Genomic DNA, 43,480 nt, shown 5'->3' on the forward strand with positions numbered 1-43,480 from the left:
GGTAGGCGAGATCGGCCTCCGGAACCACCGCGCCGGCAGTCCCCGGCCCACACCCCGGGCCCCCCGCCCCCCCCCCCCGGCGGCCGTCGACCGCACGGACACCTCCTCGGGCGGCTTCCTCGCGAGGGCGACGTTTCTCTCCGCCCTGCTGTCCGTGGCCGGGTCGCTGCTCGGACTCGGCCGGGACCAGACGCTCGCGCATCTCTTCGGCGCCGGCGAGGGCACCGACGCGTTCCTGGTGGCCTGGACCGTGCCGGAAATGGCATCGACGCTGTTGATCGAGGACGGGATGGCGTTCGTGCTCGTGCCCGCGTTCAGCGTGGCGCTGGCGCAGCGCGCATGCGGGAGCGCTTCCTCCGACCCGGTGCGCGCGCTGGTCGCCGCCTCGCTGCCGCGGCTGTGTCTCGCCTTCGCCGCCGCGGCGGCCGTGCTCGCGGCCGGGGCGCCGCTCGTGGTCGCCGTCCTCGCGCCCGGGCTGCCCGACCCGTCCCTCGCCGTGGCCTGCACCCGGCTGACCGCGACCTGCGTGCTGAGCTTCGGGCTGGCCGGGTACTGCAGTGCCGCGCTGCGGGCCCACCGCACCTATCTCGCCCCGGGGGCGATCTACGTCGCGTACAACGCCGCGATCATCGCCTCGATGTTCGTCCTCAGCGAGCGCTGGGGCGTGCGGTCCGCTGCCCTCGGTGTCGCCCTCGGGGGGTGCCTCATGGTCGCCGTGCAGGCGCCGTCCCTGTGGCGCCGGATCGCCGAGCGGCCCGACCGGCCCGCCGCCGCGTGTGGCGCGGACGGCGACCGGCCGCTCACGCTCGCCCTCGTCTCCACGGTCCTGCTCTTCGCCCTGTGCCGCCAGTCGCAGGTGCTCATCGAGCGCCGCTTCGCCTCCGGGCTGCCCGCCGGTGCCATCTCGCACCTCAACTACGCCCAGAAGATCGGGCAGTTGCCCATGACCCTGGCGCTGATGCTGTGCGTCGTCACCTTCCCCGTGCTGGCACGGGCCATCGCCGAGGGCGACACACAGCGGGCCCGGGAGCGTATCGAGCGGGATCTGGTGAGGGTGACCCGCATCGCGCTGCTGGGCGCCGCCGCGATCACGGCGTGCGCCCCGCAGATCGTCCAGCTCCTCTTCCAGCGCGGCGCCTTCACGTCCGAGGACACCGCCGCGACCGCCGCCGTCCTGCGGGTGTACACGCTCGGGCTGCTCGGCCACACGCTGGTGGGCGCGCTGGCGCGGTCGTATTTCTCGGCGGGCCGCGCCACCTGGTACCCCACGGGCGTGATGGCCGTGGGCATGGTCGCCACCGCCGTCATCGGCGCCTGGGCCGTGGGGCTCTGGGGCGCGTGCGGCATCGCCGCGGCCAACTCGGTCGGCATCACCCTCACCGCACTGCTCCTGCTGCGCGGGCTGGGCAGGCACAGCGTCGCCGTGCGCGTCCGTCGCGTCGTGGCCGAACTGGCCAAGCCGGTGGGCGCGGCGGTGGTCGCCGCCGGAGCCGGGCTCGTCTGCGCACAGTCGTTCACCTCGCCCCTGGCCGCCCTCACCGCGGGCTGCCTCGGCGTCACCGCCGTCTACCTCCTGCTGGCGTGGGTCCTGGACGCGGCAGGCGCCAGGTCTCTGACCCTCTTCGCTTCCCTCACCATCCGTTGCTCCCTCACACGAAAGCTGCGCCATGGTCGTTGACGCCTTCGAAGCTCCCCGTACGGCTGGACCGGACCCCGAACCGATCGCACGAGGACGCCCCCGGCGGGGCCCCGCCGCCTGGGTGGCCATGTACCACTCCGTCTCGGACTGCACGGAAGACCCGTTCAACGTCACCGTCTCCCCTGCCCGCCTCGACAGCCAGCTCGCCTGGTTGCGTGGCCGTGGCCTGCGCGGGGTGTGCGTGCGGGTGCTGCTCGACGCCCGAGCCCGGGGGGAGGAGCGGGGGCTGGTCGGGCTCACCTTCGACGACGGGTACGCCGACTTCCTCACCACCGCGCTGCCCGTGCTGCGGCGCTGGCAGTGTGGTGCCACGGTGTTCCCGGTGGTCGGGCGACTCGGCGGGGAGAACGACTGGGAGGTGTCCGGCCCACGCAAGCGGCTGCTCGACGCGGACGACATCCGTCACCTCGTGGCCGCGGGCGTCGAGGTCGCCTCGCACGGCCTCGCTCACATCGACCTGACTCGGGTCCCGGACGACGTGCTGCACGCCGAAGTACACGGCAGCCGCGCCCTGCTCGCCGAGATCACCGGCCATGAGATCCAGGGCTTCTGCTACCCGTACGGCTCGGTCGACGCGCGTGTCAGAGCCGCCGTGCAGGGCGCCGGCTACCGCTACGCCTGCGCCGTCGCCCCCGGCCCCGAGAACGCCGGCGACCTGGCGCTGCCTCGCCTCCACATCGGGCAGGCCGACACCGCGCTGCGGCTGGAAATGAAGCGGCGGCTGGCTCGTGCCCGGGGACGCGCCGTGGAGGCCTCATGAGAGTGCTGCACATCATCACCGGTCTCGGCGTGGGCGGAGCCGAGCAACAACTGCGCGTGCTGGTACGCCATCTGCCCGCGCAGTGCGACGTGATCACCCTGACCAATCCCGGTCACGTCGCGGACGGGCTGGCAGCCGACGGCGTCCGCGTGACCGACCTCGGCATGCGCGGCAACCGGGACCTCGGTTCCCTCTTCCGGCTGGTCGGGCAGATCCGCGCCGGCCGCTACGACGTGGTGCACACGCACCTGTACCGGGCATGCGTGTACGGCCGGATCGCCGCGCGCCTCGCGGGTGTCCGGGCGGTGGTGGCCACCGAGCACTCGCTGTGCGCGACGCGGTTGGAAGGCAGGACCCTGAATGCGGGTATCCGGGCCCTGTACCTGGCCACCGAACGTCTTGGCCGGGTCACGGTCGCCGTCTCACCAACGGTCGCCCGGCTGCTGCGCCGCTGGGGCGTGCCCGATGAGCGCATCCACGTCGTCCCGAACGGCATCGACGCATCCCGCTTCCGGTTCGACGAGGTGCGCCGCAAGGAGGCCCGCGCGTTCTACGGACTGCCCGAGGAAGCGTACGTGGTGGGCGGCATCGGTCGCCTCGTCCCCGGCAAGCGCTTCGACGTGGTCGTGCGCGCGGTGGCCCGGCTGCCCGGCGACGTACGGCTGCTGTTGGCCGGTGCCGGGCCCGAGAAGGAGGCACTGCGGCGCACCGCGCGAGAGCTGGGGATCGCGGACCGAGTGGTTCTGACCGGTGAGCTCCCCTACCTGCCGGATCCCCGCAGCGAGGCGCCCGATCTCCCCGCGTTGCTGTCCGCGATGGACGTGCTCGCCGCGCCCGGCACGGACGAGACGTTCGGCCTGGCCGTGCTGGAGGCGCTCGCGGCTGGGCTCCCCGTGTTGTACACGACCGCCCCCGCCCTCGCGGATCTGCCACCGGACACGGCTCCGGGTGCCCAGCGCCTCACGGGCGGTGCCGAGACGTATGCGCGGGAACTGCTGCGGCTGCGCGCGGCAGGACCCGGGGAACGAGCCGTCCCGGAGGCCGTGCGGCACTACAGCATCGAGCGCACCGCCCGGCAACTGATGGACGTGTACACGGCAGTCCTGTCCGGCTCAACCTGGAAGTGAGTCCCTGATGACCGACAACCCCAGCCAGCCCGTGCGACCGCCTCGCCGGACTCTCGCGCGCACGTCGCGGCTGCTCGTGCGGTGGCTGATCCCGGTCGGCGCGCTGCTCGGCGCCGCGGCCGGCGGCGCGTACGGAGTGATGAAGCCACCGCAGTACACGGCCACGAGCTATGTCATCGCCGTACCGGCCGGGAAAACGAAGGCCGACCCCGCGGCGGCACTCGGCTTCGCGCAGGCGTACGGCCGCGTCGTGACGCAGCTCGCCGTGCTGGCGGACGCGCAGGTGTGGGCGGGCGTGCCGGTGAAGACGCTGCGCAGGAGCGTGCAGGCGGCGACCTCGCCCGACGCGCCGATGGTCGCGATCACGGCGACGTCCAAGCGCCCCGACCAGGCCGCCGACATCGCCAACGCCGTGTCCCGCGCACTGACCCAGCAAGCCAACCAGACCAAGGACGACACCGGCATCGGGCTCGTGCGCCTGTCCCGTGCCCCGAAACCGTCCGAGCCGTCGTCCGAGTCCCCGGCGCTGACCTCGCTCGTGGGGGCGAGCGCCGGAGGCCTGTTGGGCGGCCTCGCACTGCTGGCCCGGCCGCGGCGGGCGACGGACGACGATCGGGGGCGGGCGCAGGTGCCAGGCCCGGCCTTCGCGGCCGACGCCCACGGGACGCTGTGATGACCGCATCCGGCCGCGCGCTGTCGGTGGAGGTGTGCACCGACGAGCGCGCGTTCGCGGAGCTGGCCGGGGAGTGGGGGCGGCTGCACCGGTCCTGCCGGTCGGCCACGCCGTTCCAGAGCCACGCCTGGTTGCACTCGTGGTGGCTGTCGTACGGAACGCCGGGCGAGCTTCGGCTCGTCCTGGTGCGTGGACGCGGTGAACTGCTGGCTGCCGCACCGCTGATGCGTGTGCACCGCCCGTGGCCGGCGCTGGTGCCGCTCGGTGGCGCCATCTCCGACTTCTGCGATGTGCTCCTCGACGAGACGGCGGCTGCTCAGGGCGCCCTGGCGCTGGCGGACGCCCTGGCCGACCTGGCCCGCACCGCCCTGATCGACTTCCGCGAGGTGCGGCCGGGCGCCGCGGTGGAGCGGATCTACCGCTGCTGGCGCGGTCCGCGTCACCGAGTGCCCGACTCCGAGTGCCTGGAGCTGCCGGCCGTCCCCCTGGACCAGCTGATCGGGCGGCTGCCGTCGGCGCGCGCCCAGCGGATCCGCAACAAGATGAGAAAGCTCACCCGGCTCGGCGTCGAGTGGCGCGTCGTGCGTGACGACGAGACCGAGGGTGCGCTGCGTCGGCTCCTTGAGCTGCACCTGCTGCAGTGGCAGGGCAGGAAGGTGACGCCGGAGCACCTGCGGCCGCGGTTCCTGGAGCACCTGGTCCGCGCGGTGGGCCCGATGGTCCGGTCCGGCGAGGCGACCATGAGGGAGTTCGTTCTCGATGGCGCGGTGGTGGCGGTCGATCTGACGCTGCTGTCGAGGAGGTTGGCGGGCCTGTATCTGTACGGCGTCGACCCACAACTGCGGGAGCACAAGGCGGACGTGGCGACGATGCTGCTGCGCGCCTCCACCGAGCATCTCGCGGCCGGTGACGAGAGCCAGGTCCTGAGCCTGCTGCGCGGCAACGAGCCGTACAAGCACCGCTGGGGCCCGGAGACGATCGTCAACCAGCGTCTTCTGCTGGCCCGTCGCCGCACCGCGCCGTTGCTGGCGGCCGCCGGCTGCGAGGCCGCCGCGCGACGCTGGGCCAAGAAGGTCCTGCGCCGGAACCCCATCGCCGAATCCCCTGGGATCCCGGTAACGCTCCCGCCACTCGGGCAGACGGCGGGCTTGCCGTCTGCCAAGTGGTCCACCTAGTCGGGGGGTTCTGTCGGCGTGCACGCGCAGTCGGGGGTCTGGGTGGGCGTGGCCGTTGCCGTCGGATCCGACGCCGGTGTCGGATTCGGTGTCGGATGCGGCTCCAGGGGAGCCGTGGGCGCGGGCGAGGTGGGGACCGACGGCTCCGCTTCCGGATCCGGCGCGTGCTGACCGGCCAGCGCCGCGCGGTAGAGGGCGGATGCCCGGGGATTGGTGGAGCACAGCCACACGCCGTGCGGGCAGTAGTCGGTGATCGTGTTGTACAGCGGCTTGTGCTCGTCCATCCAGGCGAGCATGCGCAGCATGTACGTCGCGCTGTCGCCGTTGCGGTACAGACCCCATTCCGGGTACGAGATCGGCTTGCCGTGAGTCTTCGCGAAGTTCACCTGGTCCTGCAGTCCGTAGGGTTCGGACACCTGCCCGTCGAACGAGATTCCGTGTGGTTGGTCGTACGAGTCCATGCCGATGATGTCGACGACGTCGTCACCGGGATAGCACTCCGGCCACGGAATGGCATCCGTGCCCCGGCTCGGGGCGAAGTCGAACTGGAACTTCTGTCCGGGCACCGAGCGCATGACGGTGACGATGCGCCGCCAGTACGTCTTCCAGGCCTCCGGATCAGGGCCGCAGCGATGGGTGTACGTGATGCCGTTCATCTCCCAGCCGAGCACGAGGATCGTGTCCGGCGCCCCCAGGTCGACGAGGTGCTGGGCCAGTGCCCGGAAGTGCTGGTCGAATTCGCCGGCCGCGGCGCGTCGCAGCAGCCGTCTGACCCTCGTGTTGGGGACATGTACCTCGTTGCGTTCCATCATCGGGACGTTGAGCACGAAGAGCCGGTCGTCCTTGGCCCGCCGCCAGTCGGCCCAGCTGTCGAGGAAGCCCGGCGCGCCCTCGATGTTGCGCCACAGGTCCCCCGGCAGATACGTGTGCCCCACGCGCACCTCGGAGCCGTCGAGCCACTGGCTGAGCCTCTTCATGAGCTCCACCCCGGGGGGCCCGTAGTGGAGGTACGCACCGAACGCAGGCGGGCGCGCTGCCGTTCCCGAGGGGGCATACGCCCCGTTGGCAGGGCATTCGGAAGGGCTGGGACCGGCGGGCCGCGCCGCCGGAGACGCGGTCGGCGTCGCGGACTGCGCAACCGGTACGCAGCGCTGCGCGTTGTCGGCATCGAGGGTCGGGCTCGGAACAACAGCCGCTGACGCGAACACCCCGGCGGTGACGAGCGCCAATCGCCTGAGGGTGGACCGGCGACGCTCAGACGGCATTCCCACTCCTTTGGTGCGGCTACGTCCCATAGACTGAGGCATAGCCATATATACGCTAAATGCACCAAATTGAGTCGGTCGGCTCGGCGCTATGGCCCGCAAGGATGACCGCACGAGACGTAATTGCGTTCACTGCACCCCCCGCCGCGGGCGGCGCGGCGGACGGAGGAGGGGCGGCGGGTGCCGGGCGCGAGGCGTCCGGCACCCGGTGCACTACCGACGGGACGCGGTCCGGCCTCGCCGGTAGAGGATGGTTCCGGCGGCCAGGAGCGCCCCGCTGGCGGCCGTGGCTGCGAGGACGCTCTCAGCGCCGGTTTCGGCCATCTTCGGGGGAGGCGTGAGCTCCCGAGGGGTTGGCGTCACGGGCGGTGTCTTCGACGCGACAGGCGTGGGCGACGGGGTGGTCTTCGGGGGCGGCGTGGTCGCCTTGCTGGGTGTGGGCGTGGGAGAGTCGTCGCACTCGCAGGAGGGCTTGCCACTCGGCTCCTCGGCGCCGTATCCGGACGTGTGCTCGGCGCCGTATCCGGACGTGTCCTTGGCACCGTAGCCGGGCGAGTCGTCCGTGCCGTACCCGGGCGTGCTGTCTCCGAGCACGGACTTCAGGGCGTCCGGCTCATCCGGGGTGGCGCTCTGAACCGTATTGCCCAACAGCGCAGCGGGCGATTCCACTGCTGTCCCACGCGGACCGGAGTCCGCGGACGCCCATGTGCCGCACAGAGACAGGGCGCTTGTCGCGGCGGCGGCCACGACCAATCCCTTGCTCAGGGTCTGTCGCACTCTCGTTGTCTTCCTCTCAGAGGGAATGGGAAGCCGGCCCTGGAGCCAGATGAAGGGGGCTGCTCCAGAGCCGGCGCGGCACGTCCGTATTGCCGTGCCGCGCCGACGTCAGTCGTTGATGCGCTTTTCTCGATTGCCGGGTTCCGCAGGGTCATCGCAGGGACCGTGACGCCGCACGTTCACACTCGCCACGACCTGCAGACTGTGAACGAGAGATGGAGGCCCGAAGAAACCGAGACGCGTGTATTGCCGGGGAATTCACCCGATCGCCCGCCTTCTGCCCGACGGGGCTCACTCGCCGTACAGCGCCTCGATCTGCTCCGAGTAGTCCTCGGCGGCCGTGCGGATCGGCGCCGATCGTGCTCTGCCAGGGGCCGCCCGACCGCAGCGTGTTGTTCTCCGTGACGATGCCTCGCGCGAGGCCGGGCAGCAGCGCGCAGGTCAGCTCGACCGGAGGCGTCGAGGAGCTCGGGGTGTCGCACACGGTCACGCCGTGCGCCTCGGCGGCCGCCAGTCGATCACGTGTTGCGCATGCCGGAGGCGATCAGCAGCCTCAGGTGCGGCAGCCGGGCCGGCAACGACGCCGGGAAAGGCACCGTCCCACGCCGACGCCGGAGGACCGAGCAGCGCGTCGACCACCGCAGCTCGCGCAGGGTGACGACGGTGTCGAGGTCCGCGAGCGCGGCGGCCAGCGTTTCCTCGTCGGTGAAGTGCTGGCCGAAGCTGACGACTTCCACCTCGTCGGCCATCGGCCACCGGCGACCAGTCGGCGACCTCGGTGGCGACGTCAGCGAAGTCGCATGTCAGGCCCTCCCGGTTTCAACCGGGCCCTAACCCGAGCGCCGAGTGGGCACCTGCGGCCGCCCGGCAGGAGGCGGCTCCCGCGAAGCTTCGACGGCCGCTCGCCGCCCATGGCAGTATCTGGGCTCCATGAGTGCGTCCCTGGCGGTACGGATCCTGCGCGCGGCGGTGTTCGCCGTGCTCTGCGTCCTGCTGGCCGTCGGCGGCCACCGGCTGGCGACGGGCGAGCTGCCGCCGTTGTGGGCGGACGGCGCCGGATTCCTCGCCGTCTTCGCCGCCGGCTGTCTGCTGGGCGGCCGGGAGCGGTCCCTCGTCGGGATAGGCGGCGGGATGCTGGTCGCACAGGTCGCGCTCCATGCCGGGTTCGAGGCGGCCCGGCCGCAGATGGCGATGACCATGCACGGAGCGCATATGACGCACCCGCATGTGATGACCCCGCACGCCACCGCCGCCCACCTGGCGGCCGCCCTTATCGCCACCTGGTGGCTGCGGCGCGGCGAGGCCGCGCTGTGGTCCCTGCTGCGGTGGGCCGTGACGCTCGTGCCGGGGCTCGCGGCGTGGTGGCGGGAGAGCACGCGACGCTCTCACGCAAGGGCGTACGGGGATGTCGTATGCCGGAACACGGCTGAGCCGTCGGCGACTCGGCAGGTGCTGCTGCGGCACGCCGTCTCGCGTCGGGGACCGCCGACGGGGCTCGCGTACACGCCCTGACCGCATACCCCACCAGTACGGAGTTCCCTGATGTCCCCGATGAGTACCACCCTGCGCCGGACCGGCCTGGTCGCCGCCCTCACCACGGCCGGTGTCCTGACCGCCGCTGGCGCGGCCTTCGCGCATGTGACGGTCCACCCCGAGAGCTACGCCAAGGGCGCCACGGACGGCCTCCTGACCTTCCGCGTCCCCAACGAGGAGGACACCGCCAGCACCACGAAGGTGCAGGTCTTCCTGCCCACCGACCATCCGGTCCTGGGCGTCCTGGTCACCCCGCAGGCGGGCTGGACCGCGAAGGTGACGACCAGCAAGCTCAAGACGCCCATCAAGACGGACGACGGCACCATCACCGACGCCGTCTCCGAGATCACCTGGACCGGGGGCAGGATCCGCCACGGCGAGTACCAGGACTTCGACGTGGCGTTCGGTCAACTGCCGGACGACACCGGTCAGCTGAGCTTCAAGACGCTGCAGACCTACTCGGACGGCAACGTCGTCCGGTGGATCGAGGAGACGCCGAAGGGCGGCGCGGAGCCGGAGAACCCGGCGCCGGTGCTCACGCTCACGGCCAAGGGCGCGGGCGAGGACTCCTCCGGGGGACCCTCCGCCACTGCGTCGGCCTCGGACGCCAAGAGTTCGACCGCGAGCGACAAGAGCAGTGACTCGACCGCTCGCGGCCTGGGCATCGCCGGTCTGGTCGTCGGCGTCCTCGGCCTGATCGCGGCCGGCTTCGCCCTCGCCCGCGGCAGGAGCGCCCGCTCCTAGCAGGGCTGCGCCCGCCCCCGGCCGGGCTGCGGCGGCCGCCCCGCCGGTCTCAACTCCCCTCGGCGGGGCGGACCGCCCACCGCTGCTCGACCTTCGCCAGTCGCCAGTACGCCACGGCCGCGGCCCAGACGACGACGAACAGGCCGACGATGATGTATCCGACGTTGTCCAGGTCGAGTCCCGCGATCCAGCCGGTCACCGCGTCACGCAGGTCGAACTTGTCGTGCAGCACGCTCACCAGCTCGATCGTGCCGATGAAGAACGCCACCGCGATGGACAGGCCGGTGATGGTGAGGTTGTAGAAGACCTTCCGCACCGGGTTGGAGAAGGCCCACTGGTAGGCGAAGTTCATGAACGTGCCGTCCAGGGTGTCGAACAGGCTCATCCCCGCCGCGAACAGCAGCGGCAGGCACAGGATCGCGTACCAGGGCAGCCCGGCCGCCGCACCGCTGCCCGCCATCACCATCAGCGTGACCTCGGTGGCCGTGTCGAAGCCGAGGCCGAAGAGAAAACCGAGCGGGAACATCTGCCCCGGCCGCGTGATGGACTTCGTGAAGCGGCCCAGGATCCGGTTCATGAACCCCCGCGAATCCAGGTGCTGTTCGAGCTCGGCCTCGTCGTACCTGCCCGCGCGCATCGCCCGGAAGACCCGCAGGATGCCGACGAGCGCCACGAGGTTGAGGGCGGCGATGAGGTAGAGGAACGATCCGGAGACCGTCGTGCCCATGACGCCGAGCACCTGGTGGGTGCTGGAGCCCTCGTTCATGATCCGCCCGGCCAGCTGGGTGCCCCCGGCGATGAGCGCGGCGAGCAGGACCACCACACTGGAGTGCCCGAGCGCGAACCAGAAGCCCACCGACACCGGCCGTTTGCCGTCGGCCATCAGCTTCCGTGTGGTGTTGTCGATCGCGGCGATGTGGTCCGCGTCGAACGCGTGCCGCATGCCCAGTGTGTACGCGGTGACGCCCAGGCCGATGCCGAACGCCTGGGAGCCGACCTCGTAGTGCTCCGGCTCGACGAGCAGGAACAGGATGCCGAACGCGACGACGTGCAGCGCCGCGATCATGGCCAGGAGAACGGCGGTTCGTACGGTGTCCTCGCGCCTCCAGCGGAACCCGGCGGCGGGTGGGGACGACTGCGTGGGCAGGGTCATTCGGTCACGCTCCAGCACCTCGTGGATCACTTCGTGAGATGCCGTGGCCGGTCTCCTGGCTTACGGGTGCACGCGCCCGGCCCTGCCTTCCCGGCCTCGGGGCCAGTGGCGCCGCCTGATGGCGGCACGGGACGGGAGCTCCCCGATCACAGTGGCGAGGGCCGCTCCGGTCTGGGCCCCTGAAGGGCCGTCACCGGCTTCCCGAACACCACGGCCCGCCCACCGTATTGGCCGACGGGTTCTCCTGCATAGCTGCACAGCTGCGCAGGTATTGAAGATCACACAGCGGCGCCTGCGAAGATGGCCCGCATGCACCTCGTTCCCGCCGAGCGCGCCGACCGCAGGACCATCGACGGCCACCGGGTCTGCGACGCCGTCGCCGCCATCGGTGAGCCCGGGCACGTACGCACCTGGGCCGACCGCTTCTCGCTGCTCGCCGACCCGCGTCGCCTCGCCCTTCTGCTGGCCCTGCACCGGGCCGGCCCCCTCGCCGTCTCCGACCTCGCCATCGCGACCGGCATGAACGACCCCGCCGTGTCCCAGGCCCTGCGGCTGCTCCGTACCGCCGGGGTGGTCGAGGGCGACAAGGACGGCCGGGTCGTGCGCTATCGGGTGACCGACGGCCCGACCGCCGACCTCCTGGAACACTGCGCGTCCGACAAGGGCTGAGCCGCCCCAGGGGTGCGGGGCGCCTCGTCGCTCACTGTTGAGTTGCCAAGGTGCGGTGCTGCTCAGCGCTGTGCTGCTCAGTCCTGGGCGGGTGCCTTCTTCTTGCGGACCAAGGACAATGCCGCGCCGCCGATCACGACGAGGGCGATGGCTGTGCCCGCGATGAGCGGGGTCGTGCTGGAGCCGCCGGTCTCGGCGAGATCGGTCCCGCCGGTGGAGGTGCCGCCGACCGACGCGGGACTCGGCTCACTGACCGTCTGGGTCGAGACGTCGTTCGCGCTGCCCTGGATCTCGCAGTCGAGTACGCCCTTGAACCGCTCCGCGAAGCCGTTCGGACCGCTGATCGTGAAGTCGTACGCCTGGTCCTCCTGCAGGGGGACGGTGACCGTCTGGGACGCGCCCGCCTCGATGGTGTGCTCGATCCCCATCAGCTCGAAGGTGAATGCCTCGTCGCCCTTGTTGGCCGCCGTGATGTCCACGCCGCCCTCGGCGCAGTTCTTCGAGGCGGACAGGGCCGGTATCGCGCCCTTCTCGGCCCAGTTCGCGGTCACCGTCGCGGAGACCGTCGACTCGCTGGAGCCCGCCAGGATCTGTGTCTGGCTGCGGGTCTCCGAGGTGAAGGCGCGGCCGACCGGCACGGTCGTGGACGCCTGCACCGTCAGCGCGGCCGACCCGTCCGAGCTGTCCTTCGGCACGTCGAAGTAGAGCCGGCTGCCGTCGAATGCGGAGGTGATCACCTTGCCGTCCTTGTCGACGATCTTCACCCCGTCGGCGGCGGCGTCCGCGGGCGGCGTCACCGTCACGCTGCCCGCGTTCGTGTGCACCGTGACCGGGCCGAGCTTCTCCCCGGCGTGACCGGAGACCGCCGCCGGGCCGAGGGCCAGCGATGCCTTGGGCTCCACTAGGTTCCGGGCGCTGTTTTGGAGGTAGTCCGCGAGCTTCTCCGCCCGCGGGTCCACCGCGTCCACGTCGGCGCCGTCCGAGTACCGCCAGATGGCCACCTGAGTGCCGGCTGCCGCGTCCTTCTCCGTGAGGCCGCTGACGCCGGCCTTCTCGGCGAGTGCCGCGAGGTCGTTCACCTGCGGGTAGGAGTGCTGCAGGATCCAGCGGATCTTTCCCGCGTCCTTGTTGCCGCTGAGCGACGTACCGCTCCAGGGGGTCTCCTGGTACTTGGCGTCCCGCTGCGTCGGGTTGTGAATATCGATGCAGTAGGTCTGCAGCGTGCCACCGTCGTCGACGGACATTTCGAACAGGCCCGCGGACACCCACGAGTCCTCGCCGTTGTCGTGGACGACGGCGGACCCGTACGTCTTCAGGTCACCTATGGTTGCGGTCGCACCGCCCGGGTTCTGCGGGATCTCATCCGCGACGGCCGTACCCGCGGTGGCGATCGCCCCCGCGGCGACGAGCCCCGACACCAGCGTCGCGGTGGCGACACGGGCGGCCCTTCGCCTGCGCGCGGACAACGCAGACAACGAAGAAAACACAGAATTCCCTTTCGCGCAGGACCCGTTGACATGGGGGGACGGTCCCGCCGGCAGAATCAGAAGCCCCGTGAGCTATGCCCCGCATCCTAAGGAAGCGGCCGCACCGCACTCCCCAGTCATGTCATCGGATGACCGATCCGACTCGGAATCGTTATCGCTCGATACGCCTGTGAGCTGCGCTTATCGACAAATCCATCGGGATCGTTCGCAACGCATTTGTCGATAAGCCGCAGTTCGGTCAGGGCGTCCCGAGTCCTGACATCACGTCACTCCCGCTGGCTCCGGCAGCTGTTGGGTCGCGGCCTCCGACTGCTCTGGTGGCTCCGTCTCCCAACTGGGCTCCGGGCGGGGCGCCGACGTCACGTCACTCTCCTTGGAGGGGCGCCGGAAGGCCGACGTACCGCGGGAAAGGTCGTGGCCGATCGCCACCGCGTCGATGTCTGCCGACGTCCAGCTCTGCCCTTCGCGCACCTCACTGCGCACCTTCAACCTGCCCTGCACGATGACGGGGTCGCCCACCGACACCGATGCCGCCACGTTCGTGGCGAGCGAACGGTTGGCCCACACCGTGAAGAAGTTGGTGTGTCCGTCCGTCCACGCGCTCTTCTCGCGGTCCCAGTACCGCGCCGTCACCGCGAGTCGAAACCTCGCGGACGGACCGCTCGCCAGCTCCCGGTACACCGGCTGCGTCGCCACGTTCCCCACCGCGCAGACCATTGTCTCGTTCATCCCGAACCCCTCTCCCGTACGGCTGCGTCTGTCGCGGCGATCGCATGCGCTGCGATCGCCGCGAATTCAGACTGCCTCCGTCGGGCCGAGCCCGCTGAGCGCTGTGTGCTACCGGCTGGTTGTGGAAAACCGTGTCACCCGACCGAGTGACCGCGCCTTCGGACCGAATGGCCGCGTCCCTCCGACCGAGGGCCCGCGTCACCACAGCGGTGCCCGCGTCACCACAGCGGTGCCCGCGTCACCACAGCGGTGCCCGCGTCACCACAGTGGTGCCCGCGCCAGCACGCCGGTGCCCGCGTCACCACAGTGGTGCCCGCGCCAGCACGCCGGTGCCCGCGTCACCACAGCGGTGCTCGCGCACCACGCCGGTGCCCGCGTCACCCGACGGGCGCGGACGCCGCCCCCGTGACCCGCCCGTACTGCTCGCGCACCTCCTGGTAGCGCAGCAGCTCAGCCGCCACCGGATCCAGCACGCGCGCCCTGCCGCACCCGCCGGCGGCCTCCCGCAGCCGTCGTTCCGCTTCGAGCCCGTAGCGCCGGGCGGGCCCGCGCGCCGCCATCCTGCTGCTCCACTCGACGACCGGACCGCCGACGATGCCCGCCACCATCAGCAGCACCGGCACCCCGAGATTCGGTGCCGTGACCCCGATGATCTGCCCCACCAGCCAGAGCCCACCGATGACCTGCAGGATCGTCATCGACGCCTGCGCGAGCACGGCGACCGGCCACCAGCCGGGCCGCAGCGGACGCCCCACCGGCGCCGTGGCACGCGCCGCCATCTCGTCCAGCGCCTCGGGCAGCCCCTGCGCCCCGCGTACGGCCGCCTCGCGAACCGCCTGCGCCCAGGGCGCGGGAAGCCCGTACGCCGCCCGGTCCGCCACCGTACGTACGGCCTGTTCGACACGCTGGCGTGCCGTGGCCTCCTCGTCCTCGGGGGCCCGTACGGGCAGGCGTCCGGTCGGGGGTTCGCGCCGGTCCTGGTGCCAGCGCCACAGCCGCAGCCAGGGCGTTCCGCAGGCGCGGTTGGCATTGCGGCGCCACGCGCGCTCGGCCGCGTCCCCGGCCGCGACCGCGCCCACCGCGTCCGCGAGCCGGTCCGCGAACTCCTCGCGCGCCTCCTCGCTGAGCCCCGCGCGCCGTCCCGTCGCGTAGACGGGCCGCAGTCGCACGGCGGCCGAGTCGAGATCGGCCGAAATTCGACGTGCGGCGGCGCCACGCTCGGCGACGAACTGGCCCAAACACTCCCGCAGTTCGCCGATCCCGTCCCCGGTGAGCGCGGACAGCGCCAGCACGGTCGCGCCCGGTTCGCCGTACTCGCCGAGCGCGATCCCGTCCTCGTCGAGCAGCCTGCGCAGATCGTCGAGGACCTGGTCGGCGGCCTCCCCGGGCAACCGGTCCACCTGATTGAGGACTACGAAGGTGACCTCCGCGTGCCCGGCCATGGGCCGCAGATAGCGCTCATGGAGGATGGCGTCGGCGTACTTCTCCGGATCCACGACCCAGATGACCGCGTCGACGAGCGCCAGGATGCGGTCCACCTGCTCGCGGTGCTGCACGGCCGCGGAGTCGTGGTCGGGCAGGTCGACCAGGACGAGGCCGCGCAGTTGCGCCTCCGCCTCGGGGCTCTGCAGCGGACGTCTGCGCAGCCGGCCGGGGATCCCGAGCCGGTCGATGAGCGTCGCCGCGCCGTCGCTCCAGCTGCACGCGATGGGGGCCGCGGTGGTCGGCCTGCGCACCCCGGTCTCCGAAATGGCCACACCGGCGAGCGCGTTGAAGAGCTGCGACTTGCCGCTTCCCGTGGCCCCGGCGATGGCGACCACGGTGTGCTCCCCGGAAAGCCTGCGGCGTGCCGCCGCCTCGTCGAGCACCCGGCTCGCCTCGGCGAGTGTCCTGCTGTCGAGCCGGGTGCGCGACAGACCCACCAGCTCGCGGAGCGCGTCCAGGCGGGAACGCAGCGGTCCGTCGTACGCGAGAGGGACGGGCGGGGACTGCACGGCGGGCGGCCTGGTCTCCACTACCGGCGCCTCCTGCCCGGTGGTCGTCTCGGACACACGCCGTGCGATGAGGCCGTCGTCCCAGGCGGGGCCGCCCTCCGCGCGCGTGGTCGTGTCGTCGTCCTTCACGCGCGCGTGTGCGTCGTGCCTGTCGCCCTTGTCGCCACTCTCGCCACTCTCGCCCTTGTCGTACTTGTCGCGCTGGTCGTCGGAGGCGGTTTTCTCAGGGACCTCCTCTTCGGAGGGGGCTTCGGCCTCGGCGCTCTGCTGGGTCCGGTTCTCGGAATCCGCCTCCCCAAGGGGGCTCTGTTCGGAAGCGGCGTCCGTGGAGAGGTCGTCTTCGGAATGGCCCTCCCGGTCGTCTCCGGGACGGTCGGCGTGATCCGTGTGGTCTGCGACGGCAGTCACCGCGGTCACCTCTCCTTCTGCAGTACGGACAGCGCGGCGATCAGTTCGGCCTGGGGTTCTGGATGGACATCGAGCGCGTCGAGGGGCGCGAGACGGCGTTCACGTTCGGCGTACAGCGCCCTGTCGATGTAGTCCGTGAGCAGCCGGCCGCCCCGGTCCCGCAGCCGCAGCGCACCGTGCGCCCCGATCCGATCGGCGAGCCCCTCGCCCGCGGTCCGCGCCCTGCGGCCGCCCAGGAGCGCCGTGGCGACCAGAGCGGCGACCACCTCGGCGTCCGGCGCGACGCTCCGTTCGAGGTAGCGCACCTCCTCCTCGGCGTACTCCACCAGGATGCGCCGCCAGCGTCGTACGGCCATCCCGATCCGGTGCTCGGCGCTTTCCAGCATCGGGTCACGGTCCGTCAGCCCCGGAGCGTCCGCGGCCGGTTCGCGCCGCCACGCCTCATCCACGCGCTCGTCGGCGGCCGTGACGGAGCACAGCAGTAGGGCGCTCAGGCTCTCGAGGAGGGCGTCGAGCAGCTCGCCGGCGGTGCAGTCGAGGGGATAGGCACGCCAGCGCTTGAGCGCGTCTCCGGAGAGCACGGCACCGGCCTGCAAACGCCCCTTCAGGCGCGCGTGTTCGCTGTCGTACGCCCCGTCGACGGCCGCGGTGAGCCGTAGCGCGGCGGCGTACTGCGCGGCGGCCGCGCCGGCCAGCTCGGGCATCCGGGACTTCAGCGAGTCGAGGACTCCGTAGGCCGTACGGGCCATCGTCTCGTGGCGGGCTCCCGGGTCCTGCACCTGGTGCGTGAGCCACGCACGCAGCGGTGCGACGGCGGTCGCGGGCAGCAGCCCGCCGCCCCAGGCGGACTCGGGCAGCTCGGGCACGGTGAAGCGGGGCACCTCGCCGAGCCCGGCCTTGGTGAGCAGGGCCCCGTACTGCCGCGAGACCTCGGACACCACCTGGTGCGGCACCCGGTCCAGGACGGTCACCAATGTCGCCTTGTGCTCCTTGGCCGTACGCAGCAGATGCCACGGCACGGCGTCGGCGTAGCGGGCGGCCGTGGTCACCATGACCCAGATGTCGGCCGCGCAGATCAGTTCGGCCGCCAGGACACGGTTGTCGGCGACGAGGGAGTCGATGTCGGGCACGTCGAGGAGGGCGAGGCCGCGGGGGAGCGTGTCGGCGGTCTCGATGCGCAGCACCCGCTCCCCGTGTTCGGTGAGGGCGGGGAGCTCGTCACCGGGCTCCTGATGGGGCACCCACACGCGCGTGAGCGCGGGCAGCACGCGCATCCCGCTGAACCAGTGATGGTCCTCCGGGTGGCATACCAGCACCGGCGTACGGGTCGTCGGCCGCAGTACGCCCGCCTCGCTGACCCGGTGCCCCACAAGGGAGTTGACGAGAGTCGACTTGCCCGCGCCCGTCGACCCCCCGATGACGGCGAGGAGCGGTGCTTCGGGTTCTCTCAACCGGGGCACCAGATAATCGTCGAGCTGTGCGAGCAGTTCGTCGCGGTTGGCACGCGCGCGTGGAGCCCCCGCCAGGGGCAGCGGGAAGCGTGCGGCGGCGACACGGTCGCGCAGGGCGGAGAGTGCGTCGAGCAGCTGAGGCCGTACGTCCAAGGTCACCACATGCGAAGAATGCCCAATTTTGGAGGCATTCTGAAGCATATGGGCATGTCTGCGCGCCGACAGGACACACGGGGCGGAAGGGATGACTGGGGCGCAGGCATAACGAGTGCACAACACCCGGTGCGCGAGAGGCCAAAAGCGGTGCACGATTCGTACCTGCCTGCGATTATCAGGACCGCTTCACTGAACCTCCACATCGAGCCACGGAGGCGAAGCATGAGGGACAGGGACAAGGGAGCCCTATCCTTGTCCCCGGCAAGGTCACGGATCAGCCCACACCCGGGCACCAGGACACAGGCCACCACACCCGGCCCCCGTAGCTCAGTGGATAGAGCAGGCGCCTTCTAAGCGCTTGGCCGCAGGTTCGAGTCCTGCCGGGGGCGCCCACTGAGAGCCCTCCCTCTGGGAGGGCTTTTTTGCTGGTCAGGGCCGGTCTTCCCGCGCGCGGAAACGCCGGACCGCCCCCGAGTGATCGCGGGGGCGGCGGCAGCGTGGCGGTGCGGGTTCGCACGCTTCCGGAATCGGCGACGCGGGAGCTGGTGCCGATGTGTGCCGGTTCAGCCGCAGCCGCCCGCGTGGCCCTGGTCGACCGTGGCGGTCGTGAGGAGTTCGGGCGGCAGGTGCTGGGCGCGGATGCGGGAGACGAAGGCGGGGAGGCGGTCGATGCCCCAGTACTTGTCGAAGCCGTCGATGAAATACGGGACGCCGAAGACGCCGTCGCGGTGCAGGAGTTCTATGGAGACGAGGCCTTCGGCGCGTACGGCCGGGTCGGTGGCCGCGCCGGCGAGGGACCCCGGTTCGAGACCGAGGCCGACGGCGATGCCGGCCATGACGGCGGGGTCGGAGATGTCCTTGCCGTGTTCCCAGCGGGCGCGGTAGACCGCGTCGATGAAGGGGCGGCCGTGGCCCAGGCGGTTCGCGACCAGGTAGGCGAGGTGTGAGACCTCCCAGCGCGGATCCGGGTCCTGCGGCCAGACCATCTCGAGATCGCGTTCCCTGGCCAGCCTGCGGACGTCCTGCAGGATGTACAGGTGCTTCTCGCGGGACATCGGCACATAGGGGAGGCGTATGCCCCGCTCGGTCAGGTCTTGGGCGGTGGGCTCGTCGGGCTCCCAGAAGGGGAGCCAGTCGATGGCGTCGGCGACGTCCGGGTAGCGCTCGGTCAGGTCGCGATAGGCCATCCAGGAGTACGGGCTGCGGAAGGAGAAATACCAGCGGGGGGCGCGGCGTCGGGACATGGTCACGGGCTCCTCGAAGAGTCGGTTCAGTACAGGCGGAGCAGGGCGCAGCCGACCGAGCCCGTGCGGTCCACGGAGGTGATCAGGCCGAGCCGGCCGGCGGCGGACGGCTGGGTCTCGGCGTACGCGAGCACGGACGCCGTCTGGAAACCCGCGGCCGCCGCGCCGGTGTCGCCGATCAGCGCATGGGGGGCCAGATCGACGGCCCCGGTCTCGCCGATGACTTCCGTGATCGCCGCACGCTCGTCGTCCCCCGCCCGGCCGGTGGCGCTGGAGCGGGCGATCACCACGATCTCCGCCGGGTCCGCCGAGGCCTGGGCCAGAGCGCGGCGCAGGCAGGAGGAGAGCGCCGCGTGGACGTCGCCGCCCAGCACCACGCCCAATTCGACGGCGCGGATTTCGGCCAGTACGGGCTGGTCCTCGGCCCCGGCGGGTTCGATGAGCAGCATGGAGCTGCCCTCACCGAGGGGAACCGAGCCGACGGGAGCGGAGCCGGTGGGCGCGGAGCCAGAGGGACCTGAGCCGGTGCGACCCGAGCCCGAGGGACCTGAGCCCGAGGGACCCGAGACGGCGGAATCGGCACGCTCGGCTGAGACCGAGTGGTGCTCGAGCCAGGCACGCGCCGGCGAGAACTCCTCGGCCGTGCCGCACAGCACACTCTCCGCATGGCCCGAAGCCAGCAGCCTGCGCGCGTAGTTGAGGGCGTGCAGCCCGGCCGCCCTGCCGCCCGCGATCGTGGTGTTGGGGCCCTTGAGCTGGTACCAGATCGCGCTCTGGCCGCTCGCGCAGTTCATCACCGTGTTGGGGAACTGCGCGGGGTCGACGAAGAACGGCTGCTCGCCGGTGAGCGAGTCACGCGTGAAGTCCATCATGCTCTGCGCGCTGCCGGTCGTGGTGCCCAGCGCGAAGGCGGCGCCCTCGCCGGTGCCGACCCGCTGGTTGCGCTCGCTCTCGCCGAGCAGCGCACCGACCGCGGTGACGGTGAGTCCGGTGACCCGGTCCATGGAGCGGGTGCCCTTGCGGCCGAGTGCCTCGCGGACGTCGAAGCCGGGTACCAGGCAGGCGGTCGGCTCCGGGGTCTTCTCGTAGGAGGGGTACGAAGACGCCAGCGGCGCAGCCGTGTCGCGGCGCTCGCGGATGCCCTCGGTGAACGCGGCCCGGCCGACGCCGAACGGCGAGACGGCGGACCAGGCGGTGATGACCGGGCGGCGGCCGGCCGATGCGGTAGCACTCATGATCGTCACGTTTCTGTAGTGAGGGTCGCTTGCAGGGCGGGCGCGGGCACCAGCACGGAGCCGAGAAAGGCGCGCAGCTCGGCGCCGAAGGCCGCGGCCTCGTCCACCATCGGGAAGTGCCCGCTGCGCCCCAGGACCCGCAGCCGGGCGTCGGGCAGCGCGCCGGCCAGCGCGATGGCGTGCTCGGACGGCGTGGCGATGTCATGCGCACCACCGATGACCAGGCAAGGGACGGTGATCCGGGCCGTCCGCAGCTCGGGTGTGCGCAGGAACAGGTCGAAGAACCTGATCCAGCCGTACGGGCCGATCCACTCCCTGACCCGCTCCGCCATGGCGACTTCTGTCTCCGGCGACACCCGGCCGCCCGAGTGCGCCCGGATGCCCTCCTCCAGGATCAGATGGAAGTCGTTGAGGTAGTGGGTGATGGTGCCCCAGTCGAACTCCTCGGCCGTGCCCCGGTAGAACGGCGAGACGAGGACGAGCGCCCGGATGCCGAAGCGCGCGAAGGGGTCGGCGAAGGCGCCGGTGAACGGGTCGCCGTCCGCGCGGCCGGCCCGGTCGAGCAGCTCGAGCAGCACATTGGACGACATCGAGTGCGCGACCACCACGTCCACACCGCCGGGTACGCAGAGCAGTGCCTCCTCGACCCAGGGAGTGAGGTCGGCGGCCCGGCCCCAGCCGGTGACACCCTGGCCGCGCCAGGGCAGCTGCGCGGACCAGACCTCGTGCTCGGGCTGCAGCTGCCGCGCGGACTCGTCCCACACGGTGTCGTTGCCCGCGAGGCCGTGCAGGAAAAGGATCTTGGGGGCGCCGGCCGCGGCGGCACCGGAGTGCCGCCGCAGCGCGACGGGAGCCGACGGTGCGGGGGGTCGCATCACCGTGGGCTCCCCGCAGGGGCCAGCAGCGAGACACCGGAGGTGGCGCCGAGCAGGCCCGCGCTCGCCACCGCGTACACCGGGCCCGTACCGCCCTCGTCGAACCAGCCGGTGGCCGCCGCGCACTGGAGTACACCCAGGGCACCGGATGCCTGGCCGAGTCCGGGTCCGAAGCCGTCCCGCGGCACGCCGGGGAGCAGATCGTCGGGCAGGCATCCGGCGGACCCCTGCGGGACCTGCCAGCGGACGGGGGCGGGGCCGCCCGTGCTGCCGAGGTCCTCGACACAGGCGCGGACGCCGTCGGTCATCGTGTAGCCGCCGTAGACGGCACGCACCGCGGCCGAGCGGCTGCGGGCCGCCGAGGCGCGTTCCAGGACGAGGGCCGCGCCGCCGTCGACGCCCGTGCGGCCGTCGCCGAGGAGGCGTCGTACCGCCTCGTTGTCCGGCTCCACGCCGATCACGAGCACCCGGTCGACCCGGCCCGAGCCGATCACCGTGGCCGCCCAGTGCAGGGCGTCGAGGCCCGAGGTGGCTCCGTTGCAGACCATCAGGTTGGGGCCGCGCAGACCGAACCTGATCGCCACCGAGGAGGCGATGACATTGCTCGACGCGTTCGGCAGGTCCATCGGCGAGGTCGCCGAGACCGTCTCCGCCCTGATGGTGTCCAGGGCGCGGGTGACGGTGTCCAGATTGCCGAAGTTGGAGCTCGCGATGACACCGACGCTCTCTCCCGGGACGGTCAACCCGTCCTCGTCGAGCAGTCCGGTGTCCATGAGGGCAGCTGAGGCCAGGCAGTAGGCGAGCTGGGTGGCCCGGTCCTTGTAGCGCAGGCCCTTCTTGCCGACCAGCGTCTCCGGTGCGACGGGCCGCCCGTCGGCTCCGGGGCCGGCGGCGAGCGCCTCCGGGCTGTCGGCGCCGGGGACCAGGACGCTGACGCCGGTGATGACGACCGTGCCGTCGGCGGTACGGGTGTCCAGAACGCTCATCGGGCCGCCTCCACGATCGCCACCGCGTTGATTCCGCCGAAGCCGAACGCGTTCAACTGCATGGTCTCCAGTTCCGCCCGGCGCTCCGCGCCCGTCACGAAGCGGAAGTCGGCCGCCTCGTCCACGGGATCGTCCAGACCGACGGTGGGTGGTATCCGGCCCTGGTCCAGGGCCCGCAGGCCGACCACCAGATTGAGCAGGCCGGATCCGCCCGAGGTGTGTCCGGTCATCGACTTGATCGCGGTCATCAGGGGCTTGTCCGCGTCCGCGCCGAGCACCTCGGCCAGGGCGATGGCCTCGGCCTCGTCATTGAGGAGGGTGCCGGTGCCGTGCAGCATCACCAGGTCGATGTCCTTGGGCTCGATCGCGGCAGCCGCGTACGCCTGCCGCATCGCCCCGGCGATGCCCTCGGGCGAGGGCGCGGTGGCGTGGAAGGCATCGCAGTTGACGGAGACACCGCGCAGCCGGCCGTGCACCTGCCGACCGTCCTGCGCGCTGTCCTGCCGACGCAGGACGATGGCGGCCGCACCGTCGCCCATCAGCACTCCGGTGCGATGGCGGTCGAAGGGCCTGACCCGCTCGGGCGCCGCCGGATGCACGCGCTCCAGCAGTCCGTACATGCTCTCCGTGAGTACGTCGACACCGGCCACGATGACGGTGCCGGGACCGTCCGGCCGAGCCAGCAGATCCGAGCCGAGGGCGAGCGCGTACAGCGAGGCGGAGCAGGCGTTGGAGAAGGTGTACGTCTTCTCGGCGCCGAAGCGCTCGCGCAGGGCGGGCCCGAAGTGCAGCCCGTCCTCGGTGAGTTCGGCATCGCCGCGCCACCACAGCTCCACGGAGCGCAGCTCGCGCAGCCCCGTGCCGACCAGGACGGGGATGCCGCTGAGGTCCTCCCCGAGGCCCGCGTCCTTGGCCGCCTGGGCGACGGCGTCGAGCAGCAGAGCGGTGGCGCGGGCCGGCACGTCGATGCCCTCGGCGGGCCGGTCGTCGACCTCATAGGCGTACTGGGCACGGAAGTTGGCCCGGTCGAAGCCGCGCAGCGGGGCGTGGCCGGTGACGCCGGCGCACAGGTTCTCGAAGAGGTCGTCGACGCCTCTGCCGATGCTCGCCACGGCGCCGATGCCGGTGATGGACTGGCTCAGCACGACACAGCCTCCTTCGCACGGGTCGCCACGGAAGGGCCGACCGCGCCGTCGTAACGGCCGAGGAGCACCACCGCGTTGTTGCCGCCGAAGGCGAGCCCGTTGTTCTGGACGATCCTCAGGTCGGCCTCGACGGCCTGGTTCGGCACGCAGTCGACGTCGCACTCCGGGTCGCTGGTGACATGGTTGATGGTGGGCGGGACGAAGCGGTTGTCGATGGCGAGGGCGCAGCCGATCGCGCCGAGCGCGCTGGCGGCGCCCATGCTGTGCCCGAGCATCGACTTCACCGAAACGGTCCGCGGCGGGGTGTCGCCGAACACCTGGCGGATCGCGCCGACTTCGGTGACGTCGTTGGCCTTGGTGCCGGTACCGTGCGCGGAGATCAGGTCGACCTGGTCCGGCTTGACGCCGGAGTTCTCCAGGGCGCGCTCCATGACCCGGGCGACGCTGTCCCGGTTGGGGGCCACCTGGTGGTACGCGTCGCAGTTGAGGCCGTACCCCAGCACTTCGGCGTAGATGTGCGCGCCGCGGGCGAGGGCCGAGTCCAGCCGCTCCAGTACGAGGACGCCGGCGCCCTCGCCCGTCAGGATGCCCTTACGGTCGACGTCGAAGGGCTGGCAGCGGTCCGGCGCGATCGTGCCGAGCCGGTAGAAGCCGGTGAACGTCTTGCGGCACATGGCGTCCGCGCCGCCGCAGAACGCGAACTCGGCCTCGCCGGACGCCACGGCGTCGAAGCCGTAGCCGATGGCGTAGTTGCCCGCCGCGCAGGCGGTGGGGACGGTCACCGCCTCCACATCGCTGAGGCCCAGCTCCTGGGCGATGGCCACCGAGAGCCGTCCCGCGGGGACCCGCCGTACCGCCGTCGGGTCCATCCGCTCGGGGCCCTCGCTGATTTCGGCCTCGACGAGCTGGTCGAGGTCGTACGACTCCCCGTCGGTCGTGCCGATGGAGATCAGGCCCCGCTGCTCACGGAGCCGGGCGAGGTCGAGGCCGGAGTCCTCCAGGGCCATCCGGGCCGCGGCCACCGAGAACTGGGTGGCCCGGCCGAGCTGGACCAGGTCGAGCTCCTTGACCCACTGTGCGGGGTCGAACCAGGTGACCTCGCATCCGGTCGAATGCGAGAACCCCTCCGTGTCGAACACGGTGATGGGCTTGGCCCCGCTGCGGCCCTCCCTGAGACCCTGGAGGAACTCGGCCACGCCGAGCCCGATGCTGGAGACCACGCCGAATCCGGTGAGGACGACCCGGTGGCGTGCCTCTCCTCCGGCCGGCTCGACGGCTTGCTGGGCAAGCTGCGGTACGACTTGCTGTGCTGACATGCCACCCTTCCGATCCACTGTCGCGAACGGGTCCTCACCCGGATCCGGGCGCGGACTACCAGCCGGCGGCCTCGGCCACGACCTGGTAGACGCCCTCGATGTTCACCATGCGCGGCAGCTCGCTCTGGTTGATGACCACGCTGAACTGCTTCTCCAGAGCGGCCAGAATCTCGATCGCGCGCAGGGAGTCCGCGTTGTGGTCCTCCTTGAACAGACTGGTCTGTGTGACCTCGTCCTCCTCGATCTCAAGGATGTCGCAGACGATTTCCTTGATGCTTTCGGTGCGCTCGACAAGCTGAGCAGACATGCTTCTTCTCCTTGAGACGGAATGCGCTTGGGATTCAGTGCGCGGATTTCTTTCCGCTACTTGATTCTCGACCGCCGAAAAGGGCTTCGGCCCGGCAGCGGCAGGAAGTTGTCAGTGAACGCGTCAGGCCTGCAGGAGGCGGTCCGCGGGGCGGCGCGCGAGCACGGCCTGACTGACGGTGAGGACGACCTCGCCGCGGACGCGGGTGGCGCCCTCGAAGATCTGGATGTCGTCGATCGTGCGGGCCAGGCGCACGGAGTGTTCGAGGGTGTCGCCCGGGAAGACCGGTGCCCCGAAGGCCAGTTGGGTGTAGCTGCCCAGCATCAGGACCTCTTCGGCCAGCACATCCGTGTTGGCCTTGCCGGCGGTGGCGAGGACCGCCGCGGCCTGGTTGAAGGACTCCATCAGCGGACCGATGGGATAGGCGTACGCGGCCGGGTCCTTCGCCTCGCCGTCGAGATGCCGGTACCACGGCTCGCCGTACGTCACCGCCTTCTCGGCCGTGACCTGTTCACCGGGGGTGAAGGTCAGCACCCGGTCGATCAGCAGCATCTCGTCGCGGTGCGGGATGCGGGACATCACCTCGGGCAGGGACAACGGCCCCACGCCCGAGGGGAGTTCGAGCGGCCCCGAGAAGTCGGGCAGGGCGAGGGGGGCTGCGGCGCCCGTGTCCTCGTACCGCAGGCGGATCCTGGCCACCGGGTTCCGCTCGGTGGCGGCGGTCGCCCGGCACACCCAGCCCGCCGCGTCCCGCGTCCAGCGCAGGGTGAAGGTCAGGGTGTCGCCCGGATAGGCGGGGTGCAGGAAGCGGGCCGATTCCAGTCGGGCCAGGCGCAGTCCGGGGGCGTCGGCGGGAGGCCGGTCGAGTGCCGCCCGGTGCGCCGTTTCGACGAGGAAGACCCCGGCGAATATCGGGAAACCCCGGTAGTGGCCGTTGAAGACGGGCTCGGCGGGGTCGAGTCGCAGCTCGACCGCCCAGGTGTGGGAAGCGCCGTCGGCCCGTACCACCGTGAAAGGCGTACGGACCGAACGGCACCGGTCGTGGCCGCTCATCCCGATACTTTCCCCAGGAGCAGGCCGTAGGTCTGGCCGAAGTTGGTGATCTCGCCGAATTCGGCCTCGGAGATCTTCACGCCGAATTTCTTCTCCAGCTGGACGAGGATTTCCAGGCCCATGAGCGAGTCGACGCCCAGGTCCTCGATATAGAGGGCGTCGTCGGTGACGTCCTCGATTTCGACGTCGAGGGCGTCGGCGACAAGGGTGCGCAGGGCTTCCTTGTCGAGGGTCGCTGTACTCATCTGTGCTTCCTTCACTGAGGTGTCGATGGGGTGAGATGCCGCGGTGGTGTGGCTCAGGCCGCGATGAGTTCCCACGGCTCCGGCAGCCGTTTCGCGTGCCGGGGCTTCGCGTCGGCCCACCAGCGGACCGAATGGGCCAGCAGGGCGGCCGGGTCCTGGACCTTCCTCGTGGGTTCGAAGGGGGCGGGGATGCTGGTGTAGCTCTCGAACATGCTGAGCAGTTCGACGGCCCGCTGCTGCACGTCCGAGAGATGCGGCGTGGACAGCGGCAGGAAGAAGCGGTGCCAGTGGGCGGCGGGGATGACGGGGGCGAGCGGGATCGGGCCTACCCCGCGCTCGGCCCGCCATTCGTTGATGGTCCGGGTGATGACCGCGACCATGTCCGACACCCGCAGACAGCCCTCGCCCGCGGCGATCGTCTCCACCACCTCTTGGGCGGGCGGCGTCCCCAGCGCGGCGGCCACGATGACCTCGGCGACCTGGTCCACCGGTGAGATCTCGATGAAGCCGTCCGGGTCGCCGACCAGTGCGGGCGCCAGGCCCGAGATCAGGGACTGCACCATCGCGTACGGGCCCGAGAGGCGGGCGATCGCGCCATCGGTGCTGCGGCCGAAGACCAGCGGGGGCCGCACGATGGTCAGCGGTCCCGGATGCCGGGTCCGTACGACGTTCTCGGACTCGGCCTTCGACCACTCGTAGCCGTTGCGGTACTGGCCGTACTCGGCGTCCTGGCCGGCGCCTTCCTGTCCGTCGACGTACGCGGTCGATATGTGGACCACGTGCGTGTCCGCGTCGGCGAGGTCGAGCACCGCCTCCGTGGTGCGGACATTGGCGGTGATCGCCTCGTCCTTGGTCATCGTCCACCGGGTGGAGGCGGCACTGTGGATCACCGCGTCCCAGTGCTGCCGCAGCACCTCGGGGGCGGGCTCGGTGCCCAGCACCCAGCCGATCTCTCCCGGCCGGGACGGACGCCGCGTCACCGAGGTGACCTCGGCGACCTCCGTGAACTCGGCGAGCTGTGCGAGGACTTCGCTGCCCACCACGCCACCGGAGCCGGTCAGCAGGATCTTCATCGGGTGCTCCTCGGTGCTGTGCCGGCCGGGCCCGCGGCGCTGTGCTCGCCGATCCGGGCCAGTACGGACTCGGTGAGGCCGCGCAGGGTCCGCTCGGCGATGGGGCCGAGCATGGCGTCCATCAGCGGAATGCCGATCTCGAAGTCGATGTGCAGCTCGACGGTGGTGAGCGGGCCGTCCGTTCCGATCTGCCAGTGGCCGGTGCAGCGGGAGAGCGGGCCCTCGGTCTGGCGGAAGTCGATCCGGCGCCGCTCATGGTCGATGGAGTCCTCCTCCACCCATTCCAGGCGCGGCCCGCCGAGCAGCACGGCCCAGCGGGTGGTCCGCCGATCGCCGTCCTCGCCGAGGATCTCGGCCTCGGCGACCTCGGGGATGTACGAGGGGATGGACGCGCAGTCGAGCAGCGCGGCCCAGATGCGGCCGGGAGCCTTCCCGGTCGTATGGCGGGTGGTTATGGTGGGCACGTTCCCTCAGTCCTTCGCGTTCCGTGACAGACCCAGCTCCGGAAGGTCGCGGAACTCGGTGTCGAGGTCGGTGAGTTGGTCGCCCCGGGCACTCTCGTGCAGGTCCTTGGAGCGAATGCACAGCAAGGCGATGACGGTGCCCACGGCGGTCACGGCCGAGGACGCGATCAGTACGTCGTGCAGGCCGTCGACGAAGGCGGCGTGCGCGGCCTCGGTGACTTTCCCCGCGAGGCCCGGGGGCAGGGTCTTGGCCATCTCGCCCGCGGCGCCCGTCGACACGGCGTCGCCGAACTGCCCCGACTTCGGGCCCGGTTCAGCCGCGGCCGGCGAGGCGGCGAACGCGTCGGCGACCCGGCTCTGGAAGACCGCGCCGAACACGGCGATGCCCAGGGCGACGCCGACCTGCTGGAAGGTCTCGCCGATCCCGGAGGCCATGCCCGCCTTGTCGGGCTCCACCACACCGACCGAGAGCGCGGCCCGCAGCGGCTGGTAGATACCCATGCCGACACCGGCCACGATCATGCTGGGCAGCAGTACGGTCCACTCGCTGTCGTGGCGCACCAGGGTGACCAGGCTCAGGCCGGCCGCCATCAGTCCGCCCGAGAGCACACCGAGCAGCTTGGGCGAGACACGGGCGGTCAGTATTCCGGTCACACCCGCGACGACGAACAGCGTCAGGGTCATCGGCAGGAACCGCACACCGGTCTCGAGTGCACTGAAGCCCAGCACGTTCTGCAGATACGAGATCTGCAGGAAGATGGCGCTCAGTACGGTGGAGTTCCACAGCAGCGCCGCAGCGGACATCCCGTTGAACGTGGGGATGCGGAACAGCGAGAGATCGAGCATGGCGGCCGCACCGCGACGGCGCTCGATGACGACGAAGAGCACCAGGAGCGCGGCGGAGCCGGCGAACATCGCGACGATCGGCGCACTGGTCCAGCCCTCCGCGTGCCCGCGCAGGAAGCCCGTCACCAGCAGGCCGAGGGCGCTGGAGAAGACCACCAGGCCCGCCCAGTCGACGGGGTGGCTCTCCGGGTTGCGGGATTCGCGGATGCGCAGTGCCCCGATGATCAGGGCCAGGGCGCCGATCGGCACATTGACGAGGAAGATCCAGCGCCAGCTCAGTGCGTCGGTGAGCCCGCCGCCGATCAGCGGGCCGAAGGCGATCGCCAGACCGACCACACCGCCGAAGACGCCGAAGGCCTTGCCGCGGTCCTTGCCGCGGTACTCGTGGCCGATCAGCGCGGGGCCGACCGCGAACAGCACGGCGGCGCCGATGCCCTGCAGGCCACGGGCGAGATTGAGCTGCAGGATGGTCTGCGAGACACCGCAGCCCAGCGAGGCCAGGATGAAGACGACGAAACCGATGTCGAAGACCCGCTTGCGGCCCAGCCGGTCGGCGAGCGAGCCGCCGGTGAGCAGGAACGCGGCGAGTGTCAGTGCGTAGGAGTCGAGGACCCACTGAAGCTCGGAGAAGTCGGCGTCCAGCGCGCCCCGCAGATCCGGCAGGGCCACATTGACGACGGTGAGGTCGAGCATGAGCATGAACGTGGCGATGCAGACCACGGCCAGCGTCCAGCCACGTCCCCCGGTGGCGGATCCGCCACCGGCCGCCGGGATTTCTTCTTGTGTATCCATGAAATGGGCTCTCCTGTTACCGGGCGTGGGGGGTCATCGGGTGACTTTTGCGAGAAGCAGGCCGTAGGTCTGGCCGAAGTTGGTGATCTCGCCGAATTCGGCCTCGGAGATCTTCACGCCGAATTTCTTCTCCAGCTGGACGAGGATTTCCAGGCCCATGAGCGAGTCGACGCCCAGATCCTCGATATAGAGGGCGTCATCGGTGACGTCCTCGATTTCGACGTCGAGGGCGTCGGCGACAAGGGTGCGCAGGGCTTCCTTGTCGAGGGTCGCTGTAGTCATCTGTGCTTCCTTCACTCAGGTGTTGAGGGCGTGACGAGGGCGGCGCACACATGGCCCGCCGCGGTGGCCGTGACGATCAGCCGGGGGCCTTCGCCGGCCCGTGTGCCGCCGGTGAGGGTCTCCGTCAGGGCCCGGACGGGGCTCAGGGAGCCGGTGCCGGCGGGTTCGGCCTCGGCGTTCAGCGCGGCGGCAGCCGCCAGCGCGACCGGAGAACCGTCACCGATCAGCCGGACCGGTGGCCCGGACGCGTACGGGATCCCCAGTCCTGCGAGCGCCACGGTCAGTACCGCTCGCGCCTCCCCGGGGACGGCCGCCCGGCGCGGCGGCAGGAAGACCGAGCGCACCTCGACCCGACCCAGTGCCCGGCCGGCCCTGGCCCGCACCGCCTGTGCGGACTCGACGACCAGGGCGAGCGCCCCGTCCTCGGCCGCACCCGAGACGGTCACGGCTGCCTTGTCCGACTCCGGCGGGAGACTCTCGGTCGCCCCGGCCAGCAGCCAGTCGGCGCGGCCCGAGCGCAGTGCGCGCAGCCCCGCCTGCAGTGCTTCGAGCCCCGCCGTGCGCGGAGTGTGCACGGCCAGACTGAAGCCCTTCAGCGCGTGCTCCATCGCGATCCGGCTCGCGATGAGGTTCGGCGAGAAGTACGGGACCGCGGTCGGCGACAGGAGGTGCGCCTCGCCGGCGACCGTGGCCTCGTCGATCTCCGCGTGCACACCGGACACCGCGTGGTTGGTGCCGACCGCGACCGCCCGCCGCTCCTCGGGGACGGCGAGCAGCGCGTCGCCGATGCCGTGCTGGGCCAGCGCCCGCTTGACCGCGGCCAGCAAGTACTGGGCGGACGGCGGCAGATGGCGGTAGCCGCGGCCGAGCTCGGCCCGCTGGTCGAACCAGCCGGACCGGCCGGGCCGCGGTGCGTTGACGGCCTCGACGGCCGATACGACGAACGACTGGGTCATGAGGGCGCTCCGGTCAGGGCCAGCGAGATGTTGTTGCCGCCGAAGGCGTACGCGTTCACCAGCGCGACCCCGGAGCTCAGCTCGGTCTCACCGGTGGGCAGCCGCACCGGGCAGCCGGGATCGGGCGCCGCCGTCGGCGGATTGCCGGGCACGGCCCCGTGGTGGAAGCACAGGGCGGCGAGCACCGTGCCCAACACCCCAGCGCCGCCCGCGAGATGGCCGACGACCGCCTTGAGGTTGTGCAGCGGGATCGCGCCGAGCCGGTCGCCGAAAACCGCGCCCATGGCGGCCGACTCGGTGCTGTCGTTGAGCCTGGTCCCGGTCGCGTGCGGCACGATCAGCCGCACCTCGCCGGGCCCGGCTCCGGCCTCGGCCAGGGCCGCCCGCATCGCCCGGCCGGCCTGGGCGCCGGAGGGATCGGGCGCGGTGGGGTGGGCGGCGTCGCAGCTCCAGCCGCTGCCCGCGAGCGTCGCGTACATCCGGGCGTCACGCGCCCTCGCATGCGCGGCGGACTCCAGTACGACGACGCCCGCGCCCTCGCCGAGCACGACACCGGCCCGGTCCCGGTCGAAGGGCCGCGGCCGGTCGGGAGCGAGCGCGCCCATCTGGTTGAAGGCGGCGACGGTCACCCGGGAATACGCCTCGGCCCCGCCCGCGACGACCACATCGGCCTCGCCCGAGCGGATCATCTCCGCACCCATCGCGATGGCGTAACCGCTGCCCGCGCAGGCGTTGCTCAGATTGACCGCCCCGGCCCCGGCGCCGATCTCGGCGGCGAGCGCCGAGGCCAGCGTGAAGGGTGGCGAGGCGTCAGCGACCGGCGGCACCTGTCCCGCCCGGGCCAGCTCGACCTGCCGGGCATCTCCGACGCTGGACCCCATCACCACGGCGATACGGGACCCGGGCACCGTGTCGAGCCGGGCATCGGCGCAGGCCTCGAGCCCGGCCTCGAGCGTGTAGCGGGTGGCCGGGCCCACGGAGTCCCGCGGCGCCGGGGCCACCGCGTCCTGTGGCGCCGGTCCCACGGTGCTCTCCGGCGCGGACCCCACCGCGTCCTGCGGCGCCGGTTCCACCGCGTCCCGCGGTCCTGGTCCCGGTCCCACGGTGCCCTCCGGCGCCGGGTCTTCGTCCGGCACCAGGTAGTACAGCGGCAGCGGAACCTTAAGGTCCGGATCCGGTACCCGGTCGGCGTCGGCGGTGGCGCCTGCCCGTACCCCTGCCCAGAACGTCTCCACGCCCCGGCCCAGCCGGCAGACCACGCCCAGGCCGGTTATGGCGATCTCGGTCACCGTGAACAACTCCCCGTCTGCGGAAACCCCGTGTTTTCGACAGGACACTAGGCCGCGGAATCCCTGGCGACGGGGAACCGGCAGGAACCTGAAAGCCCCTGGTGCGGAACCCCGGGCACCCCCTGCAGGAAGCTGTCAAGGCCGCGGGCGGAACTCGGAGTTGCCCCTACGTTTTCTTCCGTCCGCAGAGCCATGGACCATGGAAAGGGAATGGGCAATTCGCATGTCATTCACGACGCTCACGGAAAAGCTGGCCGCGCTCACCACCAGGACCACCGACACCGAGGTGCGCCCCCGCTACGAGGGCAACAACATCAACACCTGGATCGGCTTCAAGCACGTCAACTACCTGGTCGAAGAGGCCGTACTCGCGCACTTCCGAGCCGCGGGCCTGCCCTCGCGCACCCTGTTCCAGGAGTACGGCCTGGGCCTGGAGCTCGCCGAGCTCGACACCCGCATCCTCAACGCCTTCCACCTGGACGAGACGGCCACCGCCACGGTCCGCCCCACCGGCGACGGCACGGGGCTGACCTTCGCCGTCTCCCTCTCCAAGGACGGGAAGAACAAGGACGTCACCGCCAAGGTGCGGGTCGCGCTGCGCCGTGAGCGCTATGTGGACCCGACGAACGCGGTGCCGGCCGAGCTGGCCCCGTACACCGTCGAGCGGATCGCGACCGCCGAGCCGGTGCGTGACGCGGAGCTCGTCCCGAGCGCCGACCTCGGCCTGACCGCCACGCACCACACCGATCCGCTGCTCAAGGAGCTCGTCGAGGGCAGCAACGCCGTCGCCTGGCGCTGGCGTATCTCTTACCCGTACTGCCACAACAACGAGCGCCTGCAGATGTCCGGCTATCTGCGGCTGATGGAGGAGGCCAAGGACCGCCTCGTCGCCCATCGCGGCATCTCCATCAAGACCCTCCTCGACGAGCGCAAGTGGATTCCCGTGGTCCCGCACTCCAAGATCCGCTTCCTGGACGAGGCGCTGATGGAGGAGGAGCTGCACATCGTCTTCACCATCGAGGACATCTTCAAGGACCTCACCTACACCTCGCGGATGGACTGCTACGTCATCCGTGACGGCAAGCTCGTTCCCACCGCCACCGGCACGATCGTGCACGGCTACGCGGTGTTCGAGAACCGCAAGGACTGGGCTCTCGTCCCCTTCGACGAGCACGTCCTGACCGCCCTGCGGGGCGAGTGACCCACCGTGCCCGACTTCGTGCTGATCGAGTCGTCCGGACCCGCGTCGGGACCGGCCGGCGCCCGGTTTCTCAGCGATGCGGCCACGCTGGCACGCGCCGGACACCCGGTCCGCCTTGTGCTGGTCCAGGAGGGCGTCACCGCCGCACTGCCCGGCGCGCAGCCGGCCCTCTCCGAAGTCCTCGGCCACGGGGCGGAGTTGTGGGTCGACCGGTACGCGCTGGCCCAGCGCGGTCTCGAGGCGGCGGAGCTTCCCCGGCAGGCCCGGCTGATCGAGATGGCCGAGGTGGCGCAAGAGCTGCTGGCCGCCGACACCCGGGTGGTGTGGCACTGATGGGGCGCACCCCACGGACGGATGTCCTGCTCGTCGTGATGGGCCCCCCGCACACCGGAGAACTCACCACCTCGGTGTTCCGGCTGCTGCAGGCACTCCTCGAACGCGGTGCGAGCGTCCAGGTCTGGGCCTGCGGCTACAGCACCATGCTCAGCCAGGAAGCACTCGGCGAGAGCAAGCCAGCCAACCTCCTTGACCGGCATGCCAGTTACCCGACCACGGTCGTGCTGATCCGCGATCTCCTGGAGGCCTTCCCCGGACAGCTGCACTGGTTCGGGTGCAGGGCCTGCGGCGAGCACCGGGGCGCCACCGGACACATCCCCGAGGTGCGGACGCGGGCGCCGCACACCTTCGGCGGCCATGTCCATGCCGCCACCAAGACGCTGTTCATGGGGGTGGCCTGATGACCTCGCTGGCGATCGTGGAGCGCGCCTACCGGGGCGCGGTCGAAGTGGCTTACTTCGACGCGCTCTTCCTCGGCATCGAGATCCACCGGCAGCTCGGGCTGGACGTGCTGCTGCGCGGCGAGGCCGTGACCTATGCCGTGGACGGCCCGGCACCGGAGCCGTTCCTGGTGGGCAAGCGGCTGGTGGAGACCCTCGACGCGCCGCGCGCCGATCTGCTGCGGCTGCGCGATCTGGGCGTCGGGATCCGGGTGGAGCGCGAGGACCTCGCGGCACTCGGGCTGGGCGAGGACCGGCTGATCGACGGAGCCGAGCCGGTGGCCGCGGGTGAGTTCGCGGCCCGCTGGCCCGAGTACGACCGGATCTTCTTCCTCTAGCCCGCCCAGCCCTTCTCCATCCCGCCCCGCCCACCTCACCACACCACCACACACACAGAGGGAGAACAGACGGTGACCGAAGTCGTCATCACCGGCCTGGGGGCCCTGTGCCACCTCGGCGCGGGGGCGGACAGGTTCTGGCAGGGGCTGCTCCACCCTGCCCCGCCCAGGCCGGTCCGGGCCGCCGATCCGCTGGCCCATGTGCCCATCCGGGACTTCTACTTCCTGCCCGAGGGTGCCCTGTCCCCCGAGCCCGCCGAGGTCGACGGGTACACGGTCGGGGATGCCACCAGGGCGGCACTGAGCGTGGCACGGGAGGCGGTGGCCGACGCCGGACTCACCGGGGCCGGGCTCACGGGCGGCCGTACCTCCGTCGTGATGGGAACCTCCATCGCGGACGCGTATGTCATCGAGCGGTGGCGCGGCAGCAAGTCCTTCCCCGCCGACGACCGCTGGACCCCCGTGTTCTCCACCGCGTCCGTCGTCGCCCGTGAGCTGGGCACGGACGGCGCGGCCAGCACCTTGAGCAACGCCTGCTCGGGCAGCGGCTATTCAATGGCCATCGGCGCCGACATGATCCGTGCCGGGGAGGCCGACGTCGTCGTCGTCGGCGGCTTCGAGACCTACTCCAGGGTCGCGCACGCGGCCTTCAACCAGGTGGGCGCCCTCGACCCGGCGAGCTGCCGGCCCTTCGACAAGACCCGCGGCGGTACCGTGCTCGGCGAGGGCGCGGGCGCGGTCGTACTGGAACGTGCCGAGACGGCGCGGGCCCGCGACGCCCGGGTGTACGCGACGCTGACCGGCTCGGGCTGGAGCTGCGAGGCGTATCACGCGACCGGTCTCGACCCGGACGGCACCCAGATCGTACGGGCCATGCGCGACGCCCTGGCGGAAGGGGACACCACACCCGACGAGGTCGACTTCGTCGTCCCGCACGCCACCGGCACCAAGCTCAACGACCTCATCGAGACCCAGGCCATGTACCAGGTCTTCGGCGAGCGGACCCGCGGGCTGCCGCTCTACAGCCTCAAGGCGCTGATCGGGCACACGGGCGGCGCGTCCGGCGGCCTCGGCACGGTCGCCGCCGCGCTCTTCCTGCACCACGGCTTCCTGGCGCCCAACCTGCCGGTCGCCACGCCCGACCCGGATTGCCCGGTGCATGTCCCCGCGTCCTCGACCACCCCGGCCGGCCGGACCGCGATGGTCAACTCCTATGCCTTCGGCGGTAACAACATGTCCCTCCTGCTGCGGGGTGAGCCGCGATGACCGCTGATCTGCTGGTGACCGGCATCGGCGTGGTCACCCGGGCCGCGCTCGACCCCCTGGGCGAGCGCACGAAGGGCTGGTTCGACCACCGCGCCGAGCTGGGCCGTGGCTACAAATACCTTCCCAAGGCCAGCCAGTACCTGCTCGCGGCCACCGCGCGGGCCCTGACCGACACGGGCGCGGAACTCGCGGATGTCCCCGAACACCAGCGGGCGATCACCGTCGGAACCAACAACGGCATGTCCGAGCTGCAGGGCGAGTTCGACCGCACCGTGATCGAGGGTGACTCGACGCTGCTCAGTCCGGCCACGGTCCCGTACTTCTCGGTCAACCTGGTCGGCTCCAGGGTGGCCATGGAGCACGGCCTGAAGGGCTTCAGCCTGGGCGTGCACAGTCCCCGGGTGGCGGGTCTCGAAGCCGTGCAGCACGGCGTACGGGCGCTGCGCGCCGAACGCGCCCGCTGGCTGCTCGCCGGCGCCGCCGAGTCGCCGCTCGACTGGTCCGAGCCCGGCGCCGTGGACAGCGAGGACGGGGCCGTGGCCCTGGTGGTCGAGCGGGCCGAGGCGGTCGCGGCGCGCGGCGGCCGGGCCCATGGCCGGGTGCGGGTGCGCAGCTTCCTGCTGCCGCCGCCGGTGGCGGACTCGCCCCGGGGCCGGGCGCAGGCCGAGCGGCTGCTCGCGGCGGCTGTCGCGGCCCTCGGCCTGACCCGCGGGCGTCCCGAGGTGTGGCTCGTCGGCGGGGACGACGCCGTGACCGGCGCGGTCGCGGGCGCGCTGGGCGAGACGGTGACCAGGATCCCGGCCGGCGCCGGCTGCCTCGGGCCGGCCCTGCTGGTCGCGGGTCTGCTGCGGGAGGCCTCCGCCGAGCAGCTGGTGATCGGGGCCGCCGCACAGGGCAACGTCTCGGTCGCCCATGTGGTCCCGGCACGCGCCGACAGTGTCGCCTTCATGAACCACTCACCGTACGAAAGGAGTTGAGCCCGCCATGACCGTGGCATTCGCCACCCCCCTGAACCGCACCGTCCAGATCCTGGAGCGGCGCCCCACCGGGGCCACCGCCCGGCTGACCGTGGGCGCGGACGAACAGGTCTTCCGCGGCCACTACCCGGACTTCCCGATCTTCCCCGGGGTCTGCCTGATCGAGACCGTCCACCATGCGGCCCTGGCCCACCCGCCCGCCGAGGGGCGGCCGCTGCTGGCCGCCGTGGAGTCGGTGCGTTTCCTCAGCCCCGTCTTCCCCGGTGACGAGGTCACCGTCGAGCTGGAGTGGAAGCTCAAGTCCGGCGCCTGGAAGGCGTACGCGGCCCTGTCCACCGCACGCGGCAAGACCGCCCAGGTCCGCCTCGGCTACGTACTGGAGGAGACCGCGTGATCAGCATCAGCCGGCTCAAGGAGACGCTGCCGCACCGCTATCCGATGCTGCTCGTCGACCGGGTCACCGCCATCGAACCGGGGCAGAGCCTCACCGCGGTCAAGGCGGTCACCGCCAACGAGCCCTGGTACGCGGAGGTCCCCGACCACGCCACCGACGCCGAGCACGGCTATCCGGTCGCCCTCCTGGTGGAGTCCTGGTGCCAGGCCGCCGGGGTGCTCGCCCTGTGGGAGCAGGTCGGCCCCGAGGAACTGGCGGACCTGGTCATGCTCTTCGGCTCGATCAGCGGCATCCAGGTGCACGGCCGGGTGCTCCCCGGGAGCCTGGTCGAGCACCGGGTGCGGCATGTACGCAGCGTCGGCACGACGTTGATCTTCGAGGGCGAGAGCCTGCTGGACGGTGAGCCCGTGCTGACCGTCGGCTCGATCGTCATCACCATGCGTCCGGGCGGCGAACTGGCCGCGGGCGAGGAGAACACATCCGAAGGAGAGCTGACCCATGCCTGAACCGACCCCCAGGGTGGCCCTGGTCACCGGAGGCTCCCGGGGCATCGGCCGGGCCTGTGTCCTGCGCCTCGCCCAGGACGGCCTCGACGTCGCCTTCTGCTACTCCTCCCGGTCGGCGGCGGCCGACGAGGTGCGCAAGGAGGCGTCCCGGCACGGCACCCGGATTCTCGCCGTACAGGCCGATGTCTCGTCCGCCGATTCGGTACGGGATCTCGTCAAGCAGGTCAACGAGCAGCTCGACCCCATCGACGTCCTGGTCACTTCGGCCGGGATCGTCCGGGACAACCCGCTGCTGCTGATGACCGACGAGCAGTGGAACGAGGTCGTCGACGTCAATCTCACCGGCACCTACAACGTGTGCCGCGCCGTCGCCTTCGACATGCTCAAGCGCCGCTCCGGATCCATCGTCACGCTCTCCTCGGTGGCGGGTGTCTACGGCATCCCGTCGCAGACCAACTACGCCGCCACCAAGGCGGGGATCATCGGCTTCACCAAGTCCTTGGCCAAGGAGGTCGGGCGGTACGGGATCCGGGTCAACGCCGTCGCGCCAGGGTTCATCGAGACGGACATGGTCTCGGGGCTGGACCCGGAATACGCGCGCAAGATGGTCTCGGGCGTGCCGCTGGGCCGGATGGGCACCGCCGACGAGGTCGCGGACCTGGTCTCGTACCTGTCCTCGGACCGGGCCGGGTACATCACCGGGTCCGTGGTCCAGATCGACGGCGGGATCGTGCTCTGATGGCCCTCATCCGGACCGCCGTGCCGGCGGCATTGACGGCGGCCCTGGTGGCGATCGGCGGTCTGCACCTCATCTGGGCGTTCTCGCCCTGGCCGCTGGGCGACAAGGTGTCCTTCACCAGGACGGTCCTCGGCAGCGACGACGGCAGGATGCCGCCGCCCGCACTGTCCGCGCTGGTCGGTCTCGCGCTCATCGCGGGCGCCGTGCTCACCCTGATGGTCAACGAGACCATCCCGGAGATCGGCCCCGGCTGGCTGCGCACCCTGGGCAGCTACGCTCTCGCCCTCGTCCTGCTCGGCCGGGGCTTCGGCGGCTTCCTGCTGAACTCGGGGGCCACCAACGAATTCCAGCAATGGAACACCGCCCTGTACTCGCCGCTGTGCGTGGCGCTCGGACTGCTCGGCGGGGTGGTCGCGGTTGCCGCCAGTAAGCGCTGAGCAGCACATCGCCCGTGGCGGCGTCCAGGTGTGGCGCTGGCGGACGGGGACCCCGGACGACGCCGGCGCCCCGGACGCTACGACGCTCAGCCGCGCCGAGCGGGAGCGGGCCGCCAGGATCAAGGATCCGGCGCGCTCCGCCGCGTTCGTGACCGGCCGCGGGGTCGTGCGTGAACTCCTCGGCGAGATGCTGGGAACGGAGCCGCGGTCGGTCCCGCTCGGCCGGCTGCCGTGCCCCGACTGCGGTGACTTGGAGCACGGGCCGCCCGCCCTGCTGCACCCGGATACGCCGCTGCGGATCAGCCTTTCCCACACCTCGGGGCACGGCCTCCTCGCCGTCGCCGGTTTCCCCGTCGGCGTCGATGTGGAGGAGTGCCGTCCCCTCGACCTGGACACGGTCGGCGGCAAGGCGCTGACCGTACGCGAGCGTGCGGTGCTGGCCGCGGCCGGGCCCGGCGACCGCGGCGCACTCTTCTTCCGCTCCTGGACCCGGAAGGAAGCCGTCCTGAAGGCCGTCGGAACGGGAATCGTCAGGCCACTGGACGAATTGGACGTCCAGCCCGAACAGCCGGGGTCCGCGCGTGTGACGGCCGGACTTCCAGGGCGCGAGCGCCCCTGGCTGATAGAGGATCTGGTGCTTCCCGCACCCCTGGTGGCCGCGATCGCCTTCCCCGGGGAACACGGCGGCAACGGGGTTCGGTTGTGGGAAAGGCCACGTAAATTCTGCGCCACTCCCTGACCGAACGGGAGTACGGTCCGGCGTGTTCGGGAAGCGGAATTCAGTTCACCGCAAGCGCATAGCCCAAGGTCCGGGGCGGGTCGGCGGCGGTTCTCCAGCAATTTGAACAATCCTCATATTTCACCCCCGAGACTGGTTCAACTCTCATCAAAATAAGGCACGTTGACTGCTCAGTTCGCGCCAATGTAGTGTTGGACTCGACTAAGCGTGATCAATAGTTTCATCGGGCCAAAGCCGGGATTGGGCGACGGGGGAGCCCCACTCTTCGGGCACCCCTTGTCGCCGTTCCGCGTCATCGGGGGATGTACGGACCGTGTCCAATCATGGGGAATTCGCTTCAGAATCCAGCGGCGAGGCGGAAAGCGCGCTTCTGGAGATTCGCTCGCTCATCGACTCGGTCTTTTCACAGAACAGGCCCTCGTCGACGGAAAGTCAACCACTGCTCACCACAACACAAGACACCCGGACGGCACTTCAGGCGCTGGCGGACCAATTGGGCCAGGCCGAGCGGCGGGTGGATGTCGTGCTGCCCTCGGACCGCTCCGGGGCCGGGGTGCTGGCCTTCGTGCTCTCCCGGGCCCCGAAGGAGACGCCAGGTGGCGTCCGTATCCACGTACTCGGATCGCAGTCCGCGGTGGAGCGGTTCGGGCTGCTCGATCTGAAGCCCACGCGGCACGGCCTGGAGATCCGGGTCACCGACGCGGCGCTGCACGGGGCCGTCATCATCGACGGGCGCACCGTGCTGACACGGCACATCTCGGAGCACACCTCGCATGCTGCCCTGGTGCGCGCGCCGGCTGTGGTCCAGGCCTTTAACGCCCTGTTCGCCGATGCGTGGAAACGTTCGGTTCCGTTGCCTCTGGATCGGATCCGACACGAATTCCCCCAGGAAATACTCATCTGCCTGCGCGAGGGGTACATCGACGAAGTCGCGGCCCGCGAGCTGTCGATGTCCGTACGCACCTACCGTCGGCATGTGGCGGAGATCATGCGCATCCTGGGCGCCAACTCCCGATTCCAGGCCGGCGTCTTCGCCGCCGAAGCGGGACTCCTGCGGACGACCGAACGCGGCCAGGAGAAGCAGGCGGGCTGACTACGCACTGACTGCCTCCCGACGCCCCATTTGGCTCTCCGGTTGCTCTTCGGTGGCTTGAACGCAACAACATGACATTCAAGTCGCCCATTCAACAGAGCCATTCGGTCCCGCTGTCAGTTTGCGGTCATCGCGCGGTCCGGGCCTGTCCCGGGTGCCTAGCGTCCGACGCATGAACCGACTCCCTTGAAAGGGGTGTGCCCGTGATGGGAAAGACCGCACTCGTCTTCCCCGGCCAGGGGTCCCAGCGGGTGGGCATGGGGCTCCATCTGCTGGAGCAGTGGCCGGACCTGCTGGACACCTACTACCGAACGGCCGACGACATCCTCGGCCTCCCGCTGTCCACGCTCTGCTGGCAAGGCCCCGAGCAGTCGCTGCGGGACACCTCCATCACCCAGCCCGCGGTCTTTCTGACCAGCGTCGCCACCCTGCACGTCCTGCGCGAGCACGGCCTCGAGCCGGACCTGGTGGCGGGGCACAGCCTCGGCGAGTACACGGCCCTGGTGAGCGCGGGCGTACTCGACTGGACCGACGCACTGCGTCTGGTACGCCGCCGGGGCGAGCTCATGGCCGCGGTCAACGCACAGGTGCCCGGCCGGATGGCGGCGGTCCTCGGTCTGGATCTGGCCACCGTGGAAGCCCTCTGCGCGCACGCCGCCGAGGAGACCGGCCAGGCGGTCGAAGTGGCCAACGACAACGAGCCGGGGCAGGTTGTCGTCTCCGGGCGGGAGGCCGCGGTCGAGCGGCTGTGCCGGGACGCACAGGACGCGGGTGCCGTCAGGGCGGTCGTCCTGGACGTGGGCGCTCCCTTCCATTCCAGTCTGATGGCAGCAATCGAGGAGGAGTTCGCGGCCGAACTCGCCGGGGTCGAGCTGTGTGCCCCCCAGGTGCCGGTGATCTCGGGGGTCACCGCGGACCTGGTCACCACCGCCGACGAGATACGCGGCTGCCTGCGCCGCCAGCTCGCCGGCCGGGTGCGCTGGACCGGCGCCGTGCGCGCGCTGATGGGCGCCGGGGCCGAAGTGTTCGTGGAAGTCGGCCCGGGCCAGGTGCTCTCCGGACTGTGCCGGCGGATCGCATCCGAAGTGCCGGTCCATCCGACGCATGACACGCGCAGGCTCGCCAAGACCCTCGCGCTCGCCGGCCGCGAGGCCGCTGTGCCGGGAGCCGCGGCATGAAGGGCAGGGGGGACACGACAATGGACCTGAGCAGCCGGCTGGACGAACTGACCGAGCTGAAGGGCCTGGTCCGGCGGGGACCCGACCCGGCCGCCACCGAACGCCAGCACGCCAAGGGCAAGCTGACGGCGCACGAAAGGATCGAACTGCTCCTCGACGAGGGCTCGTTCACCGAGATCGAGGCGCTCCGCCGGCACCGGGCGACCGGCTTCGGCATGGAGCAGCGCCGCCCCTACTCCGACGGCGTGATCACCGGCTGGGGCACGGTCCACGGCCGCACGGTCTTCCTGTACGCCCACGACTTCCGGGTCTTCGGAGGCGCACTCGGCGAAGCGCACGCCCAGAAGATCCAGAAGGTGATGGACCTCGCCGAGGTCGCGGGGGCCCCGCTGGTCTCGCTGAACGACGGCGCGGGCGCCCGTATCCAGGAAGGCGTCACAGCCCTCGCCGGCTACGGCGGCATCTTCCGCCGCAACACCCGCTGCTCCGGGGTGATCCCACAGATCAGCGTGATGCTGGGACCCTGCGCCGGCGGCGCCGCGTACTCGCCCGCGCTGACCGATTTCGTCTTCATGGTGCGCGGCACCTCGCAGATGTTCATCACGGGCCCCGATGTGGTGCAGGCGGTCACCGGGGAGCGGGTGACCCAGAACGAGCTCGGCGGCGCCGACGTCCACGCGAGCACGTCCGGTGTCGCGGCCTTCGCGTACGACGACGAGGAGCAGTGCCTCGAAGAGGTCCGCTATCTGCTCTCGCTGCTGCCCTCCAACAACCGTGAACTGCCCCCCAGGGCGCCGACGGCGGACTCGCCGACCCGCAGCGCCGAGGCACTCATCGGCCTGGTACCGGCCGACCCCAGCCGCTCCTACGACATGCGCAAGGTGATCGGGGAGATCGTCGACGACGGCGAGTACTTCGAGATCAGCGAGGGATGGGCGACCAATGTCCTCTGCGCGCTGAGCCGCTTCGACGGCCACGTCACCGGCATCGTCGCCAATCAGCCCGGCAGCATGGCCGGCGTCCTCGACATCGAGGCCTCCGAGAAGGCGGCACGCTTCGTCCAGTTCTGCGACGCGTTCAACATCCCCCTCGTCACCCTGGTGGATGTGCCCGGCTTTCTGCCGGGCGTCGGCCAGGAGCACGACGGCATCATCCGGCGCGGCGCCAAACTGCTCTACGCCTACTGCAACGCCACGGTCCCCCGCGTCTCACTGGTCCTGCGGAAGGCCTACGGCGGCGCCTACATCGTCATGGACTCGCGTTCCATCGGCGCAGACCTGTCGCTGGCCTGGCCGTCGAACGAGATCGCGGTGATGGGTGCCGAGGGCGCCGCCAATGTCATCTTCCGCAAGGAGATCGCGGCCGCCGACAACACGGACGCGGTGCGCGCCCAGAAGATCAAGGAGTACGAGACCGAGCTGATGGGCCCGTACTACGCGGCCGAACGCGGCCTCGTGGACGACGTGATCGACCCGGCGGAGACCCGCTCGGTCCTGATCCGCTCGCTGGCGATGCTCCGTACCAAACACGTCGACCTGCCGTCGCGCAAGCACGGCAACCCGCCGGTGTGATGGCGATGACGACACTTGATCCGCGGGTGACTCCGCACTTGACGGTCGTCCGGGGCAATCCGGACCCGGAGGACCTCGCGGCCCTGATCGGCGCGCTCATCGGCAGCGGCCGGAGCACTCCGGAACCGGTGGAACCGCATCCTGGCCGCGCAGGCTGGGACCGGGCGTACCGTGGCTCCTGTCCCCAGGCCGGCTCCTGGAGGTCGCACCGATGACAAGCGGACCCGCGGTGGGCGGGCGCGAGACGCGAGTGCTCTCGATACGCAAGGTGCTCATCGCCAACCGTGGCGAAATCGCTGTCCGCGTGGCCCGGGCGTGCCGGGATGCCGGGATCGCGAGCGTTGCCGTGTATGCGGA

The 43,480-nt window shown here is 71.1% G+C and carries 46 protein-coding genes, 1 tRNA gene, 1 pseudogene and 1 riboswitch; of the genes and pseudogenes, 25 read left to right on the top strand and 23 right to left on the bottom strand.

Going from position 1 to position 43,480, the window contains the following annotated elements:
* The first annotated feature begins 10 nt into the window (after window positions 1–10).
* The 5 genes from AB0D27_RS32885 (at window position 11) to AB0D27_RS32905 (ending at window position 5,434) form a co-directional block, all read left to right on the top strand.
* Window positions 11–1,678 (top strand): lipid II flippase MurJ, encoded by a 1,668-nt coding sequence (locus tag AB0D27_RS32885; RefSeq protein WP_362516076.1) that lies wholly within the window; start codon window positions 11–13, stop codon window positions 1,676–1,678.
* Window positions 1,679–1,766: 88 nt separating this feature from the next.
* A complete protein-coding gene (locus AB0D27_RS32890) occupies window positions 1,767–2,459 on the top strand; it encodes a polysaccharide deacetylase family protein (RefSeq protein WP_362516004.1) in 693 nt (230 codons plus the stop codon).
* Window positions 2,456–3,586 carry a glycosyltransferase gene (locus AB0D27_RS32895; protein ID WP_362516006.1) on the top strand — a complete coding sequence of 377 codons (1,131 nt, stop codon included), beginning with the start codon at window positions 2,456–2,458 and terminating at the stop codon, window positions 3,584–3,586. The genes AB0D27_RS32890 and AB0D27_RS32895 overlap by 4 nt, the downstream gene beginning before the upstream one ends.
* Window positions 3,587–3,593: 7 nt before the next feature.
* Window positions 3,594–4,259 carry a lipopolysaccharide biosynthesis protein gene (locus AB0D27_RS32900; RefSeq protein WP_362516008.1) on the top strand — a complete coding sequence of 222 codons (666 nt, stop codon included), beginning with the start codon at window positions 3,594–3,596 and terminating at the stop codon, window positions 4,257–4,259.
* Window positions 4,259–5,434 (top strand): GNAT family N-acetyltransferase, encoded by a 1,176-nt coding sequence (locus AB0D27_RS32905; protein WP_362516009.1) that lies wholly within the window; start codon window positions 4,259–4,261, stop codon window positions 5,432–5,434. The genes AB0D27_RS32900 and AB0D27_RS32905 overlap by 1 nt, the downstream gene beginning before the upstream one ends.
* Here the strand turns inward: AB0D27_RS32905 and AB0D27_RS32910 are convergent.
* From AB0D27_RS32910 to AB0D27_RS32920, 3 genes and pseudogenes are all read right to left on the bottom strand, one after another.
* A complete protein-coding gene (locus AB0D27_RS32910) occupies window positions 5,431–6,699 on the bottom strand; it encodes a glycosyl hydrolase (RefSeq protein ID WP_362516010.1) in 1,269 nt (422 codons plus the stop codon). The two genes, AB0D27_RS32905 and AB0D27_RS32910, sit on opposite strands and share 4 nt — an antisense overlap.
* 213 nt (window positions 6,700–6,912) lie before the next feature.
* Window positions 6,913–7,347 (bottom strand): hypothetical protein, encoded by a 435-nt coding sequence (locus tag AB0D27_RS32915; protein WP_362516012.1) that lies wholly within the window; start codon window positions 7,345–7,347, stop codon window positions 6,913–6,915.
* Between the two features lie 448 nt (window positions 7,348–7,795).
* Window positions 7,796–8,283: pseudogene (locus AB0D27_RS32920) on the bottom strand (hypothetical protein); the annotation flags it as partial.
* Between the two features lie 123 nt (window positions 8,284–8,406).
* Between AB0D27_RS32920 and AB0D27_RS32925 the strand changes: the two are divergent.
* Window positions 8,407–8,988 carry a hypothetical protein gene (locus AB0D27_RS32925; protein WP_362516014.1) on the top strand — a complete coding sequence of 194 codons (582 nt, stop codon included), beginning with the start codon at window positions 8,407–8,409 and terminating at the stop codon, window positions 8,986–8,988.
* Window positions 8,989–9,018: 30 nt separating this feature from the next.
* A complete protein-coding gene (locus AB0D27_RS32930) occupies window positions 9,019–9,753 on the top strand; it encodes a YcnI family protein (protein ID WP_362516016.1) in 735 nt (244 codons plus the stop codon).
* A 49-nt stretch (window positions 9,754–9,802) separates the two neighbouring features.
* Here AB0D27_RS32930 and AB0D27_RS32935 read toward each other — a convergent pair whose 3' ends face one another.
* Window positions 9,803–10,906 (bottom strand): HoxN/HupN/NixA family nickel/cobalt transporter, encoded by a 1,104-nt coding sequence (locus AB0D27_RS32935; protein WP_362516017.1) that lies wholly within the window; start codon window positions 10,904–10,906, stop codon window positions 9,803–9,805.
* Between the two features lie 27 nt (window positions 10,907–10,933).
* A riboswitch (cobalamin riboswitch) is annotated at window positions 10,934–11,134 on the bottom strand.
* An 81-nt stretch (window positions 11,135–11,215) separates the two neighbouring features.
* Here AB0D27_RS32935 and AB0D27_RS32940 point away from each other — a divergent pair.
* Window positions 11,216–11,575, top strand: coding sequence for a helix-turn-helix domain-containing protein (locus AB0D27_RS32940; protein WP_362516019.1), 360 nt, complete (start codon window positions 11,216–11,218; stop codon window positions 11,573–11,575).
* Between the two features lie 77 nt (window positions 11,576–11,652).
* Here the strand turns inward: AB0D27_RS32940 and AB0D27_RS32945 are convergent, their stop codons facing one another.
* The 4 genes from AB0D27_RS32945 to AB0D27_RS32960 form a co-directional block, all read right to left on the bottom strand.
* Window positions 11,653–13,041: a Cys-Gln thioester bond-forming surface protein gene (locus AB0D27_RS32945; protein WP_362516078.1), complete on the bottom strand. Its 1,389-nt coding sequence runs from the start codon at window positions 13,039–13,041 to the stop codon at window positions 11,653–11,655.
* A gap of 282 nt (window positions 13,042–13,323) precedes the next feature.
* A complete protein-coding gene (locus tag AB0D27_RS32950; protein ID WP_362516020.1) occupies window positions 13,324–13,791 on the bottom strand; it encodes a single-stranded DNA-binding protein in 468 nt (155 codons plus the stop codon).
* 377 nt (window positions 13,792–14,168) lie between these two features.
* Window positions 14,169–16,202 carry a YfjP family GTPase gene (locus tag AB0D27_RS32955; RefSeq protein ID WP_362516022.1) on the bottom strand — a complete coding sequence of 678 codons (2,034 nt, stop codon included), beginning with the start codon at window positions 16,200–16,202 and terminating at the stop codon, window positions 14,169–14,171.
* Window positions 16,199–17,806 carry a dynamin family protein gene (locus AB0D27_RS32960; RefSeq protein ID WP_362516023.1) on the bottom strand — a complete coding sequence of 536 codons (1,608 nt, stop codon included), beginning with the start codon at window positions 17,804–17,806 and terminating at the stop codon, window positions 16,199–16,201. The genes AB0D27_RS32955 and AB0D27_RS32960 overlap by 4 nt, the downstream gene beginning before the upstream one ends.
* A gap of 310 nt (window positions 17,807–18,116) precedes the next feature.
* Between AB0D27_RS32960 and AB0D27_RS32965 the strand changes: the two genes are divergently transcribed.
* A tRNA-Arg gene (locus tag AB0D27_RS32965) sits at window positions 18,117–18,189 on the top strand.
* A gap of 174 nt (window positions 18,190–18,363) precedes the next feature.
* Here the strand turns inward: AB0D27_RS32965 and AB0D27_RS32970 are convergent.
* The 15 genes from AB0D27_RS32970 to AB0D27_RS33040 all read right to left on the bottom strand — a co-directional run bounded on the left by AB0D27_RS32970 (window position 18,364) and on the right by AB0D27_RS33040 (window position 31,908).
* A complete protein-coding gene (locus tag AB0D27_RS32970) occupies window positions 18,364–19,044 on the bottom strand; it encodes a DsbA family protein (protein ID WP_362516025.1) in 681 nt (226 codons plus the stop codon).
* Window positions 19,045–19,070: 26 nt separating this feature from the next.
* Entirely contained in the window at window positions 19,071–20,279 is a 1,209-nt protein-coding gene (locus AB0D27_RS32975; protein WP_362516027.1) for a beta-ketoacyl synthase N-terminal-like domain-containing protein, read from the bottom strand.
* A gap of 5 nt (window positions 20,280–20,284) precedes the next feature.
* Window positions 20,285–21,154, bottom strand: a complete 870-nt coding sequence (locus AB0D27_RS32980; protein WP_362516029.1) for an alpha/beta hydrolase — start codon at window positions 21,152–21,154, stop codon at window positions 20,285–20,287.
* Complete coding sequence (locus AB0D27_RS32985; protein WP_362516031.1) at window positions 21,154–22,140, bottom strand: beta-ketoacyl synthase N-terminal-like domain-containing protein; 987 nt, start codon at window positions 22,138–22,140, stop codon at window positions 21,154–21,156. The genes AB0D27_RS32980 and AB0D27_RS32985 overlap by 1 nt, the downstream gene beginning before the upstream one ends.
* Window positions 22,137–23,282 (bottom strand): beta-ketoacyl synthase N-terminal-like domain-containing protein, encoded by a 1,146-nt coding sequence (locus AB0D27_RS32990; protein WP_362516079.1) that lies wholly within the window; start codon window positions 23,280–23,282, stop codon window positions 22,137–22,139. Before AB0D27_RS32990 ends, AB0D27_RS32985 begins: the two co-directional genes overlap by 4 nt.
* On the bottom strand, window positions 23,279–24,601 hold the full coding sequence (locus AB0D27_RS32995) for a beta-ketoacyl-[acyl-carrier-protein] synthase family protein (RefSeq protein WP_362516033.1): 1,323 nt from the start codon (window positions 24,599–24,601) through the stop codon (window positions 23,279–23,281). The genes AB0D27_RS32990 and AB0D27_RS32995 overlap by 4 nt, the downstream gene beginning before the upstream one ends.
* Window positions 24,602–24,656: 55 nt before the next feature.
* Window positions 24,657–24,908, bottom strand: coding sequence for an acyl carrier protein (locus tag AB0D27_RS33000; protein WP_362516035.1), 252 nt, complete (start codon window positions 24,906–24,908; stop codon window positions 24,657–24,659).
* A gap of 123 nt (window positions 24,909–25,031) precedes the next feature.
* Window positions 25,032–25,961, bottom strand: a complete 930-nt coding sequence (locus tag AB0D27_RS33005; protein WP_362516037.1) for a hypothetical protein — start codon at window positions 25,959–25,961, stop codon at window positions 25,032–25,034.
* Entirely contained in the window at window positions 25,958–26,206 is a 249-nt protein-coding gene (locus AB0D27_RS33010; protein WP_362516039.1) for an acyl carrier protein, read from the bottom strand. Before AB0D27_RS33010 ends, AB0D27_RS33005 begins: the two co-directional genes overlap by 4 nt.
* 53 nt (window positions 26,207–26,259) lie before the next feature.
* On the bottom strand, window positions 26,260–27,279 hold the full coding sequence (locus AB0D27_RS33015) for an SDR family oxidoreductase (protein WP_362516041.1): 1,020 nt from the start codon (window positions 27,277–27,279) through the stop codon (window positions 26,260–26,262).
* Window positions 27,276–27,743: an SRPBCC family protein gene (locus AB0D27_RS33020; RefSeq protein WP_362516042.1), complete on the bottom strand. Its 468-nt coding sequence runs from the start codon at window positions 27,741–27,743 to the stop codon at window positions 27,276–27,278. Before AB0D27_RS33020 ends, AB0D27_RS33015 begins: the two co-directional genes overlap by 4 nt.
* Before the next feature lie 6 nt (window positions 27,744–27,749).
* A complete protein-coding gene (locus tag AB0D27_RS33025; RefSeq protein WP_362516044.1) occupies window positions 27,750–29,381 on the bottom strand; it encodes an MFS transporter in 1,632 nt (543 codons plus the stop codon).
* Window positions 29,382–29,414: 33 nt separating this feature from the next.
* Entirely contained in the window at window positions 29,415–29,663 is a 249-nt protein-coding gene (locus AB0D27_RS33030) for an acyl carrier protein (RefSeq protein ID WP_362516046.1), read from the bottom strand.
* 11 nt (window positions 29,664–29,674) lie between these two features.
* Window positions 29,675–30,619 carry a beta-ketoacyl synthase N-terminal-like domain-containing protein gene (locus AB0D27_RS33035; RefSeq protein ID WP_362516048.1) on the bottom strand — a complete coding sequence of 315 codons (945 nt, stop codon included), beginning with the start codon at window positions 30,617–30,619 and terminating at the stop codon, window positions 29,675–29,677.
* A complete protein-coding gene (locus tag AB0D27_RS33040; protein WP_362516050.1) occupies window positions 30,616–31,908 on the bottom strand; it encodes a beta-ketoacyl synthase N-terminal-like domain-containing protein in 1,293 nt (430 codons plus the stop codon). Before AB0D27_RS33040 ends, AB0D27_RS33035 begins: the two co-directional genes overlap by 4 nt.
* Window positions 31,909–32,131: 223 nt before the next feature.
* On the opposite strand from AB0D27_RS33040, the gene AB0D27_RS33045 reads away from it, so the two are divergent.
* The 16 genes from AB0D27_RS33045 to AB0D27_RS33120 form a co-directional block, all read left to right on the top strand.
* Window positions 32,132–33,109: a thioesterase family protein gene (locus tag AB0D27_RS33045; protein ID WP_362516052.1), complete on the top strand. Its 978-nt coding sequence runs from the start codon at window positions 32,132–32,134 to the stop codon at window positions 33,107–33,109.
* Window positions 33,110–33,115: 6 nt separating this feature from the next.
* Window positions 33,116–33,442, top strand: coding sequence for a DsrE family protein (locus AB0D27_RS33050; RefSeq protein ID WP_362516054.1), 327 nt, complete (start codon window positions 33,116–33,118; stop codon window positions 33,440–33,442).
* Window positions 33,442–33,846: a hypothetical protein gene (locus AB0D27_RS33055; protein WP_362516055.1), complete on the top strand. Its 405-nt coding sequence runs from the start codon at window positions 33,442–33,444 to the stop codon at window positions 33,844–33,846. The genes AB0D27_RS33050 and AB0D27_RS33055 overlap by 1 nt, the downstream gene beginning before the upstream one ends.
* The gene (locus tag AB0D27_RS33060; protein WP_362516057.1) at window positions 33,846–34,223 is read left to right on the top strand and encodes a DsrE family protein; all 378 of its coding nucleotides are present in this window, start codon (window positions 33,846–33,848) and stop codon (window positions 34,221–34,223) included. Before AB0D27_RS33055 ends, AB0D27_RS33060 begins: the two co-directional genes overlap by 1 nt.
* A gap of 72 nt (window positions 34,224–34,295) precedes the next feature.
* A complete protein-coding gene (locus AB0D27_RS33065; RefSeq protein ID WP_362516058.1) occupies window positions 34,296–35,489 on the top strand; it encodes a beta-ketoacyl-[acyl-carrier-protein] synthase family protein in 1,194 nt (397 codons plus the stop codon).
* A complete protein-coding gene (locus tag AB0D27_RS33070) occupies window positions 35,486–36,466 on the top strand; it encodes a beta-ketoacyl synthase N-terminal-like domain-containing protein (RefSeq protein WP_362516060.1) in 981 nt (326 codons plus the stop codon). Before AB0D27_RS33065 ends, AB0D27_RS33070 begins: the two co-directional genes overlap by 4 nt.
* Window positions 36,467–36,473: 7 nt before the next feature.
* Entirely contained in the window at window positions 36,474–36,860 is a 387-nt protein-coding gene (locus AB0D27_RS33075; protein WP_362516062.1) for a hypothetical protein, read from the top strand.
* The gene (locus AB0D27_RS33080) at window positions 36,857–37,366 is read left to right on the top strand and encodes a beta-hydroxyacyl-ACP dehydratase (protein WP_362516063.1); all 510 of its coding nucleotides are present in this window, start codon (window positions 36,857–36,859) and stop codon (window positions 37,364–37,366) included. Before AB0D27_RS33075 ends, AB0D27_RS33080 begins: the two co-directional genes overlap by 4 nt.
* Window positions 37,359–38,105 (top strand): 3-oxoacyl-[acyl-carrier-protein] reductase, encoded by a 747-nt coding sequence (fabG, locus tag AB0D27_RS33085; protein WP_362516065.1) that lies wholly within the window; start codon window positions 37,359–37,361, stop codon window positions 38,103–38,105. Before AB0D27_RS33080 ends, fabG begins: the two co-directional genes overlap by 8 nt.
* Window positions 38,105–38,542 (top strand): DUF3995 domain-containing protein, encoded by a 438-nt coding sequence (locus AB0D27_RS33090; protein ID WP_362516067.1) that lies wholly within the window; start codon window positions 38,105–38,107, stop codon window positions 38,540–38,542. Before fabG ends, AB0D27_RS33090 begins: the two co-directional genes overlap by 1 nt.
* A complete protein-coding gene (locus AB0D27_RS33095; RefSeq protein WP_362516069.1) occupies window positions 38,523–39,281 on the top strand; it encodes a 4'-phosphopantetheinyl transferase superfamily protein in 759 nt (252 codons plus the stop codon). Before AB0D27_RS33090 ends, AB0D27_RS33095 begins: the two co-directional genes overlap by 20 nt.
* A gap of 523 nt (window positions 39,282–39,804) precedes the next feature.
* Entirely contained in the window at window positions 39,805–40,374 is a 570-nt protein-coding gene (locus tag AB0D27_RS33100) for a hypothetical protein (RefSeq protein WP_362516071.1), read from the top strand.
* 206 nt (window positions 40,375–40,580) lie between these two features.
* A complete protein-coding gene (gene fabD / locus AB0D27_RS33105) occupies window positions 40,581–41,552 on the top strand; it encodes an ACP S-malonyltransferase (RefSeq protein WP_362516072.1) in 972 nt (323 codons plus the stop codon).
* Window positions 41,553–41,572: 20 nt separating this feature from the next.
* A complete protein-coding gene (locus AB0D27_RS33110; RefSeq protein ID WP_362516073.1) occupies window positions 41,573–43,123 on the top strand; it encodes an acyl-CoA carboxylase subunit beta in 1,551 nt (516 codons plus the stop codon).
* A 5-nt stretch (window positions 43,124–43,128) separates the two neighbouring features.
* The gene (locus tag AB0D27_RS33115) at window positions 43,129–43,338 is read left to right on the top strand and encodes an acyl-CoA carboxylase subunit epsilon (protein ID WP_362516075.1); all 210 of its coding nucleotides are present in this window, start codon (window positions 43,129–43,131) and stop codon (window positions 43,336–43,338) included.
* A gap of 44 nt (window positions 43,339–43,382) precedes the next feature.
* Window positions 43,383–43,480, top strand: a 98-nt coding sequence (locus AB0D27_RS33120) for a biotin carboxylase N-terminal domain-containing protein (RefSeq protein WP_279617129.1), incomplete at its 3' end; no start/stop codon positions are given.

Origin of the sequence: Streptomyces sp. NPDC048415 (assembly GCF_040651675.1) — a bacterium.
Taxonomy (GTDB): Bacteria; Actinomycetota; Actinomycetes; order Streptomycetales; family Streptomycetaceae; genus Streptomyces.

Bases quoted from the DNA above. Each gene is read 5' to 3' on its own strand.
- AB0D27_RS33015 (WP_362516041.1), bottom strand. From the start codon at position 27,279: ATGAAGATCCTGCTGACCGGCTCCGGTGGCGTGGTGGGCAGCGAAGTC.
- AB0D27_RS33030 (WP_362516046.1), bottom strand. From the start codon at position 29,663: ATGACTACAGCGACCCTCGACAAGGAAGCCCTGCGCACCCTTGTCGCC.
- AB0D27_RS33070 (WP_362516060.1), top strand. From the start codon at position 35,486: ATGACCGCTGATCTGCTGGTGACCGGCATCGGCGTGGTCACCCGGGCC.
- AB0D27_RS32930 (WP_362516016.1), top strand. From the start codon at position 9,019: ATGTCCCCGATGAGTACCACCCTGCGCCGGACCGGCCTGGTCGCCGCC.
- AB0D27_RS32925 (WP_362516014.1), top strand. From the start codon at position 8,407: ATGAGTGCGTCCCTGGCGGTACGGATCCTGCGCGCGGCGGTGTTCGCC.
- AB0D27_RS32935 (WP_362516017.1), bottom strand. From the start codon at position 10,906: ATGACCCTGCCCACGCAGTCGTCCCCACCCGCCGCCGGGTTCCGCTGG.
- AB0D27_RS33010 (WP_362516039.1), bottom strand. From the start codon at position 26,206: ATGAGTACAGCGACCCTCGACAAGGAAGCCCTGCGCACCCTTGTCGCC.
- AB0D27_RS32910 (WP_362516010.1), bottom strand. From the start codon at position 6,699: ATGCCGTCTGAGCGTCGCCGGTCCACCCTCAGGCGATTGGCGCTCGTC.
- AB0D27_RS33090 (WP_362516067.1), top strand. From the start codon at position 38,105: ATGGCCCTCATCCGGACCGCCGTGCCGGCGGCATTGACGGCGGCCCTG.
- AB0D27_RS33045 (WP_362516052.1), top strand. From the start codon at position 32,132: ATGTCATTCACGACGCTCACGGAAAAGCTGGCCGCGCTCACCACCAGG.
- AB0D27_RS32905 (WP_362516009.1), top strand. From the start codon at position 4,259: ATGACCGCATCCGGCCGCGCGCTGTCGGTGGAGGTGTGCACCGACGAG.
- AB0D27_RS33005 (WP_362516037.1), bottom strand. From the start codon at position 25,961: ATGAGCGGCCACGACCGGTGCCGTTCGGTCCGTACGCCTTTCACGGTG.
- AB0D27_RS33035 (WP_362516048.1), bottom strand. From the start codon at position 30,619: ATGACCCAGTCGTTCGTCGTATCGGCCGTCGAGGCCGTCAACGCACCG.
- AB0D27_RS32950 (WP_362516020.1), bottom strand. From the start codon at position 13,791: ATGAACGAGACAATGGTCTGCGCGGTGGGGAACGTGGCGACGCAGCCG.
- AB0D27_RS32900 (WP_362516008.1), top strand. From the start codon at position 3,594: ATGACCGACAACCCCAGCCAGCCCGTGCGACCGCCTCGCCGGACTCTC.
- AB0D27_RS33000 (WP_362516035.1), bottom strand. From the start codon at position 24,908: ATGTCTGCTCAGCTTGTCGAGCGCACCGAAAGCATCAAGGAAATCGTC.
- AB0D27_RS33055 (WP_362516055.1), top strand. From the start codon at position 33,442: ATGGGGCGCACCCCACGGACGGATGTCCTGCTCGTCGTGATGGGCCCC.
- fabG (WP_362516065.1), top strand. From the start codon at position 37,359: ATGCCTGAACCGACCCCCAGGGTGGCCCTGGTCACCGGAGGCTCCCGG.
- AB0D27_RS33025 (WP_362516044.1), bottom strand. From the start codon at position 29,381: ATGGATACACAAGAAGAAATCCCGGCGGCCGGTGGCGGATCCGCCACC.
- AB0D27_RS32970 (WP_362516025.1), bottom strand. From the start codon at position 19,044: ATGTCCCGACGCCGCGCCCCCCGCTGGTATTTCTCCTTCCGCAGCCCG.
- AB0D27_RS33110 (WP_362516073.1), top strand. From the start codon at position 41,573: ATGGACCTGAGCAGCCGGCTGGACGAACTGACCGAGCTGAAGGGCCTG.
- AB0D27_RS32975 (WP_362516027.1), bottom strand. From the start codon at position 20,279: ATGAGTGCTACCGCATCGGCCGGCCGCCGCCCGGTCATCACCGCCTGG.
- AB0D27_RS32895 (WP_362516006.1), top strand. From the start codon at position 2,456: ATGAGAGTGCTGCACATCATCACCGGTCTCGGCGTGGGCGGAGCCGAG.
- AB0D27_RS32980 (WP_362516029.1), bottom strand. From the start codon at position 21,154: ATGCGACCCCCCGCACCGTCGGCTCCCGTCGCGCTGCGGCGGCACTCC.
- AB0D27_RS32890 (WP_362516004.1), top strand. From the start codon at position 1,767: ATGTACCACTCCGTCTCGGACTGCACGGAAGACCCGTTCAACGTCACC.
- AB0D27_RS32995 (WP_362516033.1), bottom strand. From the start codon at position 24,601: ATGTCAGCACAGCAAGTCGTACCGCAGCTTGCCCAGCAAGCCGTCGAG.
- AB0D27_RS33075 (WP_362516062.1), top strand. From the start codon at position 36,474: ATGACCGTGGCATTCGCCACCCCCCTGAACCGCACCGTCCAGATCCTG.
- fabD (WP_362516072.1), top strand. From the start codon at position 40,581: ATGGGAAAGACCGCACTCGTCTTCCCCGGCCAGGGGTCCCAGCGGGTG.
- AB0D27_RS32940 (WP_362516019.1), top strand. From the start codon at position 11,216: ATGCACCTCGTTCCCGCCGAGCGCGCCGACCGCAGGACCATCGACGGC.
- AB0D27_RS33115 (WP_362516075.1), top strand. From the start codon at position 43,129: ATGACGACACTTGATCCGCGGGTGACTCCGCACTTGACGGTCGTCCGG.
- AB0D27_RS33060 (WP_362516057.1), top strand. From the start codon at position 33,846: ATGACCTCGCTGGCGATCGTGGAGCGCGCCTACCGGGGCGCGGTCGAA.
- AB0D27_RS32985 (WP_362516031.1), bottom strand. From the start codon at position 22,140: ATGAGCGTTCTGGACACCCGTACCGCCGACGGCACGGTCGTCATCACC.